Annotated in this window: 61 protein-coding genes (1 of these 61 only partly in view); 29 read left to right on the forward strand and 32 right to left on the reverse strand. The window is 47.8% G+C overall.

The window, feature by feature from the left end; all coding sequences use genetic code 11:
- The coding region (locus tag AKL11_RS25575; RefSeq protein WP_216636760.1) for a hypothetical protein at positions 1 to 249 on the reverse strand (249 nt) is incomplete at its 3' end.
- Positions 250 to 616: 367 nt separating this feature from the next.
- On the opposite strand from AKL11_RS25575, the gene AKL11_RS05180 reads away from it, so the two are divergent.
- Positions 617 to 1,015 carry a NirD/YgiW/YdeI family stress tolerance protein gene (locus AKL11_RS05180; RefSeq protein ID WP_095210197.1) on the forward strand — a complete coding sequence of 133 codons (399 nt, stop codon included), beginning with the start codon at positions 617 to 619 and terminating at the stop codon, positions 1,013 to 1,015.
- 205 nt (positions 1,016 to 1,220) lie between these two features.
- On the opposite strand, the gene AKL11_RS05185 is transcribed toward AKL11_RS05180, so the two are convergent.
- Complete coding sequence (locus AKL11_RS05185; RefSeq protein ID WP_067515559.1) at positions 1,221 to 2,147, reverse strand: branched-chain amino acid transaminase; 927 nt, start codon at positions 2,145 to 2,147, stop codon at positions 1,221 to 1,223.
- Positions 2,148 to 2,349: 202 nt separating this feature from the next.
- On the opposite strand from AKL11_RS05185, the gene AKL11_RS05190 reads away from it, so the two are divergent.
- On the forward strand, positions 2,350 to 3,612 hold the full coding sequence (locus AKL11_RS05190) for an MATH domain-containing protein (protein WP_067515560.1): 1,263 nt from the start codon (positions 2,350 to 2,352) through the stop codon (positions 3,610 to 3,612).
- Between the two features lie 70 nt (positions 3,613 to 3,682).
- On the opposite strand, the gene glnE is transcribed toward AKL11_RS05190, so the two are convergent.
- Entirely contained in the window at positions 3,683 to 6,601 is a 2,919-nt protein-coding gene (gene glnE, locus AKL11_RS05195) for a bifunctional [glutamate--ammonia ligase]-adenylyl-L-tyrosine phosphorylase/[glutamate--ammonia-ligase] adenylyltransferase (protein WP_095210198.1), read from the reverse strand.
- Between the two features lie 104 nt (positions 6,602 to 6,705).
- Here glnE and AKL11_RS05200 point away from each other — a divergent pair, with 104 nt between their 5' ends.
- From AKL11_RS05200 to aceF, 3 genes are all read left to right on the forward strand, one after another.
- On the forward strand, positions 6,706 to 7,539 hold the full coding sequence (locus AKL11_RS05200; RefSeq protein WP_301335648.1) for a lysophospholipid acyltransferase family protein: 834 nt from the start codon (positions 6,706 to 6,708) through the stop codon (positions 7,537 to 7,539).
- A gap of 724 nt (positions 7,540 to 8,263) precedes the next feature.
- The gene (gene aceE / locus AKL11_RS05205) at positions 8,264 to 10,921 is read left to right on the forward strand and encodes a pyruvate dehydrogenase (acetyl-transferring), homodimeric type (RefSeq protein ID WP_067515561.1); all 2,658 of its coding nucleotides are present in this window, start codon (positions 8,264 to 8,266) and stop codon (positions 10,919 to 10,921) included.
- Between the two features lie 27 nt (positions 10,922 to 10,948).
- Positions 10,949 to 12,904: a dihydrolipoyllysine-residue acetyltransferase gene (gene aceF / locus AKL11_RS05210; protein WP_067515562.1), complete on the forward strand. Its 1,956-nt coding sequence runs from the start codon at positions 10,949 to 10,951 to the stop codon at positions 12,902 to 12,904.
- A 150-nt stretch (positions 12,905 to 13,054) separates the two neighbouring features.
- On the opposite strand, the gene AKL11_RS05215 is transcribed toward aceF, so the two are convergent.
- From AKL11_RS05215 to AKL11_RS05230, 4 genes are all read right to left on the reverse strand, one after another.
- On the reverse strand, positions 13,055 to 16,153 hold the full coding sequence (locus tag AKL11_RS05215) for an SPOR domain-containing protein (protein WP_067515563.1): 3,099 nt from the start codon (positions 16,151 to 16,153) through the stop codon (positions 13,055 to 13,057).
- A 117-nt stretch (positions 16,154 to 16,270) separates the two neighbouring features.
- Positions 16,271 to 16,831, reverse strand: a complete 561-nt coding sequence (locus AKL11_RS05220) for a YggT family protein (protein WP_067515564.1) — start codon at positions 16,829 to 16,831, stop codon at positions 16,271 to 16,273.
- Between the two features lie 251 nt (positions 16,832 to 17,082).
- Positions 17,083 to 17,904: a pyrroline-5-carboxylate reductase gene (gene proC, locus AKL11_RS05225; protein WP_067515565.1), complete on the reverse strand. Its 822-nt coding sequence runs from the start codon at positions 17,902 to 17,904 to the stop codon at positions 17,083 to 17,085.
- Positions 17,904 to 18,638, reverse strand: a complete 735-nt coding sequence (locus AKL11_RS05230) for a YggS family pyridoxal phosphate-dependent enzyme (protein ID WP_067515970.1) — start codon at positions 18,636 to 18,638, stop codon at positions 17,904 to 17,906. The genes proC and AKL11_RS05230 overlap by 1 nt, the downstream gene beginning before the upstream one ends.
- 67 nt (positions 18,639 to 18,705) lie before the next feature.
- Here AKL11_RS05230 and AKL11_RS05235 point away from each other — a divergent pair, with 67 nt between their 5' ends.
- Positions 18,706 to 19,740: a type IV pilus twitching motility protein PilT gene (locus AKL11_RS05235; RefSeq protein ID WP_067515566.1), complete on the forward strand. Its 1,035-nt coding sequence runs from the start codon at positions 18,706 to 18,708 to the stop codon at positions 19,738 to 19,740.
- Complete coding sequence (locus AKL11_RS05240; RefSeq protein ID WP_067515567.1) at positions 19,740 to 20,867, forward strand: PilT/PilU family type 4a pilus ATPase; 1,128 nt, start codon at positions 19,740 to 19,742, stop codon at positions 20,865 to 20,867. The genes AKL11_RS05235 and AKL11_RS05240 overlap by 1 nt, the downstream gene beginning before the upstream one ends.
- A 225-nt stretch (positions 20,868 to 21,092) precedes the next feature.
- On the opposite strand, the gene ruvX is transcribed toward AKL11_RS05240, so the two are convergent.
- The 8 genes from ruvX to AKL11_RS05280 form a co-directional block, all read right to left on the reverse strand.
- A complete protein-coding gene (gene ruvX, locus AKL11_RS05245) occupies positions 21,093 to 21,548 on the reverse strand; it encodes a Holliday junction resolvase RuvX (RefSeq protein ID WP_067515568.1) in 456 nt (151 codons plus the stop codon).
- Positions 21,548 to 22,120, reverse strand: a complete 573-nt coding sequence (locus tag AKL11_RS05250; protein WP_067515569.1) for a YqgE/AlgH family protein — start codon at positions 22,118 to 22,120, stop codon at positions 21,548 to 21,550. Before AKL11_RS05250 ends, ruvX begins: the two co-directional genes overlap by 1 nt.
- Positions 22,121 to 22,177: 57 nt before the next feature.
- The gene (locus AKL11_RS05255; RefSeq protein ID WP_067515570.1) at positions 22,178 to 23,065 is read right to left on the reverse strand and encodes an energy transducer TonB; all 888 of its coding nucleotides are present in this window, start codon (positions 23,063 to 23,065) and stop codon (positions 22,178 to 22,180) included.
- 304 nt (positions 23,066 to 23,369) lie between these two features.
- Positions 23,370 to 24,332: a glutathione synthase gene (gene gshB, locus AKL11_RS05260; protein WP_281180394.1), complete on the reverse strand. Its 963-nt coding sequence runs from the start codon at positions 24,330 to 24,332 to the stop codon at positions 23,370 to 23,372.
- A 142-nt stretch (positions 24,333 to 24,474) separates the two neighbouring features.
- Positions 24,475 to 25,242 (reverse strand): adenosylcobinamide-GDP ribazoletransferase, encoded by a 768-nt coding sequence (locus AKL11_RS05265; protein ID WP_067515571.1) that lies wholly within the window; start codon positions 25,240 to 25,242, stop codon positions 24,475 to 24,477.
- Complete coding sequence (gene cobT / locus AKL11_RS05270; protein WP_216636761.1) at positions 25,242 to 26,282, reverse strand: nicotinate-nucleotide--dimethylbenzimidazole phosphoribosyltransferase; 1,041 nt, start codon at positions 26,280 to 26,282, stop codon at positions 25,242 to 25,244. The genes AKL11_RS05265 and cobT overlap by 1 nt, the downstream gene beginning before the upstream one ends.
- An 82-nt stretch (positions 26,283 to 26,364) precedes the next feature.
- A complete protein-coding gene (gene asd / locus AKL11_RS05275) occupies positions 26,365 to 27,249 on the reverse strand; it encodes an archaetidylserine decarboxylase (RefSeq protein WP_067515972.1) in 885 nt (294 codons plus the stop codon).
- Between the two features lie 112 nt (positions 27,250 to 27,361).
- Positions 27,362 to 28,216 carry a rhodanese-like domain-containing protein gene (locus AKL11_RS05280; RefSeq protein ID WP_067515573.1) on the reverse strand — a complete coding sequence of 285 codons (855 nt, stop codon included), beginning with the start codon at positions 28,214 to 28,216 and terminating at the stop codon, positions 27,362 to 27,364.
- 112 nt (positions 28,217 to 28,328) lie between these two features.
- On the opposite strand from AKL11_RS05280, the gene AKL11_RS05285 reads away from it, so the two are divergent.
- Positions 28,329 to 29,915: a recombinase family protein gene (locus AKL11_RS05285; protein ID WP_067515574.1), complete on the forward strand. Its 1,587-nt coding sequence runs from the start codon at positions 28,329 to 28,331 to the stop codon at positions 29,913 to 29,915.
- Between the two features lie 33 nt (positions 29,916 to 29,948).
- Here AKL11_RS05285 and AKL11_RS05290 read toward each other — a convergent pair whose 3' ends face one another.
- The 10 genes from AKL11_RS05290 to AKL11_RS05335 all read right to left on the reverse strand — a co-directional run bounded on the left by AKL11_RS05290 (position 29,949) and on the right by AKL11_RS05335 (position 36,611).
- On the reverse strand, positions 29,949 to 30,143 hold the full coding sequence (locus AKL11_RS05290) for a hypothetical protein (protein ID WP_067515575.1): 195 nt from the start codon (positions 30,141 to 30,143) through the stop codon (positions 29,949 to 29,951).
- 9 nt (positions 30,144 to 30,152) lie between these two features.
- Entirely contained in the window at positions 30,153 to 31,859 is a 1,707-nt protein-coding gene (locus AKL11_RS05295; RefSeq protein ID WP_067515576.1) for a DEAD/DEAH box helicase, read from the reverse strand.
- Positions 31,849 to 32,151: a hypothetical protein gene (locus AKL11_RS05300; protein WP_067515577.1), complete on the reverse strand. Its 303-nt coding sequence runs from the start codon at positions 32,149 to 32,151 to the stop codon at positions 31,849 to 31,851. The genes AKL11_RS05295 and AKL11_RS05300 overlap by 11 nt, the downstream gene beginning before the upstream one ends.
- Positions 32,144 to 32,536, reverse strand: coding sequence for a hypothetical protein (locus AKL11_RS05305; protein ID WP_067515578.1), 393 nt, complete (start codon positions 32,534 to 32,536; stop codon positions 32,144 to 32,146). Before AKL11_RS05305 ends, AKL11_RS05300 begins: the two co-directional genes overlap by 8 nt.
- A gap of 17 nt (positions 32,537 to 32,553) precedes the next feature.
- On the reverse strand, positions 32,554 to 33,612 hold the full coding sequence (locus AKL11_RS05310) for a hypothetical protein (RefSeq protein WP_216636762.1): 1,059 nt from the start codon (positions 33,610 to 33,612) through the stop codon (positions 32,554 to 32,556).
- 195 nt (positions 33,613 to 33,807) lie between these two features.
- Positions 33,808 to 34,326, reverse strand: coding sequence for a DUF669 domain-containing protein (locus AKL11_RS05315; protein WP_067515579.1), 519 nt, complete (start codon positions 34,324 to 34,326; stop codon positions 33,808 to 33,810).
- A gap of 13 nt (positions 34,327 to 34,339) precedes the next feature.
- Positions 34,340 to 35,110 (reverse strand): ATP-binding protein, encoded by a 771-nt coding sequence (locus AKL11_RS05320; protein WP_067515580.1) that lies wholly within the window; start codon positions 35,108 to 35,110, stop codon positions 34,340 to 34,342.
- A complete protein-coding gene (locus tag AKL11_RS05325; protein WP_067515581.1) occupies positions 35,110 to 35,520 on the reverse strand; it encodes a DUF7173 family protein in 411 nt (136 codons plus the stop codon). Before AKL11_RS05325 ends, AKL11_RS05320 begins: the two co-directional genes overlap by 1 nt.
- Before the next feature lie 42 nt (positions 35,521 to 35,562).
- A complete protein-coding gene (locus AKL11_RS05330; protein ID WP_067515582.1) occupies positions 35,563 to 35,883 on the reverse strand; it encodes a hypothetical protein in 321 nt (106 codons plus the stop codon).
- 110 nt (positions 35,884 to 35,993) lie between these two features.
- Positions 35,994 to 36,611: a helix-turn-helix domain-containing protein gene (locus tag AKL11_RS05335; RefSeq protein ID WP_067515583.1), complete on the reverse strand. Its 618-nt coding sequence runs from the start codon at positions 36,609 to 36,611 to the stop codon at positions 35,994 to 35,996.
- 183 nt (positions 36,612 to 36,794) lie between these two features.
- Between AKL11_RS05335 and AKL11_RS05340 the strand changes: the two genes are divergently transcribed.
- The 10 genes from AKL11_RS05340 (at position 36,795) to AKL11_RS05385 (ending at position 43,620) form a co-directional block, all read left to right on the forward strand.
- On the forward strand, positions 36,795 to 37,034 hold the full coding sequence (locus tag AKL11_RS05340; protein ID WP_067515584.1) for a helix-turn-helix domain-containing protein: 240 nt from the start codon (positions 36,795 to 36,797) through the stop codon (positions 37,032 to 37,034).
- A gap of 48 nt (positions 37,035 to 37,082) precedes the next feature.
- Positions 37,083 to 39,071: an AAA family ATPase gene (locus AKL11_RS24445; RefSeq protein ID WP_095210202.1), complete on the forward strand. Its 1,989-nt coding sequence runs from the start codon at positions 37,083 to 37,085 to the stop codon at positions 39,069 to 39,071.
- A 310-nt stretch (positions 39,072 to 39,381) separates the two neighbouring features.
- On the forward strand, positions 39,382 to 39,849 hold the full coding sequence (locus AKL11_RS05350; protein WP_067515585.1) for a RuvC family protein: 468 nt from the start codon (positions 39,382 to 39,384) through the stop codon (positions 39,847 to 39,849).
- The gene (locus tag AKL11_RS05355) at positions 39,846 to 40,418 is read left to right on the forward strand and encodes a bacteriophage antitermination protein Q (protein ID WP_067515586.1); all 573 of its coding nucleotides are present in this window, start codon (positions 39,846 to 39,848) and stop codon (positions 40,416 to 40,418) included. Before AKL11_RS05350 ends, AKL11_RS05355 begins: the two co-directional genes overlap by 4 nt.
- Positions 40,419 to 40,505: 87 nt before the next feature.
- The gene (locus AKL11_RS05360; protein WP_067515587.1) at positions 40,506 to 40,778 is read left to right on the forward strand and encodes a hypothetical protein; all 273 of its coding nucleotides are present in this window, start codon (positions 40,506 to 40,508) and stop codon (positions 40,776 to 40,778) included.
- Positions 40,779 to 40,925: 147 nt separating this feature from the next.
- Positions 40,926 to 41,201, forward strand: a complete 276-nt coding sequence (locus AKL11_RS05365; protein WP_067515588.1) for a hypothetical protein — start codon at positions 40,926 to 40,928, stop codon at positions 41,199 to 41,201.
- A gap of 18 nt (positions 41,202 to 41,219) precedes the next feature.
- A complete protein-coding gene (locus AKL11_RS05370; protein WP_067515589.1) occupies positions 41,220 to 41,645 on the forward strand; it encodes an N-acetylmuramoyl-L-alanine amidase in 426 nt (141 codons plus the stop codon).
- Positions 41,642 to 42,010, forward strand: a complete 369-nt coding sequence (locus AKL11_RS05375; protein WP_067515590.1) for a 3TM-type holin — start codon at positions 41,642 to 41,644, stop codon at positions 42,008 to 42,010. The genes AKL11_RS05370 and AKL11_RS05375 overlap by 4 nt, the downstream gene beginning before the upstream one ends.
- A 3-nt stretch (positions 42,011 to 42,013) precedes the next feature.
- Complete coding sequence (locus AKL11_RS05380) at positions 42,014 to 42,574, forward strand: ParB/Srx family N-terminal domain-containing protein (protein WP_067515591.1); 561 nt, start codon at positions 42,014 to 42,016, stop codon at positions 42,572 to 42,574.
- Positions 42,553 to 43,620, forward strand: coding sequence for a GNAT family N-acetyltransferase (locus tag AKL11_RS05385; protein WP_067515592.1), 1,068 nt, complete (start codon positions 42,553 to 42,555; stop codon positions 43,618 to 43,620). The genes AKL11_RS05380 and AKL11_RS05385 overlap by 22 nt, the downstream gene beginning before the upstream one ends.
- Here the strand turns inward: AKL11_RS05385 and AKL11_RS25030 are convergent.
- From AKL11_RS25030 to AKL11_RS05400, 4 genes are all read right to left on the reverse strand, one after another.
- Positions 43,599 to 43,781, reverse strand: coding sequence for a hypothetical protein (locus tag AKL11_RS25030; protein WP_157673426.1), 183 nt, complete (start codon positions 43,779 to 43,781; stop codon positions 43,599 to 43,601). The genes AKL11_RS05385 and AKL11_RS25030 overlap by 22 nt on opposite strands.
- 33 nt (positions 43,782 to 43,814) lie before the next feature.
- Positions 43,815 to 44,129, reverse strand: coding sequence for a hypothetical protein (locus tag AKL11_RS05390; RefSeq protein ID WP_216636449.1), 315 nt, complete (start codon positions 44,127 to 44,129; stop codon positions 43,815 to 43,817).
- A 347-nt stretch (positions 44,130 to 44,476) separates the two neighbouring features.
- A complete protein-coding gene (locus AKL11_RS05395; protein WP_067515593.1) occupies positions 44,477 to 44,872 on the reverse strand; it encodes a hypothetical protein in 396 nt (131 codons plus the stop codon).
- Positions 44,873 to 44,890: 18 nt separating this feature from the next.
- Positions 44,891 to 45,244, reverse strand: coding sequence for a DUF3768 domain-containing protein (locus AKL11_RS05400; protein ID WP_067515594.1), 354 nt, complete (start codon positions 45,242 to 45,244; stop codon positions 44,891 to 44,893).
- 125 nt (positions 45,245 to 45,369) lie between these two features.
- On the opposite strand from AKL11_RS05400, the gene AKL11_RS05405 reads away from it, so the two are divergent.
- From AKL11_RS05405 to AKL11_RS05440, 8 genes are all read left to right on the forward strand, one after another.
- Entirely contained in the window at positions 45,370 to 45,855 is a 486-nt protein-coding gene (locus tag AKL11_RS05405) for a hypothetical protein (protein ID WP_067515595.1), read from the forward strand.
- Positions 45,856 to 46,110: 255 nt separating this feature from the next.
- Positions 46,111 to 47,961 (forward strand): phage terminase large subunit family protein, encoded by a 1,851-nt coding sequence (locus tag AKL11_RS05410; RefSeq protein WP_067515596.1) that lies wholly within the window; start codon positions 46,111 to 46,113, stop codon positions 47,959 to 47,961.
- Positions 47,962 to 47,966: 5 nt separating this feature from the next.
- A complete protein-coding gene (locus AKL11_RS05415) occupies positions 47,967 to 48,167 on the forward strand; it encodes a phage head-tail joining protein (protein ID WP_067515597.1) in 201 nt (66 codons plus the stop codon).
- A 2-nt stretch (positions 48,168 to 48,169) separates the two neighbouring features.
- Positions 48,170 to 49,639 (forward strand): phage portal protein, encoded by a 1,470-nt coding sequence (locus AKL11_RS05420; RefSeq protein ID WP_067515598.1) that lies wholly within the window; start codon positions 48,170 to 48,172, stop codon positions 49,637 to 49,639.
- Positions 49,626 to 50,639 (forward strand): head maturation protease, ClpP-related, encoded by a 1,014-nt coding sequence (locus AKL11_RS05425; RefSeq protein WP_157673427.1) that lies wholly within the window; start codon positions 49,626 to 49,628, stop codon positions 50,637 to 50,639. The genes AKL11_RS05420 and AKL11_RS05425 overlap by 14 nt, the downstream gene beginning before the upstream one ends.
- A 46-nt stretch (positions 50,640 to 50,685) precedes the next feature.
- Entirely contained in the window at positions 50,686 to 51,057 is a 372-nt protein-coding gene (locus AKL11_RS05430) for a head decoration protein (protein ID WP_067515600.1), read from the forward strand.
- Between the two features lie 41 nt (positions 51,058 to 51,098).
- Complete coding sequence (locus AKL11_RS05435; protein ID WP_067515601.1) at positions 51,099 to 52,088, forward strand: major capsid protein; 990 nt, start codon at positions 51,099 to 51,101, stop codon at positions 52,086 to 52,088.
- A gap of 19 nt (positions 52,089 to 52,107) precedes the next feature.
- Positions 52,108 to 52,401: a head-tail joining protein gene (locus AKL11_RS05440; protein ID WP_067515602.1), complete on the forward strand. Its 294-nt coding sequence runs from the start codon at positions 52,108 to 52,110 to the stop codon at positions 52,399 to 52,401.
- A gap of 153 nt (positions 52,402 to 52,554) precedes the next feature.
- On the opposite strand, the gene AKL11_RS05445 is transcribed toward AKL11_RS05440, so the two are convergent.
- Entirely contained in the window at positions 52,555 to 52,953 is a 399-nt protein-coding gene (locus tag AKL11_RS05445; protein ID WP_157673428.1) for a TauD/TfdA dioxygenase family protein, read from the reverse strand.
- Between the two features lie 64 nt (positions 52,954 to 53,017).
- Positions 53,018 to 54,043, reverse strand: coding sequence for a small ribosomal subunit biogenesis GTPase RsgA (rsgA, locus tag AKL11_RS05450; RefSeq protein WP_067515604.1), 1,026 nt, complete (start codon positions 54,041 to 54,043; stop codon positions 53,018 to 53,020).
- Positions 54,044 to 54,170: 127 nt separating this feature from the next.
- Here rsgA and orn point away from each other — a divergent pair, with 127 nt between their 5' ends.
- The gene (gene orn, locus AKL11_RS05455) at positions 54,171 to 54,710 is read left to right on the forward strand and encodes an oligoribonuclease (RefSeq protein ID WP_067515605.1); all 540 of its coding nucleotides are present in this window, start codon (positions 54,171 to 54,173) and stop codon (positions 54,708 to 54,710) included.
- 116 nt (positions 54,711 to 54,826) lie between these two features.
- Positions 54,827 to 55,726 (forward strand): fructose bisphosphate aldolase, encoded by a 900-nt coding sequence (locus tag AKL11_RS05460; protein WP_067515606.1) that lies wholly within the window; start codon positions 54,827 to 54,829, stop codon positions 55,724 to 55,726.
- Here AKL11_RS05460 and AKL11_RS05465 read toward each other — a convergent pair.
- On the reverse strand, positions 55,719 to 56,000 hold the full coding sequence (locus tag AKL11_RS05465) for a hypothetical protein (protein ID WP_067515607.1): 282 nt from the start codon (positions 55,998 to 56,000) through the stop codon (positions 55,719 to 55,721). The genes AKL11_RS05460 and AKL11_RS05465 overlap by 8 nt on opposite strands.
- A 383-nt stretch (positions 56,001 to 56,383) precedes the next feature.
- Here AKL11_RS05465 and AKL11_RS05470 point away from each other — a divergent pair, with 383 nt between their 5' ends.
- Positions 56,384 to 56,666, forward strand: the start of a protein-coding gene (locus AKL11_RS05470) for a patatin-like phospholipase family protein (RefSeq protein ID WP_067515608.1). The gene runs 791 nt beyond the window's last position; the window shows 283 of its 1,074 coding nt (coding positions 1-283); the start codon lies at positions 56,384 to 56,386; its stop codon lies off the right edge, out of view.

The raw sequence follows: 56,666 nt of genomic DNA on the forward strand, positions 1-56,666 counted from the left end.
TTCCTCAAAATACTCAAATTGCCGGAGTCGCCCTGAGCGTTGCACAAAGGCAAACAGTTGGGTGAAAAATTTTCGTAAATAGCGGGGATCAATAGGGTCAAKCATTTCCCGGAGGTGCGTATCGCAAGGTACCTGACCGACGCCGTACAACGATTTCAGGTTATGCAACTTGGCTGGTGTTTTAACACAGTCCCGATCGAACTGAAGTAATGATGGATACTTCAGATGCATAATGGCAAGACCGCTCATGATGGCATCATGAAGCGGGATCGCATTTTGACTGCTTCTTTTACGAAAATCAGGGACTTTAACAGCTTCTTTTGAAACTATTTTGATCAGTTTCTCAGCAATCGTCTTTCGGTTAGATGGTTTCACAGTAAAATGACAATGATGATGTAATGTCGTATATGTTACTTAATAGTCTGCGATTTCTGAACTAGTAGATCAGTCTCTAGCCCTTGATATTATTGACTTTAATCAACTCGGCGGGAATTGCTGACGGATTGCGCGCCTGAAGCGATAAATGACCATGAATGCATACTGACGGAAGGTTTTCTTCTGAACGTCAATATACGTCTATATTGATAACGTACCAGCATGAATAGGTGTGATCAGTATGTACTCTTCGTTTCTATCCGTTTGTTCAAATACAAAAAAAGCAGTGGCTTGCTCCATTGCCGCGCTCTTGTTCTTTAGCCTTTTTATAGGGGAGGTCAATGCTGCTTATACTGGCCCCGGTTCTAAGGTTAGTGCCGCAACGGTGGCGTCCATTTTAAAGAATCCGAAAGAAGATATGCCCGTAGCTATGAAAGGGCATCTGGTGCGTAAAATGAAGCACGAAACGTATATGTTCAGTGATGGCTCTGGCGAGATTCAGGTGGATATAGATGACAAAGATTTTCCATCTAGCCAACATATTGATGCCAAGACCAAAGTGGAAATTATTGGTGAGGTGGATGTGGAGCGAAAATCTGGGGTAGAGATTGATGTGAAGTCGCTGAAGGTCGTTCCATAAACCGATAACCCCGAAAGGTTACCGGATTTGAGTTGGCTCTCTGCTTAAGTAGTTGGCCAATTGGAATCGAATATTTCTGGCTTGTTGGTCAGGTTCTCTGCAAGGCGCAACAGCGGGAGCATAGCGAGCTATGTGACCAGAGTTGCAACGCAGTCAGAGGGCCTGATCAATGAGTCAGAAAATATGATTTCAGATGGTTAACTACTTATAAGCAGGTAGACAGCCACTCTGGTTTTTCCTGACGTTTACCACGCACTTGATCGAAGTACATAGACTGCAGCTTCTCAGTAATCGGCCCTCTTTTACCAGAACCAATCTTGCGCCCATCGTGCTCACGAATCGGCATCACTTCTGCGGCGGTTCCTGTAAAGAAGGCTTCCTGAGCGATATACACTTCATCACGAGTGATCCGCTTTTCCCGAACCTCTAACCCAAGCTCTTTGGCAAACTGCATGATGGTATCGCGGGTAATGCCTTCGAGGCAGGAAGTCAGTTCTGGCGTGTAAATAATGCCGTCTTCTTTCACGATAAAGAAGTTCTCGCCACTGCCTTCTGCCACGTAACCTTCGTTATCGAGCAGCAATGCTTCTTCACAGCCACTCTCTAACGCCTCCCGCAGAGCCAACATGGAATTCATGTAGTTGCCATTGGCCTTGGCTTTGCACATGGTGATGTTGACGTGGTGGCGGGTATAAGACGATGTACGAATTTTGATGCCTTGCTCCAGAGCTTCCGGAGACATATAGGAAGGCCAGTTCCAGGCTGCAATCATAGTATGAACTTTCAAACCTTCTGCGCGGAGTCCCATGCCTTCGGAACCCAAGAAGCACATGGGGCGAAGGTACGCTTCGTCCAGACCATTTTCACGAACCACTAATTTCTGAGCTTCGTTCAGCTCTTCTTTGCTGTAGGGAATGTCCATTCTCAGAATATGAGCGCTGCGGAACAGACGATCAGTGTGTTCTTTTAAACGGAAAATAGCAGGACCATTCGGTGTGCTGTAAGCGCGGACACCTTCGAACACGCCCATACCATAATGCAGGGTGTGCGTCAGAACATGGGTTTGGGCTTCTCGCCAGGGGACCAGTTCCCCGTCTAACCAGATAACGCCATCACGATCGGCGAAAGACATCAGATAACTCCACTTTGAAATTGTTGTCGATAGAGAGTTTTAGTACAGGTTGCTTCGGATCATAAACCCTCAATGGCTGCAATGCCAGCAAGCGTCGCTATGTTGTAATTGAGGTACGTTATCAGCCAGATATGACGCATTCATTTGAACTCAAATGGATAAATAGGCTCTAAGCTAGAAGTCTTCCCGGGAGTTGATTGAGATGAGTAATACTTTGCCAGCCGCTGATTTTGGATACGTGGAATATAATCCAAAATTGATAGCGCATTATAGATCTGATAAGGAAGTTGTAGGGCGAAGAGCCGATTTGGGAAATGTGTCGGCGCTTCGTGATGTGATGCCTATGATGCCTGATTCTGAAGGGTTGGGACAATCATCGCATAGGTCTGACAAACGAAGGTGTACTCAAGAGGTATCCAAAGAAGATCTTCAGTCCGCAAAAAAAACGATACTAAAGCTACAAGCACCTCGCCCTGATTCGGATTATGCACTTCCTTTTGATAATAAAGGGGCTGAAGATAATATATTGCATGGCCTTGGTCTTGAGCTGATAACAGCAAAAGAACAAATTAAAATGACTACAAGCGAAATAGAAGATGTTAAAAGTCTACTGGTGGAGGAGTTAAAAAAAGAGGTGATGAGAGAGGGGGGGGGGTCGCCCTTGAACAACCTTAGCTTAGCAGGCTCGGTGCGAGAAACTCTGGCTGTATTCGAAAAAAAAAAGATGGCTTTGAAAGGAGAAATTGAAGAACAGAAAAAAGTACAAATTGAGCTTGAACAGAGGGTGCAAATATTAGAAGAAAATAAACGAATAGAAAAAAATGGGCTTTCTGTTTTACATGTTTCTGGTTTTTCCAAAAAATTATCAGACGTAAAAGATGCCAAATCTGAATTAGAGTCGTCTATCCATCCTAAAATTCAAGAATATTATAAGAATCAGAAGGATAACTCTGTAGACATCTTAGATGCTAGTGATGCTGGCTTTAATGGAGAACGAACTGACTCCGAATTAGGTGGCTTGGTAAAGCGTCAAAAAGAACTCAAAAAAAATATTGAAGAAAACTCGGTTTTCATTGGGCACCCATTTTACACATCTGAAGTAGGAGTTTTGATTCAACCTTGCCTTATAATAGATAGCGATAATAAGGGTAAATATATTGCAGTCAAGTGGAGCGTTCTGAAGGGTGATAATGATGATACGTTTCCCGATAAATTCAAACTGTGCGGTACGGTAACTCTGTGTGATATGACAGGGGGAAGGCAACACAAGGTGAAAACAAAGGAATTTAAGTGGTATAAAGAAAATAATCAGGAATCACAGCGTTTAAATCCAGAGAGTAATACTCTGGTAGGCTTTTCAAAGTTTATAAAACATGAAGGAATTTTCAAGTCGGGGTGTCGGTTTCTTACAGATAAAGATACCCTTCGTATTGAGTGTAATGTTCGAGCAATGTTGAAGAAATAGATTTAGAGGTATATAAAAATATACCTCTATTTTCAGGGATTAACTCTCCCGCAACTTTCTTTAGGAGAGTTTATTCCATCAGCCATTGACTCCAGATAGTTTTCACTTTGAGTGACACTTCTTCGAGCTCCAATTTTTCAACCACTGGCTTCTCATTCTGCAATGACTTCTGGTGGATGCCGAGTCGGAATGTCTTATAAGCTTCCCTTAGTTGTCGAGCTTCTTTATGGGGTAATAGGTGAACTGCTTCGAGTTCCTCTGAAATACGCACGTTATCTGTCCACTTGAGCAGAGAAGTGTAACGGTGTGAGTACTTTAGCACGAAAAACTGCATCAGGAATTCAATATCAACAATTCCGCCAGGATCCTGTTTTAAATGAAACAGATGTTGCTGGTTAGTTTTACTGCCCAGATGCTCGCGCATTTTCTGGCGCATATCGATGACATCGGCTTTCAGCTTAATGTCATCTCTTTCCTGACCAAGAATGTCTGAACGAAGGCTGATGAACTGTTGAGCCAGTTGTTGATCACCGGCAATGACCCTGGCACGGACCAGCGCCTGATGTTCCCATGTCCAGGCTTCTTCTTTCTGATATTTTTCAAAATAAGGCAGAGAGTTAACCAGCAGGCCTTTTGAGCCCGAAGGCCGTAGTCGCATATCCGTATCGTACAAAATGCCGGATGGCGTCTGGGTGGTCAGGATATGGATAATTCTCTGACCCAGTCGTGTATAAAAGGTGGTGCTGTCGATGGATCTGACACCATTAGTCTCTTTATTGGTGCCACCATTGTGGACAAACACCAGATCAAGATCCGAGCCCGGACCGAGTTCAATACCACCCAGCTTGCCGTAACCCACAATGATAAACCCGGGATCACACAGGTTGCCCAGTGCATCCTGAGGCATGCCGTGCTTCTCAGTCAGATTGCGCCAGGCGATTGCCAGAACCGCATCGAGAATAACTTCGGCGATCCAGGTTATATAATCGCTTTCTTTCATCAGTGGCAATTTGCCGGATACCTGCGCTGCCGTGACTCGAAGTATGTGAGCCATTTTAAAATGACGCAGGGCTTCCATCTGGTTTTCCAGATCATCCTCTGGAATATGAGCCAGCTGCTGGCGTAATTCGTCCGCAAGCTCAGCTTTTTTTGGCGGATTGTAGAGATCGCCAAGGTTGAGAAACTCATCCAGAAGCGCTGGGAATCGGGCGATCTGTTCAGCAATCCATGGGCTGGCAATACACAGTCGGCCAAGGTGTTCAAGGGCTCCTGGGTTTTCAATCAGTAGTACTAGATAGGCGGTCCGACGGAGCACTGCTTCCACTAATGGGAGAATGCGCAGTAAAAAAGTATCTGGCTCGGTAGAGGCGGCAGCGACGGTTAACAGCAAGGGAATAAATTGATCCAGCCGATCATGGCTTTGTTTTCTGACTCGGGTAATGGCTTTGCCGTCTCGCAATGAGATCAATCGTCGCCATGAGGTTTTAACGTTTTTAAAACCTTCCTGAGTCATTAACTGTTGCTCTTCCTCTTCCGTTAAACGACTGAGCCATAATGATTGCCATTGATTGCTATTGGTGTCGTTTTTCTCTTTGGCTTCTGGATCAGCAATGACAGCATCAAAATGTGTGGTTACGAATTTTCGATGTTGATCCAGTGTCGTTAATAACTCACTCCAGTCATTGTGCTCCATGGAGCAAGCAATACGAGCCTGTGTTTCAACGCCTTTTGGTAGGTCTTGAGTCTGACGATCGTCAATGGCCTGAATGGCATGTTCCAGATTGCGCAGATAAATGTAGGCGGATTCCAGCTCTGCGGCTTCTTCAGGGGAGAACCACTGTTTTTCTTTAAGCGTGTTGAGAACGTTCAGCAGATTCCGTTCCTGCAAGCTGCGATCACGGCCACCATGAATGATCTGGAAGGATTGAATAATAAACTCAATTTCCCGAATACCGCCAGGGCCGAGTTTGATATTACTTTCCATGCCTTTGCGTTTGACTTCCCGTTGGATCAGCTGCTTCATTTCCCGCAGTGCGCTGATGGAGCCGAAGTCTATATAGCGGCGATAAACAAAGGGTCGAAGCGTATCCAATAATTGCTGGCCAGTCGTTTTGTCACCGGCAACTACTCGAGCTTTGAGCATGGCATAACGTTCCCAATCTCGGCCTTGATCCTGATAATATTGTTCCATAGCCGCAAAGCTCAGAGCCAATGCACCGCTGGCACCATAAGGCCGCAGTCGCATATCTACCCGGAAGACAAAGCCATCCGCATTTTGGCTATCCAGCGCTTTTATGAGTCGCTGCCCCAACCGGATAAAAAACTCCTGATTGGTGATTACTTTTTTGGCACCACGGGTTTCACCCTGGCAGGGAAAGGTGAACATCAGGTCGATGTCGGAGGAAAGATTCAGATCATAGGCGCCGAGCTTGCCCATACCCAGAACAACCATTTTCTGAGCAACCGGTTCTTCATCGGGAATATTGGTGCCAAAGGGCGTTCCCATGGTTTTACAGGCATCGTGATAAAGCCAGTCGAGGGTGCGATTAATACAGGCATCTGCCAGATTAGACATGTCTTTCGTGGTGTCTGACATGGAAACCTGGCGGTTCAAATCCAGCCAGATAATGCGCAGCATTTCTTGGTTGCGATACAACCGCAGCGCTTTGTTCAGTTCATCATCGGTTGTTGTCAGTGCAATGGCGCTGCCAAGTCGCTCAGCGTGATTCTTTGCCAGCTCAGGCAACTGTTTTCTATTCGTACATAACGTTTCCAGCCATTCGGGATAACGAATGCATTGTTGCGCGGCAAAGTCGCTGCCAGCCCAGCAGTGGGTGAGCTCATTGATCAGTCGTGGGTCGAGGGTTAGGTCAAATGTCGGATGTCGTTCAATGAATTGCTGCCAATGGCTTTCGACCACTTGTTGAACCGGATCAGGCAACCCGGAGGAGGTGAGGTGTTGACTGAATAACGCCGTGAGTGACTCCATTGACCTGATCTCTTCCAGTTATTGAGCTTATTAAAGATATGTTAAAGGACAACATTTGCCGCTGCCAGCAATGTCTATAATGAAACGTTTTTTACTGGTTGGGCGTGCAAATGTTCTTGCTGAGGTTGGTGGCAAAGCTGCCCTTTTGTTTGATCGATCCGCTGGCATGGTTGCTTTACCTATTGGTCTGCCATGTTTTCAAGTATCGAAAGGGGGTGGTAACCACCAATATTCGTCAGGCATTTCCTCAATTCAGTGAAGCTGAAGTTCGGTGCTTATCCAAACGGTTTTACCGGCATCTTACTCAATTGTTTCTGGAAATGATTAAGGCATATGAGATGAGTGCGTCTGAGTTTCAGACGCGGTGCACAATTACAGGGCAGGAAGTGCTATTTGCTGAAACGCAGAATCAAACGCGCCCGGTGATTATTCTGACAACTCATCAAGGTAACTGGGAATGGATGCTGCATGGTGCATCCCTGCATTTAGACTTTCCGATTGATCCGGTTTATAAGCCTTTGCATCACAGAGGAATGAATCAGTTTATTTATGAAGTGCGTAGTCGGTTCAACTCGATCCCTGTTCCAATGAAACAAGTGGGTAAAAATATATTAAAACAAAAGCACTTTCGATTATTCGTGATGCTGGCGGATCAGCGCCCGGGAAGTGAGGAACAGAGCTACCCATCTGTTTTCTTAAATAAAGAGGCAAAATTTTTTACGGGTGCAGAGCGGATCGTTAAATTTACTCAGTACCCGGTTTTCTTTGCGAAGTGTAAGAAAATCAGGACGGGATACTATGGACTGGAGTTTATAAAGCTCTCTGGTTCTGACCCTGATTCGGACTATCCGGTTATGGATGCATATATAAAGGAAGCGGAAGCGTCCATCCATGATCAGCCAGAGACGTATCTTTGGAGTCATCAGCGATGGAAGTAAGCAAAGCATTTTTAGTTTTGAGGGAGAGTTTGACGCGTCAGAAGATACATGCCGTCAGAGGCTATGGTTTACCCTTTTCTCTGGGGGGATATGTGGAGGTCGTATTACTGAAAGCGTGATTGATACGATTCATGGAGAGGGATGTAGTGCTCCAGCATCTACAGGTAATCAGATTGAAAGAAAATAAAACTGTAAAACAGCCCTTAAATAAAACAAACGTTCGTTTAATTGGCGGAAGTTCATTAAAAACCACTGAAGCTGCTACTTTTAAATATCGGATGATACAGAGGTTGTGAATTATTCAGCCGATAAAGGTTGTTAATTATTGGTGTTTTGTTTTCGTTTATTGGGTTTTGTTATAAAAATGTCCAGAAAATATGGAAGGCAAACTGAATTTTCACAATAAATAGAATCTAAGTAGTGATACTCATTGCGGTGATTACTTATTTTGTAGTTAGATAGGCGTTTATTTGCATCAATGATTTCTTGGGAAACGACCGTAAAGCGGATTTATACCTAATAAAATTGGTGTTTGTGATGATCAGCCATTAACATGTGCGATCATTTCGTTTGATGAGTCTGCCAGACAGGAACGCTTGTTTCTTTTCATCTATTGTTCTTCTGGAGTTGGTAAGGATTGCGTCCGATGCAGGGCAGCCTGATTCTTTAGCTAACTTCTATACACATCTGGTGGAACTCGACTGATTTCGGAGCAGATTGGTTTATGCATGATATCGACCCAATAGAAACACGGGAATGGCTGGAAGCGCTCGATTCCGTGCTAGAACAGGAAGGAGAGGATCGGGCTCATTTTCTGTTGACTCGCCTTTCACAGCACGCACGTGCTAAAGGGACTCAATTACCCTACGCAATAACAACACCTTATCGCAATACCATTCCACCAGAGAAAGAAGCCCGCATGCCTGGCGATCTCTTTATGGAACGCCGTATTCGTTCATTGGTTCGTTGGAATGCTTTGGCAATGGTAATGCGTGCCAATAAAAAAGACAGCAGTCTGGGTGGCCATATTTCTTCATTTGCCTCCAGTGCCACGCTTTATGACATTGGTTACAACTATTTCTTCCACGGCCATGACGACTCCCGCGAAGGTGATCTGGTTTATTATCAGGGTCACGTGGCTCCGGGTATTTATTCCCGGGCATTTCTTGAAGGTCGTTTAAGTGAAGATCAGCTTGATAACTTCCGTCAGGAAGTGGATGGGAAGGGTCTTTCTTCTTACCCTCACCCGAAGCTGATGCCGGACTTCTGGCAATTCCCAACCGTTTCCATGGGCCTTGGCCCGATTCAGGCGATTTATCAGGCGCACTTTATGAAGTACCTGATCAACCGTGGCCTAGCTCAGGAACAGAACCGTAAAGTATGGGCATTCCTTGGCGATGGTGAGATGGATGAGCCGGAATCCCTCGGTGCGATCTCTCTGGCTGGTCGTGAGAAGCTGGATAACCTGGTGTTCGTGGTGAACTGTAACCTTCAGCGTCTGGATGGTCCGGTGCGCGGCAACGGCAAAATCATTCAGGAACTGGAAGGCGTGTTCCGCGGTGCTGGCTGGAATGTAATTAAAGTCACTTGGGGGCGTCATTGGGACCCACTGTTGGCGCAAGACAAAAACGGCAAGCTTCAGAAAATTATGGACGAAGCGGTGGATGGTGATTACCAGAACTGCAAGGCTAAAGGTGGCGCCTGGACCCGTGACAACTTCTTTGCCCGTGACCCCGAAGCACTGAAACTGGTTGAAAATCTCTCTGACGACGATATCTGGCGTCTGAACCGTGGTGGTCACGATCCATACAAAGTGTATGCGGCGTACCATGAAGCGACCCATCACACTGGTCAGCCAACGGTTATTCTGGCGAAAACAGTAAAAGGTTATGGCACCGGCGCAACAGGTGAAGCAGCTAACATCAGCCATAACGTGAAGAAGTTGCCAGTTGATGACCTGAAACACTTCCGTGACCGTTTCGATCTGCCTATTAAAGATGAAGAGATCGAAAATCTGCCGTTCTTCAAGCCGGACGCTGATAGCCCTGAAATGAAGTACATGCGTCAGCGTCGTGAGAAGCTGGGCGGCTTTATTCCACAGCGTCGTGTTGAAACCGATGTGAAGTTGGAAATTCCGGGTCTGGATGCTTTTGAAGCCGTGACGAAAGGCAGTGGTGAACGTGAAATTTCCACTACTATGGCTTACGTCCGTATTCTGGGAGCGTTGGCTAAAGATAAGAATCTTGGAAAATACATCGTACCGATCGTACCAGATGAAGCCCGTACCTTTGGTATGGAAGGCATGTTCCGTCAGCTTGGCATTTACTCCGCTGTTGGCCAGAACTATGAGCCTGTGGATTCTGATCAGGTGATGTTCTACAAAGAATCCATTCAGGGTCAGATTCTGGAAGTAGGTATCAACGAAGCCGGCGCTCATTCGGCGTGGATTGCTGCAGCAACGTCTTACAGCAGCAATAACGTGCCAATGATTCCGTTCTACGCGTTCTACTCTATGTTCGGTTTCCAGCGTACCGGCGATCTGGCATGGGCTGCGGGCGATATCCAGGCGCGCGGCTTCCTGATCGGTGCTACTGCTGGCCGAACCACGCTGAATGGTGAAGGTCTGCAGCATCAGGACGGACACAGCCACATTCTGGCGTCCACCGTACCAAACTGCATCAGTTACGATCCGACTTACGGCTATGAGATGGCGGTGATTGTTCAGAACGGTCTACAGCGCATGTATGGCGATGGCGAGAACGTTTGGTACTACATTACTGCGATGAATGAGAACTACCGTCAGCCAGCGCTGCCGGAAGGTCCGGAAGTGATCGAAGGTATCATCAAGGGGCTTTATAACCTTGAAGAGTGCTCTCGCAATAGCGGCCTTAAGGTTCAGCTGATGGGTTGCGGCACCATTCTTGAAGAAGTGCGCAAGGCTGCCACCATTCTTCGTGATGAGTACAACATTGAGTCCGACATCTGGAGCGCCACAAGCTTTAACGAGCTGGCTCGGGATGGTAAAGATGCCAAGCGTCACAATATGCTGAATCCTGAAGGTGAGCAACGTACTAGCTGGGTTGAGAAGCAATTAGCTGGCCGTAAAGGACCAGTGGTTGCCGCTTCCGACTACATGAGCCTGTACGCTAATCAGATTCGTGAGTTTATTTCAGGTACTTTTGTTGCTCTTGGCACCGATGGTTTTGGTCGCTCTGATTCCCGTGAAAAGCTGCGTCATTTCTTCGAAGTGGACAGTCAGTTCATCGTCGTCGCTGCCCTGTACGCATTGGTTCAGGATGGTGAGCTGGAAGCTTCTGTGGTCAGCGATGCGATCAAGAAGTTTAATATCGACCCAACCAAAGCGAACCCGCTGTATAGCTGATACTGGAACTGAGAGAAGGTACGAGGAATGAGTGACGAAATCATCAAGGTTCCAGATATCGGCAGCGGCGAAGCAGAAGTCATTGAAATCTGCGTAAAGCCGGGGGATTCGGTGTGTGCCGAAGATTCCCTGATCGTGTTGGAATCCGATAAAGCAACCATGGAAGTGCCAGCACCCCGTGATGGTGTGGTAACTGAGCTGCTGCTGAAAGTAGGCGACAGTGTTAGTGAAGGTATTCCCATGTTGAAAATGGCAGCGGCTGGTGAAGCCGCTGCGGCAAATCCGGAGCCTGTTGCAGAAGCTGCGTCTGCTCCGGTTGCAGAACCAACACCTGTTGCTGCACCAGCAGCAGCGGGTGGTTCAAGTATTGAATCCGTACACGTTCCCGACATTGGCGCTGAAAATGTGCCGGTGATCGAAGTGTGCGTAAAGGTAGGTGACACCGTTGCGCTGGAAGATTCCCTGATTGTTTTGGAATCCGACAAAGCCACCATGGAAGTGCCTTCGCCAGTAGAAGGTGTGGTGAAAGCCATTCATGTTAAAGAAGGTGATGCTCTGAATCAGGGCGATCTGGTGATTGATGTGGAAGTGGCTGGTGGCAATGCTCCAGCAGCATCGACACCCGCACCAGTGGCATCGGCACCAACGCCAGCTGCTGCTCCAACGACTGCTGCTCCAGCTCCACAAGCGGGGCCACGCCTTGAAAAAGTGACCGTACCTGATATTGGCGCTGAAAATGTGCCGGTCATCGAAGTGTGCGTGAAAGTGGGTGACACCATCGAAGAAGAAGCTTCTTTGATTGTGCTCGAGTCCGACAAGGCGACGATGGAAGTGCCTTCACCCTTTACCGGCGTGGTGAAAGCCATCTCTGTAAAAGAAGGTGATGTGCTGAGTCAGGGCGACTTGATTCTGGATTTGGAAGTCATCGGTGGTGCAGAAGTGCCGGCGGTTACTCAGCCTGCTCCAGCAGCGGAACCTGCAAAAGCTGAACCTGCAAAAGCTGAGCCATCCAGAGCACCGGCTGCGCCACCGCCCCATGCAGAAGCGAATCCGGTTGAGCTGGAACGGGTGAATCGTAACTATCATGCTGGCCCGGCGGTTCGCAGGCTGGCTCGTGAATTCGGTGTGGATCTGGCACTGGTTTCTGGCACAGGCCCACGTCGTCGTATTCTGAAAGAAGATGTTCAGCAATACGTGAAGACACGCCTCAGTGAGAAGCCTCAAGCAGCTGCTGCAACATCTGGTCTTGGTATTCCTGCCATGCCAGAAATCGATTTCAGCAAATGGGGTGACATCGAGAAGGTTGCGCTGAACCGCTTGTGTAAGGTTGCGGCGAAGAACTTCCAGCGTTCCTGGTTGAACGTGCCCCACGTTACCCAGTTTGATGAGTGTGATATCACCGAACTGGAAGCGTTCCGTAAAGCTCAGAAAGCCCTGGCAGAAAAGCGCGGCACCAAACTGACACCAGTGCCGTTTATTCTGAAAGCCGTGGCTTACGTACTGAAAGAGATGCCACAGTTCTGCACCTCTCTGAGCCCGGATGGCGAAACCCTGATCTACAAGAAGTACATCAATATCGGTATGGCGGTGGACACACCGGACGGCCTGCTGGTACCAGTAATCAAGAATGTAGATCAGAAGAGCCTGTGGGAATTGTCGGCAGAAGTGATTGAACTGGCTGGCAAGGCAAGAGACAAGAAGCTGAAGCCTGATGAGATGCAAGGCGGCTGCTTCACCATCTCCAGCCTTGGTTCTATTGGTGGTACAGCATTTACGCCAATCGTTAATGCGCCAGAAGTTGCGATACTCGGCCTTTCTAAGTCTTCCATGAAGCCTGTGTGGAACGGTAAAGAGTTTGAACCGAAGCTGATGTTGCCACTGTCGCTTTCCTATGATCACAGAGCGATCAATGGCGCGGATGCTGCACGATTCACTGCAATGTTGGGTGAGTTGTTGGCGGATATTCGTAAGTTGCTGCTGTAATAAAATTAGTCAGGGAGCCATTCGGCTCTCTGACTAATCTCGTTTTCAACGTTCTTTTTGTTTAACCGCTTTGTTCATTGCCTCAAGAAAATGACCATTCTTCTGAAACCCAATAAAGCTTCTAATTACCTTTTCACGGTATTAGTTGATTTACTGTTGCTGATCTAAATTATGAGATCGAGGATATTGTTGAAGCGGTAATTGACCGCCAAATTTTTCGAGTATGATGTTGATATCTTTAAGGTCCAACTCTGGACCAATAAATACACGATGATATAAATTACCTTTAACCGTGACTGTTTTGCTATAGGCATTAAAACCAGACTCTCTGACAGCCTTCATAACACTCAGTGCTCTATTTTTATCTTGATAGCTGCCAGCATGAATGAAAAACGACAATGGATTTTTATTTCCAGCGTTTACTGAGAATTGCGTAAATTGTAATTTCCCTTTTAGTTTGGCAATCACTTTATTGACGTCCGGCAGTGAGAGTTCGGGCCCTATTATGACTCTTTTGTACGAGGTGCCGTTCACCACTGTATTTTCTATATAAGCATTAAAACCGGCCTGCTCGATCAAAGATATTGCGTTAGCAGCATGCCTTGCAGATTGATAACTGCCAGCTTGTAGATAAAAAACAGGTGATGAGTTAGAGCGCGTTGGGCTAATGGCTATTTGTTTTGTTTCCGACATTTTTACTTCTACTGGTTCCTGGCTGATCGGTAAGCGTTGAATCATAGCTTCCTTAGGGACTGCTTGAGTAACGGGCTTTCCTTGTGATTCATCCAAAGAGCGGGTCTGAATAAGCGCGAATTTAGTAATGGCAGCCCGGAGCCTGAGGACATCAGCTTTGCTAAGTTCCTGTTCGGCTTTAAGCCAGTCAGTGGTAACCCGCTGTTCAATTTTCTGAATAAGTTTTTTGGCCGTTTTGCTGCTCTGGGCTTCATTTTCAAGCCACTGGAGCCAACGTAAATCCAGTGTTGCTTCATGCAGGTCGAGAAAGCGATGATGTATATCAGGTGTTTTCGAGCAATGTACCGGGGAAGGGTAAAGGTAAATCATGTCACCCTCTCGGCCGTCCGTTGGATCAAAAGGGTCAGCGGTTGGCATACGACCATGCCATTGTAAGTAACCATCAGCACCAGAACGCCATAGGTAAAAGCCGGACGCCAGCCGTGGGCGAGGCAGATTGTATAGCCATACTTCGCTGTTTTCCTGAAAGCGATCAATGGTGTCTTCGGCAACGTTAATGCCGTGATTGATTAGTAGCAGGTCTGCTTGCACTGCCAGTTCATCCTGGCGGCCATTATTCATATGCCCCGCTGTTTTCATTTGCAGTTCAGGAGAATCCAGTAGCATTCCAGTGTTTTTAATTTGTTGAAATTTCTCTGGTAACGGCTCGTCGAAAATAGACCAGTAGAGAGAAGGCAGCCCTTGGGCTGTCATAGTGCCCTTTAATGCCGCCAGATCATCGGTGGCATTGGCAATGTTTTTTTGCGCAAGTAGTCGTTTCAGAGGTGAATACGCCAACAGGTTGTCGGTGAAACCGTGATCTTTTAGTTGCTGCAACTGCTCTATGAAGCGCTCGCGCGACTTCTCGTTATCGGGGGTTGCCAGTGCAGGGGCGACAGTGCTGAAACCATGAGAGGCCAGTAATGACAAATCGCAGGCGGTAGCTGCAGCACGATGCGGGGCAAGCGTTGCAAACCACTGATAATAAGGTGCTGGCTCCAGATAGAGCCCGACGGGTGCTTCCAGATCAGGCAGAGCCATGGGTAACACCTTCAGCTGATAGTCCAGCACCTTCAGCTCACCCTGGCTGAATAGCTGAACCTTGCCGAAATAGTTGCCAGCGTGTGTTTCTTTTGGGATGTGAACTTGAATATGCAATCGTCTGGGTTTCTGACTGGATAACTGCATCTGTTCCAGATCAGATCGAAGATAACTGTCGTCGATAGTCAATGATGTTGCATTGGGGTAAGGGCGCTCAAAATGCCAGTGCCCATATCGTTTGGCAATCTCCAGAGACTCATTCGCTATATTTTTTGGGGGTGAAATCGCCAGTACAGGAGCAATATCGTCGACGGGGCTTTTAATTTCGAACAAAAGGTTAAGTACGGTGTTTTTGGCGACTGGATAAAAGCCGTCGTCTGTTTTCGTTTGTTGACTGATGTCTTCTAATAACAGGGTTCCAGTGGCGTTATGGCTGTCGCTGACAACAGGCCATTTGTTCAGAAACCGTTCTTGCCGCTTTTTCTGAATCTGGCTGGCATAGATTCCATCGATAGCCTCAATGACTAAGCCAGAAAGGAACTTTCCGCCAAAGTCACCGGCAAGGTTAATGGTGACCAGACCATCGCTGACGTTAATATGCTCTGAAATAAAGCCATCACGGCGTTCACCAACCAATGACCAGAGATCACCATCAATCCCCGCTTCTTGTTGCCGGCCGGCTAGATAAACCTCGCTAATCCATTGAGAGGGGCTGTATTTTTGCTGCAAAAAAGAGGTGTTATTCACCGTGATGGAACGGTTTAAAAAGTGAGGGAGGTATTCCCATTCACCTTGATCCTGAGTCCACAGGCTCACTTTCCACTGGCCATCGGGCCATGGGATCTGAACCTGATTGATTCCGGAAATACCATCTCGAATCAGTGCATCACCAGAAACCCGAGCACGCGCTTTTGGGGCTCCTTTAATAAACGAATGATTTTTCTCTATGGGTTCAAAACCCGGGAATACAGGGCTGGTGGACGAACCAAAATCCAGTGCCATTGTTTGATCCGGGATGCTATTTCCCTTGCTGATGACCACCGCATTGAGTTTGATACCGGTCCAACGCGATGATGTAAAAATGATCATTTCTGTATAAGGCTGTCCCAGTGGTCTTTTGCTGGATGTTTTCAGCCCTGTGAGTGGCATGGTCAGATTGAAAGGGCCGGGAGCCAAGGTAAATTCACGGTTGTTGCGAGAGTAATAGTTGGAGGATTGTTCATTATCAATACGTACCACCAGTATCTCAGGTTCATCAGAGCTATTGATGCCGGAGACAATCAGCTCTGTGCCCCGCTCGATGGTTTGGCCGTCAAAACGGTAGTTGAAAGGGAGGGATTGTTGATTATTAAGAAGGACGTTATCCGCCACTGTCATAATAGGAAACAATGTCAGCAGGCAAACCAGAAGAGCAGAGCGAGCAACGGTTTCTGAAGATAGACCAAAAAGGTGTGAGCAGAATTTTTCCAGAAACATGATGCTATCCGTGACCTGAAATGTAGGGGAATAGCAGTGATATCGACGGGGGAAGTGGAGCGCTTGAAGTTAATAGACTCTCAAGGGATTGAGAGCCTACAAAAGATAAAATTTAGGTTATGCTCCCAAAAATCGCAACAAAGACATAATTATAATGACAAGAAGCATTAGTGAGAAGTCTAATCCGCCAAGAGGAGGGATGAATGCTCGGACTCTTTTGGTTAAAGGTTCGGTGATTTGGTGTAGTAACATCAACCCTGGATTATAACTTCCTGGAGCAACCCAGCTTGCTATAGCAATAATAATTAGGCTGTACAGGTATATTTTCAGGAATGAGATAGCAATTTGAATTGTGCTTAGAAATAGTGCATCTGGGATGTCAGTTAGAGTTGGAACATGGCCTTTAAGTGCAGCGTCTACAAACAATAGAATAATCTGCAGCACCAGTGCCAGCACCAGCGAGGCAAAATCGATCCCGGCATAACCTGGGATAACTTTGCGAATGGGAGTCAGGAGCGGGGAAGTGGCTTTCACTATGGCCTGGGAGATTGGGTTATAAAAATCCGCCCGAACCAGCTGTAGAAGAAAACGCACCAGCACCGCCATGATATACAGCCCACCGAGGGTCTGTATTAAAAAGCTGAGGCTTGAAGTGAGCCCTGAAGAAAGTGCACCCATAATGTTTGTCAGTCACCTGTTAATAATCGTTCGATAATACCTTAGAAGCTGTTCACAATCTTTCTGCGAGCTGCAAACGATGATAAAACGCCCCTGTTTTTCAGTTTTCTTCGTTGCGTAGCGCCACTATGCGCCTCAAAAAACTGAAAAACAGGAACATTTTCTCCTCGTTTTCGCTATTCGCAAAAGATCATGAACAGCTTCTTAAAGCTTGCTGTTGGCATGTCAATGCAATGCAAATACAGCACAAATCAGTCCTTTAATGCTTCTGCCATTTCTATCGACCGCTTAACGGCGGCATTCATCGCTTTCTCAATCAACGCTGGCAACTCACCATCCATAAAGGTGTTGATTGCCTGCTCAGTAGTGCCATTTGGCGACATCACCCGACGTTTTAATTCAGCAACATCTACATCGCTGGCCTGTGCCATTCTGGCTGCACCGAAAGCGGTTTGTTGAGTTAATCGTTTAGCGGTTTCCTGATCAAGGCCGAGTTGGGTGCCAACCTGTTCCATCACTTCCATAAACAGGAAGTAATAAGCAGGGCCGCTGCCGGAAACGGCGATGACTGCATCAATCAGTGATTCTTCCTGTACCCACTCAGCAATGCCGATGGCGGAGAAAACACGATCAACCAATATTTTCTGTTCAGGTGTCACAGCGGTATTGGCAAACAAACCAGCCGCGCCACACTGCAGTAGCGATGGCGTGTTTGGCATGCTTCTGACGATGGCTTGACCATTGCCAGCCCAAGCTTCAAGACTGCTCATTGTGATGCCGGCGGCGACAGAGATAAGCAGAGAATCAGCAGAAATGGATGAACGTACGTCCGATAGCACCGCTTTCATCATCTGCGGCTTTACACAAAGCATGATGATATCAGCCTGCTGCACAGCCTGATGGTTGTCGGTGGTGGTTTCAATGGCAAATTGATCTTTGATGGCCGACAGCGTTGCTTCGGTGCGGGCCGTTGCAATCAATCGCTCCGCTGGCCAGCCATTCTGGATCAGACCACCGATTATGCTGCTGGCCATATTGCCTGCACCGATAAAGGCGATAGTTGGCTGATTCATTATTCTTTTTCCTGATTGCTAGATGCATTCTGAGACGGCTTTTGTGCATAGTCTCTCTCACCAAACAGCGCTGTGCCAATGCGCACCATGGTTGAGCCTTCTTGAATAGCTGCTTCAAGATCGTCACTCATTCCCATGGAGAGCGTATCCATATCCAGAGAAAACTGCTTATTCAGGCTTTTCAGCGCATCTGCCAGTGTTCGAAATGGAATTCGCTGTTGCGCTGGGTCTGACTCTGGCGCCGGGATACCCATCAGCCCGCGTAGCGTAAGCCGGGGTAATTGATTGATGGCTTGTACCAGTTGTGGCAGCTCATCCAGACTAACTCCGGATTTGGATGTTTCTCCACTGATATTGACTTGCAGGCAGATATTCAATGGCGGTAATAACTCAGGGCGTTGGTCGTTCAGCCTCTGGGCAATCTTGAGACGATCCACACTGTGCACCCACTCAAAGTGTTCTGCTATATCCCGGGTTTTATTTGACTGAATCGGGCCGATAAAGTGCCAGTGGATATCAGAAAGATCGTGCAGTGCCTGAATTTTACTGATGGCTTCCTGTAGATAGCTTTCGCCAAAATGCTTCTGCCCGCAACTCCATGCGTCGCGTATCATGTCGGTCGGTTTTGTCTTACTGACCGCCAGTAGTTGAACCTGACCTTGACGGTTGCAGATTTGCTCAGATAAGTGAATCTGGTCATAAACCTGTTGAAATCGGTCTTGTAATAAGGTCATTTGACGGTACATTAGCGCAATATAAAAAAACTATTTTACCTGCTTCGTGTAATTAGGGGGATATTAAATGGATATTACTGAACTTCTCGCGTTCAGTTACAAGCAGGGAGCGTCGGATTTGCACTTGTCTGCAGGCCTGCCGCCCATGATTCGTATAGACGGTGATGTGCGTCGAATCAACCTCCCTTCAATGGACCAGAAAGAAGTCCATGGACTGATTTATGACATCATGAATGACCGTCAGCGTAAGGATTTTGAAGAGCACCTCGAGGCGGATTTCTCCTTTGAAGTACCCGGCGTAGCCCGTTTCCGTGTTAACGCCTTTAACCAGAACCGTGGCTCCGGCGCGGTATTCCGTGCGATTCCCAGTAAAGTACTGACCATGGATGATCTGGGTATGGGACAGGTCTTTAAAACCATTTCGGACAAACCAAGGGGGTTGGTTCTGGTCACCGGGCCAACGGGCTCTGGTAAGAGTACGACGCTGGCTGCCATGATCGATTATATCAATGACACCAAGTACGAACACATTCTGACCATTGAAGACCCCATCGAATTTATCCACGTTTCGAAAAAGTGTCTGGTTAACCAGCGTGAGGTTCACCGGGATACCCACAGCTTCAGCAACGCATTGCGTTCTGCGCTTCGTGAAGACCCGGATATCATTCTGGTGGGTGAGATGCGAGACCTTGAAACCATCCGTCTGGCGATGACCGCGGCAGAAACCGGTCACCTGGTATTCGGAACCTTGCACACCACATCCGCAGCTAAAACCATTGACCGCATCGTGGACGTATTCCCGGCAGATGAGAAAGCCATGGTTCGTTCCATGCTGTCAGAATCTTTGCAAGCGGTTATCTCTCAGACGCTGCTCAAGAAAAACGGCGGTGGTCGTGTGGCTGCCCATGAAATTATGATCGGCTCCCCGGGTATTCGTAACCTTATTCGTGAAGATAAGGTTGCGCAGATGTACTCTGCTATTCAGACCGGTGGCAGCCTGGGCATGCAGACGTTGGATCAGTGCCTGACCGAACTGGTGCGTAAAGGGGTTGTTAGCCGTGATGTTGCCCGTGAAAAAGCGAAGAACGGGGACGCGTTTTAATGGAAATTGAGAAGTTATTAAAACTGGTCGTGGCTAAAAAAGCGTCTGACCTGTTTATTACGGCGGGTTTTCCGCCCAGTGTGAAGTTGGATGGCCGACTGGTTCCGGTTACCAAAACCCCATTAAATGCTACTGAAGCTAAAAATATTGTGCTTGGCATGATGGGAGATAAACAGAAAGCGGAATTTGAAGCGTCGCTGGAGTGTAACTTCGCTATTAATAAGATGGGTATTGGCCGTTTCCGGGTTAGCGCATTTCAACAGCGTAATCAGGTCGGCATGGTGCTTCGTCGTATTGAAGAGAAAATTCCTGACCTTGATTCTCTAAAGCTGCCCAACATACTGAAAGATCTCGCTATGACCAAGCGTGGATTGATCATCATGGTCGGCGCTACCGGTACGGGTAAGTCCACCTCTTTGGCGGCGATGATCGGGCATCGCAATGAAAACGACATGGGTCATATTATAACCATCGAAGACCCGGTGGAATTTATTCACAACCATCGGCGATGCATTGTTACTCAGCGGGAAGTGGGTATTGATACAGAGTCTTATGAAATTGCTTTGAAAAACACGCTGCGACAGGCGCCGGACGTTATTATGATCGGTGAGATTCGAAGTCAGGACACCATGAGTTATGCCCTGAACTTTGCAGAGACCGGTCACCTGTGTGTGGCAACACTTCACGCCAATAACGCGAACCAGGCGCTGGACCGAATTCTGAACTTTTTCCCATCAGAAATGCATCATCAAGTGTGGTCAGACTTGTCCCTTAACTTGAAAGGCATTATTGCCCAGCAGCTTGTGCCTTGTATTGATGGCAAAGGACGCCGGGCGGCGATAGAAGTTCTCCTGAATTCACCATTGGCACAGGATTTGATTCGTAAAGGGGATGTTCACAGTCTGAAACCGTTGATGCAAAAATCCAGAGAGATTGGTATGCAAACCTTCGACCAGGCGCTCTATGATTTGTACAACAGTGGTGAGATTTCCTACGACGATGCCATCAAGCATTCTGATGCACCAAACGACTTGCGTCTGATGATCAAGCTGGCTTCTGAAACCGATGGAGAGTATCTGACTGAACAGAGTGGTAAAAAGCTCACTGTTCAGATGGATGATTTCTAAGGCTTAAATACTGTCGGCAAACCTTAACCTCGTTCCCATGCTCCGCGTGGGAATGCATACCTCTTAATTTTCAAAGAGATAGATGTATGGGTTCCCACGCAAAGCATGGGAACCAGATCTTTTGCGACAACTTCGCTCTGTGTGGGAATGTTTTACTTGTATGCATTCCCACGCGGGAGCATGGGAACGAGGAGGGGATAAGGTTGTAGAGTAACCTACAAAAATTTACCCTTTCTGGCTGAATAACGATTCATTAGACGGGTCATTCAACCAGGCTTCCAGTATGATCTGCGCTGCCATGGCGTCTACGGGCTTCGACCCGTAATGCCCTTTATGCCCGAGTTTTCCTGCCCACTCTTTCGCTTCAAAAGACGTCAGCCGCTCATCGGCTTCGTAAAATGGCAAATTAAAACGACCATGAATTCGGTTGCCAAATTTACGGGCACGGCGAGACATTTCAGACTCTGTACCATCCATATTTAATGGAATCCCCACAATCACCGCATCCGGCTTCCATTCGCTGATCAGGGCTTCAATCTGTGACCAATCGGGAATTCCGTCTTTGGCTCTCAGCGAAGGCAGGGCGGTGGCTGTTTGGGTAATCACCTGACCCGCGGCAACACCAATATTCCGGGTGCCAAAATCAAATCCTAAAACGGTTCGTAATAATTTATCAGTCATTATGCGTGGCCTACCTGATCAGACATCAGGCTAAGGTCAACTCCAAGGGTTTTGGCCGCAGCGTTTAGCCGCAGGTGATGGGGTGTTTCAAAAATAATGGAAGGATCGGCCTGGCAGGTCAGCCATGTGTTGTCAGCAATTTCCTGCTCCAGCTGCCCTGCGCCCCAACCTGCGTAACCAAGGGCCACCATGCTTTGCTTTGGCCCACGGTTTTCTGCCATGGCACTTAGGATATCGTTGGAGGTTGTCAGTTGTATGCCTGAACAAATGGTCATGCAATTATCCCAGTTAGACTCGCAGGAATGCAGAACAAAGCCGCGCTCTTGGGAGACAGGGCCACCTGCATACACAGAGTGTCCACCAGTATATAAAGTTTCATTGGTGGTTATGCCCATTTGCTGAAAAATTTCACTCAGAAGCAGTGTACTGGGTCGATTAACCACAAGACCCAGGGCGCCTTCTTCCGAGTGTTCGCAGATCAGGGTTAAAGCACCGGTAAAAGAAGGATCTGCCATGCTAGGCATGGCAATCAGAAAATGGCTTTTAAAGCTTTGTGAGGGAGTGCTACTCATAGCGGCAGTTTAGGGTAAACCTATTTGATGGCAAGCCTGAGCAGGAGAAATAGCTATCTATTCACTGAACAGGCGATTCCCCGGTTCGAAGCGCCAGGTCCGGATGATTTCAACGAGATCATAGCTCTTCAGTGTATCGTCAAATGGGGTAAACGGCGATGACAGTCTAACAATTCGAATCGCAGCATCGTCGAGAACCTGGTAACCGGACGAATCAAGAATCTCAATCTTGTTCAGGGTTCCGTCACGGTTAATCGCCACCATCAAGCGCAGTTCACCGTAGAGCTTTTGTTTGCGGGCTTTATCGGGGTAATTCAGGTTGCCAACCGTTTCTACTTTGCGGCGCCAGGACTCTTTGTAAAAGGCGCCGTCTTCCTGCAGGGTGGATGCCGCCGTTAGCCGCTTAATACGAGGACGTTTAGCATAATCCTGCCTTTGCTTATGAAACTGAGCTTCCAGGCTGGCAATTTCATTCCTGAAATCAATCGCTTTGCGGGGCTTGTCACGCTCTTCTGCCGCTGGTTTTGGCGTTTCTAGATCAACCTTTGCCGTTGTTTTGTGTGAGCTCGCCGCTGTGGTTGTTATACGGCGCTGTTCGGCAATGATTTGCTCGGGTTGAGCAGCCGCTTGTGCTTTAGGCTGCACTTCGCGAATAGACTCATCCTGAAATTGTGCTTGCTGATCGCTGGATGGCAGCGCTTTTTTATCCAGCGTACCACTACCTTGCTGGTTAATCTGAGCAAGGTAATCCGCATCCTTTGGCTTTTCTTTGCTTTGATAAGTAGCAAGCGTCACTTCAAGTGTTGGCGGTGGTGCGGTTTTATCATTCACTGCAAACGTAATACCCAGCACCACCAGAAGGTGCAGGGCAGCGGCCGCAAACAGGGTAAAACCCAGGCGGTCGGCAGTGGAGACGGCCGTGGAGGCAATAACTGGCTGAGACATAGCGTTCTGAATACTGCTTTCCTTGATGCTTTTAGGGCGCTTGTAGCAGAGCCTTCCCGTACGGTGGGCGAAGAGGTGAAATCATTCGCACCACCGCTGACTATATGCAACTTTGTAACGGAAAAAAACTGATAGTTTCCGGTTATACCAATGGCGCTTTTAAATTGTGGAGTGAGCAAGTTATTTTGGTCGGCTGGGCAAGGCGAAGAGACGAGTCATAGCCGTAGCTATGGCGAGGAGCTTCAACGCTGATCCAGTCGATCAAAATGGCTGCACAGCCCATAATTTATAAGCTGAATTGGTATCATTTATCTGTAGCTGTGAGCTTTGCCTCAATCTTATCCATTAACTCTCCTGCAATGTTCAATTTGAACTGATTATCCAGCTCACGGATGCAGGTCGGTGAAGTAACATTGATTTCGGTCAGGTAATCGCCGATGACATCAAGACCCACAAAAAGCAGGCCTTTCTCCCGAAGTACCGGGCCAACTTGACTGGCAATCCAACGGTCACGGTCGCTCAATGGTCGACCCTCACCAGTACCACCGGCAGCAAGGTTGCCACGAAGTTCACCTTCCGCAGGAATACGAGCCAGACAATAAGGAACAGGCTCACCATCAATCATCAGAATGCGTTTGTCGCCAGATTTAATGTCCGGAATATACTTTTGAATCATGGCCTGACGTTGACCGAGCTCGGTCAGGGTTTCGATAATCACACTGAGATTGGCGTCACCCGGATGAGTGCGGAAAATAGAGCTGCCGCCCATGCCATCCAACGGTTTCAAAACCACATCGCCGTGTTCTTCAGCGAACTCTTTCAAGAGACGCGGGCTGCGGGAAACCATCACCGGCGGCGTGCACTGAGGGAAGAGAGTGGCAAACATCTTCTCGTTACAGTCACGGATACTACGCGGGTTGTTGACGATCAATGTGCCTGCGGCCTGGGCCTGTTCCAGCAGGTAGGTGCTGTAAATGAACTCCATATCGAAAGGTGGATCCTTTCGCATCAGAATCACATCCAGTTCTTCCAGAGGCATTTCCTGACGTTCGCCCAGCTCAAACCAGTCTTCAGGATCGGCTTTGACGGTCATGGGCTGCACGCTGCCCATGGCCTTTCCCTCTTTCTGATAGAGGTCTTCCTGCTCCATGTAAAACAGCTGCCACTGTTTATGACTGGCCGCCAATAACATGGCCAGAGAGCTGTCTTTTTTGTAATTGATGGAGGCAATGGGATCCATCACGATGCCGAGTTTAATGCTCGTCACGATACAATCGTCCTCAAGTGGGATGCATACCAGTCGCGTTTTGTAGAAGCGTGATTGATATAATGCGACATATTAGGTGGGAATATACCAATAAGTCGGCGTTGAGTCATAAAATAAGCCGATGGCTCATTCAAATTTGAGCTTACGGCATAGTGGCTATGAGTATCAGATAGATAAGCAGTTCTGATAACTGTTGTGCAGCACCAAGACAATCCCCCGTGAAGCCCCCGATGCGCTTGATAATCCATCGTTTAAACAGCGAGCGAAATATCAGAGTGATGGCAATGATCGTCATCGCTGTTTCAATACCAAACAGAAAACAAGGCAGTACGCCAGTTACCGCAAGTATGAGCAGTTCAGTTGAGGACTGTTTCTGAGCCAGTGGTTTGCTTTTACTGGTGTCCGTATCACTGACATAAGGCGTATCGTAAATCAGTGATGCAGCCACTGCGCGGCTCAGCATATAAGCGACGATGATTGCTATAGCGAGCTGATTTGAGTCAGCTAACTCTACCAACATTAAGAATTTACCAAGCAGCGCCATGATCAGTGCAGCGGCGCCGTAGGTGCCAATGCGACTGTCTTTCATAATGTCCAGCCGCCGTTCCACCGTCATGCCGCCACCAATACCATCTGCCATATCGGTTAGCCCATCTTCATGGAAAGCGCCGGTTAGCATTAGGCTGAAGCTGATCATTAAGAAAACGGCAATCGTCGTTGGCAAAACAAGGCTTGCCAGCCAAAAGACGACAGCGCATAGAAAACCCAAGAGCAAGCCAACAAGGGCGAAATATCGCCCCGCTTGATTCATGCGCTGTTCACTGTAGGGAATGGAGGCAGGCACCGGAATGCGCGAAAAGAAGCCAAGCGCCAGCATAAACAAATGGTATTGATAGATTACCGCTGCCATCACTCGACCACGACTCCCGCCTCTTCGAAGCTGGCCATTGTGTTATAAAACTCCGCAGCAGCCCGAACCAATGGAACCGCAAGTGCGGCGCCGGTGCCTTCGCCCAGACGCAGGGATAGATCAAGTAAAGGTTTGGCGTTCAATTCGGCAAGCACAACAGAATGGCCTGCTTCGTGAGACTGATGGGCAAAGATCATAAAATCACGACAATCAGGATTGATCAACGTTGCGGCATAGGCGGCAGTGGATGCAATAAATCCGTCGACTATTACCGCTGTTCGGGCTTCTGCCGCGGCGAGGAATCCGCCCACCATTTGGACAATTTCAAAGCCACCCACTTCGGCCAGAACGTCGATCACATTCATACCTTTACAGCGGGATACGCTTTGCTCAACAACCTGCACTTTCCTGGCCAGCTGTTCATCACTAATGCCTGTGCCACGGCCAACGCACGCTTGAGTTGAGTGGTTGGTGAGTGCACATAGAATGGCAGCAGCACTGCTGGTGTTGCCGATGCCCATCTCGCCGAACATCACCAAATTGGAACCGTCAGCAATAATATGGCTCACCAGTTGCTTGCCCAGCTCAATGCCTTGATGAACCTGAGCCGATGTCATTGCGGCCTGCCGGGCAAAATTGTTTGTACCATTGCCGAGAGGTTGTTGAATATAGTCCTTAGAATGATCATCAGAGTTGTGCTGGATGGGTGAAATAATGCCAGCATCCACCACTTTTAATTGAATCTGATTAATACGACAAAAACAGTTTATTGCAGCGCCACCGGCCAGAAAATTTTGCACCATCTGCCGGGTGACATCACTGGGCGCAATGCTGACACCTTCCGATGCAATGCCGTGATCGCCGGCAAACACAATGGCGGTGGGGGAATGGATTGCAATGTTGGGGATTGCAGCGTCTTTACTTTGGCTTTGAATCAGAGCCAGCTGGTGGGCAAGGGATTCCAGCTGACCAAGGGCGCCGACGGGTTTGGTTTTTTGATGGATGCGATGCCAGATGGCATCCGAGTGTGCCTGATTCATTATTAGTACAGCTCTGTCGGCTACTTAAAAAAAGGGCATCACCACTGTTGTGTTGATACCCATTATTTTGAACGTCTGGTGATTATTCTGTGATCGACGCAGCGGAACTCATGGCTTTGCTTTGAGCCATGGCTTCACCCATTTTCACCGCCTTGCCAGACTGCCAGTTTTCCAGCCAGTTGATCTGATCTTTGCCAAACAGAACAATAGCGGTTGAGCCCAGTTTGAATCGGCCCAATTCATCACCTCGGCTCAGCTCAACAGCATTGCTGGCATCGCCATAGGCTGTTGTATCCACCTGACCACGTTTTGGCGTGACTAATCCTGCCCAGACGGTTTCAATACTGGCAACGTTGATGGCGCCCACCATAATCACTGTCATTGGGCCAAACTGGGTATCAAAGATGCTCACGACCCGCTCGTTACGGGCAAACAATCGTGGAATGTTTTCAACCGTTCCCTGATTCACAGAGAACAAACGACCAGGCACGTGCACCATTTTGTGCAGAGTACCGGCGGCTGGAATATGCACGCGGTGATAGTCTCGAGGTGACAGGTAAATGGTGGCAAATTTACCGCCCATAAATTCCTGACCCAGTTGTAGATCGCCACCGAGGAGTTCTACCAAACTATAATCATGGCCTTTGGCCTGAAAAATTCGGCCATTGTCGATATCACCAATCTGACTGACCACACCATCAGCAGGGCTGACAATCATGCCGGGATCTTCTGGTAATGGACGAGCGCCGTCTTTTAGAGAGCGGGTGAAAAAATCATTGAAGTGAACATAATCTTCCGCACTTTCCCGTTCGGCTTCTGCCATATCCACATGGTAGGTGTCGATGGCCCAGCGGATAAGGGCGTTTTTAAACCATGGGATCCGTGACTCAACAAAGTAGTGAACGGATCGGGAAATAAGGTGGTGAGGAAGTACATACTGCAGTGCAGCAAACAGCTTCTCTTTCACGATGAGAGGGTATCCTTTATTAGTGCCTGATGAAGTGTGTTCAGCTAGTTCAGAACACGTTTCAAAATTGGATTCGCGGCCATTGTAATTGAACATATGGCCGCCTGCACCTTCAGGATGTTGACAGTGAGACTGGAGTATTTGGTAAATTGCCCCACTCAGACCAGGAGCCATCGTAGGCTCTGACGTTACTAAAGCCCAGGGACTTGGCAACCAGATAAGTAAAGCCAGAGCGATGATGGCCCTGACAGTGGGTAATAATGCGTTTGTCACCGTTGATTCCAATGGCTGCCAGTTCGGATTCCACTCCGTTTTTTATTCGGTAGTTTCTCTGGGGATCCATGGCGCGAGTCCATTCAAAATTCACGGCGCCGGGGATATGGCCGGCTTTCTGCGCCATGACTTTTTCGCCACTGTACTCTTCTGGTGAACGTGCATCCCAGATGACAAATTCAGGGTTATCCAGGCTATCAATAATAAAGTCACTGGAAGCGATAACGCTGTCATCAATGTTCAGAGAAACCGTTTGTATAGAAGCATCGGCAGAAGCTCTCTGGTTGAGCTGACTTTCCACCGGATGCTTTTCCTTTAACCACGCGTGAATGCCGCCGTTGAGGTAGGAATAATGCTTGTGCCCGATCACATCCAGAGTCCAGATAAAACGACCAGCCCAGCCACCGCCTTCATCATCATAGACGATAAAATGCTCTTCGCCGGTGTAGCCCAGCTCGCCGAATAAGGCTTCGAGCTGACTGACGGGCGGGAGCTTGCCTCTGGCGGGCAGAGTGCCTGCAACTAAGCGGGCTGGGTTGACGCTGATGGCGCCGGGCACATGAGCCTGACGATACAGCTGTGGATTGCAAAGATCGATGATGATCAGGTTGTCTTTCAGGGGCTGATCGGAGGCCAGTAATGTTTCCAGAGCTTCCGGCTCCAGTATCAGTGGCAAATTATTATTTTCTGTCATTGAGTCTCTCTCTGGAGTGTGCCCTTTATACCCACCGGCTTTCAAGATGACGGATACAATATAATTGCCCACCTATCGTTGTTAATGCAATATAACAAGTTAGGAGGGCATTATGATAGACACAAAAGAAGAGCCTCTCGCGGTACCCGTGTACTGCTATTCCTACTACCGAATCTCATCTCCTTCTCAAGCCAAAGGTGGTGGCATCATGCGGCAAGTGGAAGCCGCTGAAAAGACCTGTGATGAGAATGGCTGGACTATGGATACCAGCTTTCATTTAACTGACATCGGCATATCGGCATACCATTCTAAAAATCTGGATGACCGGGCAGCTCTCGGCGGATTCATCAAGGCAGCTGAAAGTGGCCTGATCAAACTGCCTGCTGTCTTACTGGTCGAAAGCCTGGATAGGCTCAGTCGGGCAAATATAATGGATGCGCTGGAATTGTTCATCCGAATTTTAAATCTTGGCATCTCCATCTACACCCATTACGACCGCATTCACTATAGCAAGGAATCTATCCAGGCTAATTTTGGCCCTCTGCTGATCTCAATCACCATCATGTGCCGAGCTCACGAAGAAAGTCTTATTAAGTCCGCGAGAACCAAGGCAGGATGGCAGCAGATGGTTGAGCGAATGAAGGCGGGTGGTGTTGGGCGTAAGTCAATCTATCCGCCATGGATCACCATCGAAAATGGCAAGCCCGAGATTATCAAAAGTGAAGCCCGTATCGTGCGGGAGATTTTTGATCTATGTATTGAACAGAACATGAGTTATTCAGCAATCGGTCGGCAATTACGGGAAAAATACGACAGAAATTATACTGGTTCTATGCTGGGTAAAATCTTCCATAAAAAGCGTGCACTCGGTATTTTCTCTCCCTCCGATATTGAGGAAATACAGGCATACCCTGCCATTGTCAGTGAAGATATATTCTATACCGCTCAGGCCAGAATAAAAGAACGATTAAATACTGGAGTGGGCAGAGGCACCAAAAAAATTAACTTCTTCAAAACAAAGTTGAGGTGCAGTGAATGTGGAACCGCAATGAGAATGAATCGGAGCAATACTTCATCAACCTATGTTTGCCGTCGTAAGCAGGAATTACGGGATTGTAGTCAGAGTTCGAAGCTTGAAGTCGGCTCTTTTCAGTCTATTTTACTGTATGCCTTATCGCTGGTGGGCACTGATGATCTGATCGGAAAGTCCTCATCCGATAAGCTGCAAAAACTGGGAAAAGCGCTGGCGGTAGAGCAGGCAAAGCTTGATGAAAAACGGCAACGAATTAAAAATTTAGCGGAACTGGTGGCCGCTGGTTCCAAAACCGGTGCATCGATGGTCATGAAAACTGAGTCGGAGATTCAGGAAATTGAAGTGTCGATTACCGCATTACAGAGTGAACTTGACCGGCTTCAATCGCCTTCATTACCCCGCAATGTACAGTATATTTTTCAATTTAATCGGCGCTATTCTCTGGGTGAAGTTACAAAAGCCGATCAAGAACCTTTTGTGAATGCTCTCAGAAAGGTGGTGGATCGGATTGTGATCAATTCGCCTGTAGCAGCAGAGCAACGGACGCTGGTGGATATTCATCTGGTGTCGGGTGTTCAGGTATCCATCGTCGTCTTGAAGGATTACACCGCTGAGATTTTAAAAGATGGCACCAGAATCGGCCGGCACATTATGATGAAAAAGTAAGCTGAAAGGCGGTTGGAACCAGACGACCGCCCACTAATCCTGATTTTCTTTAATCCACTGTTTAACCAGTGAAACCAGTATTTCGCATTCACGACCACCCTTGGTCTTAACCAGCTCTATAAATTCATCCGCCAAAGGGTTTGAGATCACAAAGCCGTAAACCATGGTGTTATTCTTTATGCACTCAGAGATCAGGTCGGGTTCTTTCTTGGTTTTGGTGGCTTCCATGACTCTCTCCTAAAAATCAATATCCGTATCAAATACATCAAAGTGGTCAGCATTAAACCCCTGTGGTTTTGGCCTGTCTGCGGGGTTGTTGTTCCATTCGCTCGGGGTGCCTGCTTTTATTGTGAAGTCATAAGCCCTGATTCGTTGCCAGCGACCATCCTGAACAACCTCAATCCGACAAGGTTCTTTCATGTCTCTTGTTTCGCTAATCCTGTGCAAAGCATCGTTGGTCAGTTCAGGAACAGGATCGTGATCAAAGCGTTTTACCCACCAGATCACTGCTTTCTGTCGTGCATAACCGCCATGTTCGAAGCAAACCCATTCACGGATCGTTTCCAGACCGCAGCGATAAGAGACCTGCATTGACGGTGGTTTGCCGTTTTTCTCATGTAGGTTGTAAATGAGTTCATCTACATCCAGCCACTCCGGTTCGATCTGGTTTGCCAACAGTGCGGCGTTGGATGCTTCTGATTCATGTTTTTCCCGCTCAGGAAATTGATAGTGGCAGGCAGGGCAAACTCGCAGGCCAGCGAGGATCAGTTCAAAACATTCCGGGCATTCTTTGACAGGAGCTTCTCCAGATCCCTTGCCTGCTTTTATATGGTCAACGGTAATTCGGTCGATCGGTCCGTGGCGTTCTACATTGCCACCGTAGTCCAATACCAAACAGTCCGTCTTGTTGGTTTCAGGACTAATCCGCAAGCCCCGCCCAAGTATCTGGACGTAGAGTCCGGGTGATTTAGTCGCTCGAAGCAGAGCAATCATATCGGTCAAAGGCGCATCGAAACCGGTAGTGAGAACTCCCTGACTGGAGAGCGCTTTAATCCTTCCTGCTTTATAGTCAGAGAGAATACTTGACCGTTCATCTTTCGGGGTTTCACCAGTGATGCATTCAGCCTCAATGCCATCATCTATCAGCAGTGCTTTCACCTGTTGAGCATGCGCCACGCTGACGCAAAAGATCAGCCATGCTTTCCGTTCCTGGCCATATTGGATAATTTCAGCCACGGCTTTTTCAGTTACATCGTTTTTATTGACCGCTTCTTCTATATCGCTGGTGAGGTAATCGCCCTGCCGCGTTCGCACACCGGCAAGATCAATCTTGTCTTTTCCGGCCTTGGATCGCAGCGGTGATAGAAAACCATCGTCAATTAATCGCTGAATATCCGTCTCATAAACGATCTCATCAAATAGGGGGTTCTTGCCTTCAGTCATTAATCCCTGCTTCATCCGGTATGGCGTGGCAGTGAAGCCGACTATTTTAAGTGCCGGATTAACTTCTCGCAGTCCTGCAATCAGGCGAGAGTACATTGTTTCTGAACTTTCACTATTGAGAAGATGGCATTCATCGATAATCAGCAGATCAAAACGCCCTAATTCCTCTGCCCGCTTATGAACGCTTTGGATGCTGGCAAACAGTATTTGAGCATCGGTATTTCGTGAGTTCATTGCCGCAGAATAGATACCGGTCGGAGCCTCTGGCCATTGGGCGATAATCTTTTCATGGTTCTGCTCAATGATCTCTTTTACATGGGAGAGAATCAGGAACCGTTGGTCTGACCAATGTCGTAAAACGCCATGGATAAAGTCAGCGATGATCACTGACTTGCCACCACCGGTGCTCACGCAGACCAACGGATTACCATTGGAGGCGCTGAAGTATTGATAGATCGCATCAATGGCCTCCTGCTGATACCAGCGGAGTTCAAAAGCCACGACCGAAGCCCTTCATCTCGTTAATGATTTTATTGGCAACCCGCTCGGCAGCTTTCCGGTCAAAGTACGTCATTTGACGTTCATAGTGCTTGCCTTGCTGCCATTCAGCGATCTGTTCACTAATCTCTGTCATAATCGACTTGATGATTTTTTCGCAGAATAACGGACTGATAAACGGCAGATCTTCTTTAAAACTGATGCGTATGATTTCGGTTTTGTCTTCTCCGGATTCCAGGTCGATCCAGTTTTCTGAGAAGTCGGCTGTGCTGACTCTTCGCAGCTTATCAGTCATGATCGGCCTCCCTAACCAACAGCATTTTGTCGGCAATTTGATAAGAGAAAGCCACGGCATGTTCTATAGTGACTCCACGGTTGCTGTTGAACTCGGCAATCAATGCTGTGATAGCAAATAAATCCCGGAGTTGAATGGATTGGTTCTGAAACGTCTCTAACTGCTTTTCCAGATCATTGATGGTTTCATTACACGCTTCTTGGGCGTATTGCTCAAAAGATGCCGTGTCTTCTATCAGGTAATGGGTGACTCGTGGATAGAAGTTACCTTGCTGGTAATCTGCAATGCAGAGTCCGCCTTCTGGATTTAACCCGATCAGATCAATCTGATCCTGTGCGGGAGAATTGCTGGCTGGTATGTACCGATAACGTTTTGAATGATCCATTTCTTGTATTCCTTTTATCACTGGTTAGTTTCAATCGTTCCATCAAACTGCGCTTTCAGCTCTACCAGCTTTTCATCTATTAGTAGGCTCTTGTCTTCTACTGCCCTAACTTCCTGAGATGAGAACTGCCCTTTATCCGTACCGGTCATAAACTCCTCACCCGTAGATTTCAGGCGATAGCGTATCCAGAACTCACCGCTATCAGTGGGTTCAGCGAATTGGTCTAACAGGTAGGGGTTATAGAGATGGAGTTCACAACCGGACTTCTGAACTGACTCTGGGATTTCCATATCGTGACGGGCGCAATGCCATTCACCATCCTCAATTGGAGTGCTGTGCAGGCAGGTACGGCAATTGACTGCTGGGGCTTCCTGGCCGTGGCAGATAGAGTGGTGATCACAGAATTTGCAGAGGTACCAGCTGGGGTCTTCGCTGATTTTGCTCAGAGGGCGATCACTGACAATAATGCAATCCGCTTTCTCAACGACAGCCTTGCCCATCACTGGATTAAGATTAATCCGCTCACCGTAAAGCTCATCTGTGTTTTTATTCACCGCTATATAGAAGGCTCTGGTCAGCTGTGGATTGGCCAGATGCATATACACCTGCATCTGAATAAAGTGTTCTGGCTTGGCTTCCTGCACGCCTTTCTTGACCAGGTTGTTGAAGGACTTCTCATTGTGAGTTTTCATTTCAATCAGATGCCAGGTCTTGGGTGCTTCAATAAAGCCCTGACCGACACCATCAAATGAGCCACCAAAATGTCCGTTGCAAGCGGAGACTCTGAACTGCTTTCCTGTAGCGGGATCGGTCTCAAACACTTTGATGCCGACCTTGCGAAGGTCAGCCACGAACCGTTCTTCTGCCAGATGGCCAGTCTGAAACAACCGCAATAACTGACCATTGTGTTTTACCTCTGAACACCAACGAAAGGTGTACCACAGCGCCCGATCACAAGGGCGGCCAATAATGGAGCCGCCAAGATGTGCCCGAAAAGCATCTCCCTGATGATCTTCATAATGTTGGACGATGGCTTTTATCGTCGTCTGTTGTGGTTCAGGAATTTCCATTTCCATGGCCTCGAGTTATTTCCTGTTGAGTCTTCTGGCGATCCGTTGTGCCTTCTTTTTTTTCTTCCTTTCCGTCTTGGAGGGTCGTTTTTTGGTGTAGCGAGCCTTATCGAGCTTCCGCGAGGGAGTGCCCGTTGAGTTGAAAATCATAGAATCTTCCTTGATATAACGGGGGCAAGCCCCCTTGTGACTAATGAATAATTACTTCTGTCCCCATGGCGGCGCAGAATATTGCGTCGCCGGATGTGGTGGTTGTTGGGTCGATGATTGTTGAACAGATGGTTGGGCAGGCGTTTGCTGCTGAGGAACAGGCGAACCCTGTTTTGCCTGACCACCGACATTGATCCACTTCTTCACTTCATTCTTAGGGCCGTAACCCGGATCGTTTTTGATCACTACCCGAATACGGATCACCTGATTTAATAGTTGATCAGTGTCGCTGATCATGGGTTGACCAATAGCGTGAGCGATTCGGCTTAATTCTTTTCTGCCTATTTCCTCTGCCCGTGGACTTTTGTTTTCTATATTGTGCTGCGACCAGAGTTTCCGGCTTTCATGCTGACCTTCCATAATGGTGTAGGTCAGTTTCACCATACGACCACCGGTCTTGGTGTTTTCCAACGCCGATTCAGTAATCATGGTCAGGTACTCGCCAGCCGGTAGCGGTTCAAACTCATCGGTTGGGTCATAATCACCTGCGTTAAAACCTAACTGTGCCATGGTAATCTCCTTGTTATTGGCTTGAGTTATGGGTCAGTGCGTCACTAAATGCCTGCCAGTTCAGCGGAAGCTCAGGCGGCAGACCATAGCGATTCTTGGCAACGAAACTCGGGCGAGCTTCGGTATAGAGGTAGCGTTGGCCGGTGCTTATGCCTCGGGTTTTGACCTTATTGAAACCGCCTTCTTCTTTTTCAATCACGGTTTTGTAATCAGCAAACATCACGCAGTCGACGGACTCCTGGACAAGATCGCTGGCGCGTTTATGAAGTTTGATCTGATAGCGGTCATAACTGTCCGTTGTGGGGCTTTCAAATCGCTTGATTTCGGAATGGGCAATCAAAATAAAGGCCATACCCTTTTCATTGCGCAGGGCATCCAGGCCTTCCAATAACTGTCGCCACAAATCCAGTGCCAGAAGAAAGCCTTTTCCGTAGCCGAAGTCATCAATGGCCTGAAAACGCTCACCTTTCGGACCAATATAGGTTTCGCAAAGGTGTTGCCAGATCAGCGGCTCCAGGTGGTCAACACTATCAATCACTGCAGTCTGATAGTTGTGATCCGACGTATAAAGCACGGTCAGCGCATCCAGTACATCCTGGAAAGACTTCATCATTGGGAAAGCATCTACCTCTAACTTTCCCAGACCATCCTCAGTTTGAATAAAGATAGGATTGGGAGCGCCACAACCTAATGTGGTTTTACCAACACCTGCCGGGCCATGGACAACAATGCGGGGCGCCTTGATGCCAGAAGAACGACTTATGGATTCCAGAGAGATGGCCATTACTGCACCTCCAGTCGTTCATACTTCACCGATACTTTCTTGGGTTTGGTCGTAATGGCTTCTGCCACCTTGTTGTACTGCGCGGGATCAAGACCTTGCAGGCTTTTTAACTGGCGGGTATCAATTTCCAGTTTGGTTCTAACCACTTTTTCAGCAACATGGGCCGGGAGTCGGTTTTTCAGGGCTTGCCACTTCTCTACATCTAATGTGCGAGTGAAGCCGGATACCGTGGTGACTTTGTAGTAGTCACCTTTGATGGAGTAGCTACCTTCATCTTTCACACCCACCACGTCGCATAACTGCTGCTCAATGGCGAGGCGGAGATCTCTGGCCTGCTGCTCGGATTGTTTGGCCAGTTCTAACTCGTAGGCGAGTTTGTCCAGCCGTGAAGCATCATTGCTTTCGGTCATCGCAATTTCCTTTTTTTGCGGGGTGGGAGGGGTGGAACTCAGTCAGCCGCTGAGCAGGTCATTGAGTTCCGGGATGGACGTCACTACCACTTGCTGATCTTTGGTCAAATCCACCAGTAATTCCCCAAGACGAAAACGACGGGGGATGACTGTCAGCGGTTGGCTGACGGACGTATCCGGATCATTGAGTTGGCGGTTGTAGTCCTGAATCACATCAAGCAGCGCATCGACAGCAGACTGAGACTCACATTGGACAGCAGTGATTTGTTGGGAAAGGTGTTGGGCTTCGCCGTGCAGCGAAACCACTTGTTGTGCGAGAGTGCTGATTACATCCTGAACAGCAGAAAAGTCCGTTTTGTTCATGACTGATTAGGCGATCTGTTATTGATTGTTAAATACAGACTGCCTTTCAGAAAATTAGTTGTCAATGATTGTTTAAATATAAGTTAATATTTTTTCGGATCGGGTTTGTTTCAGTATTGACGGACCTCAGTAAAGGTGCCGATCACGGTGCCATGATACTTCAGGCTTTCCACCTGCAGTCGGGGTGAATTGGCGTTCAAAAACACGACCGTATCCTGACCATTTACCCGTTCGTAGATGCCCAGCATGATCTCCTTATCTTCCAATATACAGATATTGCCTTCTTTCAGTGGCAGCTTGGGATCAACATAAATCATATTGTCTGCGGGAAAACTGGCACCAGATCGCCCCTGACTATCCATGGCACTTCCACGCACTTTCAGCGCATAACTCATTGGGCTGCAACGAACCGGGCAGAACATCAGTGTCGTGTTTTCATCACAGATACTTTCATCCAGCCAGCGCCCGATCGCTTCATAAGGTAATACCGGAACGCCGCGCCCCTGGGGCTTATTGATGTCGTTGCCTTTCGCCAGATAGTCCTTCGGCACATCCAGCGCGGCAGCAAGTTTGTATTGAATTTTGGCCACATTGTAATCGGTGTAACTGCTGGACTCGCCCAGCCAGAGAGAGATAGTGGCGCGGGTAACGCCTAATGCTCTGGACAGGTCTGATTGCGACATCCCTCTTTCCGCCAGTAGCTCCTTGGTGCGTTGCTTCCAGTTCACGTTTCTTTTCCTTGTAGTGACATTGGCAAGTATTGACGAGCTGTTGTTTAAAACCATTATGGGGAAAAAATAGCGACTTCAACATACTGTATAAATAGCCACTATTTAATTAAACAATCATTGACATTATAAGTAGACAGATTCAATAATTTGATTTCCCTGACTTCCACAAGGAACCGGAAGATGGTGATCAAGCGAGAACCCACCCAACCGAAAACCCCGGGTCAGCTGATTCGGGCTTACCGCCTCGAACGGGGCATCAGCATGGAGCAGATGGCTGAATTCCTCTATTGCTCAAAAGGCGAACTCTCCCAGATAGAGAATGGCCATAAAGCCATATCCCGCATGAAACAGTTGCTCTGGTCTTGCATGGTGCCGCACTGGACACCGGAGATGCTGCAGTCCGACGAGTCCAATTCATAAACGACACTCTGCCACCAACAACAAATACAACAAGAAGGAACGACTTGTATGGAATCGAATCTACCCAACACGGCATCAGAAGCCTGGAAACTGAATGAGGCAGGTCTATCTATTGTGCCGCTCGGCTCTCCTTTCGAGGAACCTCCCGCCTGGTTTGTTGATGGTCGCTGTTCTGGTGATACAGGAAAAGCAAAAAACGAATGGCCAAAAGCACCGCGCTTTCGTTGGAAGCAGTATCAAGATGAAGCACCGGATGACAGTCAGGTAGAGCATTGGGCTCAACTTTTTCCGCACACGAACTGGGCTATCATCACCGGATATGGTGTCGTGGTCGTTGATGCGGACAGTGCAGAAGCCGTTAGGTTTATTGAAGAAGGCGCCATTACCCGTACACCATTAAGAGCCACCACCAGTAAAGGCAAGCACTACTATTTTCAGGTAAACCCGGACTATCCCATCCATAACTCTGTCAGAAAGAATAAGATCGACCTGCGAGGTATTGGTGGTTATGTAGTCGCTCCCGGCAGCACTCATGCAGACGGTACGCTCTATCAATGGGAAACCGATGGCTATATGGATATCAACGATATTCACGATCTGCCCATGCTGACACCAGATGATATAGCCACCATCAATGGCTTTAACGGGCAAGCGGCTGAAGATAAGCCAGTGGGTGATCTGGGATTTTCTACGGATCAATACCAGCTACCACACGACGGTAGCAATTTAGCCGAAGGTCAGGGCAGGAATAACGCCGCAGCAAGTATGGCTGGTCAACTTATTCAGCAGGGGCACTCTCTGATGGATATCAAAAGAACCCTTGATCAGTGGAACCAATCCAATACACCACCACTGTCCGATGCAGAATTGAATACCACCATCGCCAGCATCTCCAAAACGCACACCAACAACAATCCGGGCGCCGTTATTTCCATTGAGCCACCACCGAAGCCTTTGTTTGAGTTTTGCCATGTTGAAGAACTGGTCAATGGTGTGAAGCCGATCAACTGGTTGATCAAGGGCTTTCTGGAAATGGACAGCCTCTCTCTGATGTTTGGCGAACCTGCCTGCGGTAAATCGTTTTCAGCCATTGATTTGGCTTGCTGTGTTGCTACAGGCAAGGATTGGCATGGCAAGCCCGTCAAACGACAAGGTCCGGTTTTCTACATCGCAGGCGAAGGCTTTAACGGCCTCTCACGACGATTAATGGCGTGGCAGCAAACTAATGGTTACAACCTGCGCAATGCACCCATCTACGTCAGCAAATGCTCTGCTGCGTTAACCAATACCGCGAACGCTCGAGCAGTCAGTGACAGCATTGAAAGCATCATTCAGGAAAATAACAGTGACATTCCTTCTCTGATTGTCATTGATACGCTGGCGAGAAACTTCGGTCCTGGTGATGAGAATGCCACTCAGGAGATGAATGTCTTTATCAATCACATCGACCAATTGCTTCGTGCCAAGTATGAGTGCTGCGTGATGATCGTTCACCATACGGGCGTTGGCTCAAAAGATCGGGCTCGCGGCAACAGTGCTCTCAAGGCTGCGCTGGACGCTGAATATGCGGTGGTGAAATCAGACGACACAGTGAAGATTATCACCAAGAAGATGAAAGATGCGGATGAACCAAAACCGATGAACTTTATGTTTGATCCTGTTCAGCTTCCTTTTCTGGATGAAGATGGCGAACCGCAGTACAGCTGTGTGCTGCGGTATCTTGAGCATGGCATTGATCAGGAGGAACCCAGCAAGACACCCATCAAGAAACTCGGTGATCGACAGCGGCGGATTATAGAAGCCCTCAACAGTTTGATTGGAAATGCTCAACATCGTTTAGAGAACAGCGGTCGTGATCCCGTTAATGCACGAATAGAGCTGAAGAATCTGAAAGATGAATGCTATGAGCAGGGTTTCATCTGCTCCAAGCATTGGCGGAGAACGATTGATGCCATGATTCATCGAGAGCTCATTACTGTTGATGCGCCTTTTGTGATGGTCTCTGAGAAAGGTTTGGAGGCGATTAGCAATGACTAATTATACTGCCTGTTTTTTAACCAAAAACCCCCGTGCCCAAGGTCCCCAGGTGCGGAATTTAAAACTGCTTAAATCTCTGTACCCTCCTATCCCCTCTAACCCTCTATTTTCAAGGGTTCCGTCTGTTTGATGCCTTTAGCTGACCCACACCCCCCCTTTTTTCTCTCTCTATAGAGAGAAAAAAGTAAGAGGGGGAGGGGGAAAGGGAGCATGGCAGAAAGAACAGAGGGGAAGAGAAAGAGAAAAAAAAAGAGAAAAAATAAAAAAAGAGAAACAAAAAGAGAAAGAGAAATATTTCAGGGAGTGAAAAATGAAAATAATTATAGGAATAGATCCAGGTCTGACAGGAGGCATCGCGGTACTGGACAGTGAGAGTAAGGAAATAATCAGAGTCGAAGATATGCCAACGTCTCCGGAAGGGAAGAAGCGAAAAGTAAACGGCTTTGGACTGATGAGTATCTTTGGAGGCTATACCCGAAACGATATTGAGATGGTCTATCTCGAAAGAGTGGGAGCAAGACCAGGACAGGGAGTGGTCAGCATGTTCAGCTTTGGTCGTTCATATGGCGCTGTGGAAGCGGCAGTCAGCTTATTGGGCTTTCCGCTGACCTATGTCACCCCGCAACGCTGGAAACGCTCAGCGGGTCTTTTAGGCGCTCACAAGGATGCATCCAGAGGCAAAGTATTAGACCTCTACCCGGATGCAGATGTTCATCGAAAGAAAGACAATGGTCGTGCTGATGCGGTGCTCATTGCCCGATATGGAGAATCGCAATGAAATTCTATTCAGCAAGGCAGGCTATTCATGATGCGTATGCTATTCACTTGACCAGTAAGGGCTTCGACGTAAATCCATTGGCGTTTCGATCTGGTGGTAAGTCGAACAAGCTGGATAACAACCAGCTGGTTTGTAATGCAGTGGAAGCAGGAATGGTTATTGCTGCAGTGGAAAAGCTGGAGGAGCCTTTTCGTTCTTGGGCTATATGGGCTTATGGGCCAAGGACTGAGCATTTCCTTCCAGAACAAGGGCGGTTCTTTCAGTGGCTGGAGCAGGATGTTACGGAGAGGCTGGCCAAGAGTGGGCGGGATTATCGGGAGACGACAGAACAAAGGATCAGGGATGTTGTTGCCTATACGGTATTGGATTATCGCAGTTATGCCGCTAATGGTAGGCACCTCTATCCCACGAGTTTGGTTATCAATAAATGTCGAATTCATCGACAGAATTGGAAGCGGGATTTTTTATCTTGGCATGAGTATTACTGGCAGTTCTGTGATCATAATCTTGATAGAACTTCACTGCTGTCTGCTTCTGAGTCGGTGAGAATATTAAAATCAGATACTTAAATCTGAAACTAATACACGAAAAATTGAACTATTTAGAATCAAGTGGCTCAGATATATATAAAAATGAAATAAATGGAGAGTTGTACCATGATGGATTTTCCCAAACTGGTTTATATTGAAATGAATCAGGTGGTGCCAGATCTTGAGATGCCAGAAACGCTTGAAGTAAGCGTACCCGTTATTATGTGGCATGGAAGAAAGATAGAAATAAGGCAGGCCGTTTTGGAGTATGCACGTTTGGTCAGTCCAGATGTAAAATCCCGAGAGCAACAAACACTAAAGCAGGTTTTTCAAAAGGTAATTGGGGTTATTCAAAAATCGCACCCGGATTATTTTAGGCGCTGTATGGCTCAAGATTAGTGCTTATGGATTGGGAAAAACCAACGGGTTGCCAATGATTACTGAATAAGGCATAGTTTCCCAAGATATGAAACCTCACCTCTCTTTTGAAGAAAAGCGGCGTGGGGTTTTTTATTACCTCAATTTTCTCCTCGTGCAGGACGCACCATGACTGACCTCTCCGACCGTCTGGATCGCATTGATGTGAAGCTGGACAAACTGAGCGAGGCAGTATCCCAGCTCGCCAGAATTGAAGAGCGAATCTCCCACCAGAACGACAATATGCACCAGCTGGATGCGAAGCTCAGCGATATGGAATCCAGAATCAGAACCCTTGAGCTGCAAGGTAGCTCCCGAGGTGTTTTGTTGGCTGGTATCGAACGGTTTGGCTGGTTGGCGATCTCTGCACTGGTTGGTTTAGCAGCATTCTTTTTCAAAAAATAGCTATCAAAAAGTGACATTATGGCTTCAAGGACTGAAACCAATTACATCGTGATTCACTGTTCGGCCACTCGTGCTGACCAGAATATCACTACAGAGGATATCCGACGCTGGCATGTGAACGACAATGGCTGGTCGGATATTGGCTATCACTGGGTGATTGAACGGGATGGTTCTGTTCAGCAAGGCCGTGATGCTCAGGCTCAGGGTGCTCATGTTCGAGGTCATAACCATGAATCTATCGGTATCTGTCTGGTTGGTGGCATGGCTGAGAATGGCGAGCCGAAAGACAACTTCACTTCTGCACAATGGCTGGCTTTGGAAATGCTTATCGAATCTCTGGAGCTTCGCTATCCAGAAGCTCAAGTTGTTGGCCATTACTTCTTCACGCCCTACAAAACTTGCCCGAACTTTGTCGTTGAACACTGGTTGAAGTCGATTCGATGAGCTTTGCAGCCGCCATTCCCATTGTTGGCAAGATCATCGAACGGGTGATTCCTGATCCCGATAAAGCCGCAGAAGCCAAGAATCAGCTGGTTGAACTGGCAGTGAATGGCGAACTGGATGAATTGGCTCAACGTGCCGGGATCATCAATACCGAAGCCAAAGGCGAAAGTTGGTTACAGCGTAACTGGCGCCCTATTGTGATGCTGGTCTTTACCGGGTTGATCGTTGCCCGGTGGTTAGGCTGGTCGGCTCCGGACTTATCGGAAGCGGTTGAACTGAAACTGTTCTCTATCGTTCAGATTGGTATCGGTGGCTACATTGCCAGCCGGGGCATTGAAAAAGTAGCAGACAAAATAAGGCGCTAAGGAATGGCAGCTAAAAAATACAAGATGGTGGAGAAGAAGGTTTCTGACCTGATCCCCTATGTGAACAATTCCCGGGTTCACGATGAAGAACAGATTATTCAGATTTGCTCATCTATCAAAGAGTTTGGCTTTACCAATCCTGTGCTGATTGATGAGGATAACGGCATTATCGCTGGTCATGGTCGTTTGATGGCAGCGAAGAAACTGAATCTGAAAGCCGTTCCCTGCATTGTTCTTGCTGGACTCTCTGAAGCGCAGAAAAAGGCTTACGTAATAGCGGATAACTCAATAGCGCTTAACTCAAGCTGGAATATGGAAGTGCTATCCAGAGAGGTAGAAGCCCTGCAGGCAGAAGACTTTGATTTGAACCTGCTCGGTTTCAAGGATGATTTCATGGTCACCCTATTTGATGATCCTCCACCTGAACAAGAACAGAAGCCCAATGGTGAAGAATACACCGAAATCTTTAATATCCTGGTGGAGTGTGACAACGAAGCCCATCAGCAGAAAATCTACGACGAGCTGACACAGAAGGGACTGAAATGCCGAGTTCAAAGTTTGTAGTGGAATCTGCCATCAAACCTTCCTTTCGCACTGAAAAAGTCAAAGGCATGTTTGATATTGATATGCAGTCGGTTAAGAAGTCATTCGACGTTGATATTCCCATTGAGGACAAACCCTGGAACATCGGCCTGATTGTTGGCGCCAGTGGTTCCGGAAAGACGACCATTGCCCGAGAAGTCTTCAAAGACTTTGAACTGTTCTCAGGTTATCAATGGTCCGATAATTCCGTGGTGGATGATTTCAGTGAAGACCTGAGTGCAAAACAGATTACCGAATCCTTGAGCAAGGTCGGATTTTCCTCACCACCTGACTGGTTAAAACCTTTTGCAGTACTCTCCAATGGCCAGAAGATGCGAGCGGAGTTAGCCAGGCTGATCCTGGAATCCGACAAACCAGTGATCTACGACGAGTTTACTTCTGTAGTAGATCGTAAGGTGGCAAAGATCGGCAGTGCGGCTATCCAGAAGTTTATTCGCAAGGAAGATAAGCAGTTCATCGCAGTCAGCTGCCATTACGACATTGTGGATTGGCTGCAACCGGATTGGGTTTATGACTGCAATAAGCACACCTTCAAACGGAGGTCACTTCGGCGACCTGACATCCAAATCAATGTCAGAAAAGCCGACCAATCCGAATGGGCATTATTTAGGCAGTTTCACTATCTGAGCAGTGACCACAATCGTTCTGCCCATAAATACATTGCCGAGATTGATGGTGAACCCGTGGGTTGGTGCAGTGTGTTGCACTTCCCTCATCCGAGCAATAAGAAGCTGAAGCGACTTCATCGGACTGTGGTATTGCCTGATTATCAGGGCTTGGGCATTGGGTTTCAGTTACGCTGCTATATCTGTGAAATATATAGGCAGCAAGGCTATAAAGTGAATACCGTGACCACGTCGCCTGCCTTGATCCATGCAATGAATAAGTCCGACCGATGGATCATGACTCGTAAACCCGGGCGGGTCGGCATGCCTGCCCAGTCCATATTGAGTAAGCATTCGTTCGATCGGTTGACCTGTTCATTTCAATACGTGGGCAATGATTGAGGCATCGTAATGGTCGGTGCTACGTCGATTTGGCGGGTCATTTGATAATCGCAATAGGTAACATGATCAACATTGAAAACATCGTGTGGTGACGATTTACCGGTGTTTGGTAATGATTCGATAGTGCATGAATAATCATCAAGCTCAAAAAAAGCAGGCATCGTCGCCTGCTTCATAAAGGATTGAATGGTTGATTAAATGCGAAATACCTCCTCATCCTTTTGACCGCCGTTTTCAAAGCATTGGGTGACTTCATCAACAGCAGATTTCAAAGCGTTGAGAATGGCGTCTGATTGCTCATCGGTATAGTCATAACGATCATCATTAGCCAGTGATGAAATAGACTTTATCACCCGAAGGGCTTTAGGTACGCGGATATTTGCCAGTTCAGAAAACTTTTCAGAATTAGACTTTTCAACTTTCTTTTCCGTTTTTTTAGTCGTCATGGCTTTATCTCCTTTTGCGTTGTTTTTGGCAGTCGTTTTCGCAGTGGTTTTATTCGTTGTCATGATGTTTCTCCTTTTATTTTGTTTATTAAACGTACACTTTAACTATGGGTGAACTGCCGTATATCTCAATCTTTATTCTGGTTTATCCATCATCTATAAGGTTGATTTCACGATGATTATTGCAGTAGGTAATGGGCTTCATCCTGTCAACTTCAAAAGATCGTGGGTCCCTGCAATGTTTAACTTCTTGCGGGTACGAACGGGCGCGGGATTTCGTTAGTGACAGGTCTGAAAACGAGGTATACACAGGTATACAAATCAGCATTAAGTAGCTGATAAAATGGAGAAAATTCTGATTCATAAATTGACTGGGCAGGTATACATTCTTGCCATCCCTGGCGAGTGAATTACTGCTGCTTTTTCAGCCATTGCTGAATCGTCAGGTCTCTTGGCAGTCTCTGATGCAGCCAGTCATCAATCAGTCGCTCAACCAGCTTGCGGAACTGGTTGTCATCCGGAAAATCCCAAGGCTCAAATTCCGGGTGTTGTTCGCACAATTCGATCCAGAGTTGAGCGGCCAGCATTTCAGAAACCTCATAATCAAAAACGCCGGGAAAACCTTCCACCTCATTCTTGGCGTGTTCGATCTCACTGATGATCTGGCTGTAACGGCAGAGGTTCTGAATCAGTTCCAGTTCACCATCACCAAACAGTTCAGCCGGTGTGCGGGTTTGAGTGCTTAATCGATCGATAACACCGGTGCAGAAATAGTAATGGGTGATCAATTGGGCTTCATTATTCATGGTTGTTGTTCTCCGTTGTTAATAATCAATGGCCAGCATAATGGTCAGTACCCGAATGGTTTTGTTTAAATCCGAAACATCTTCCGAGCCGTGTTCCATATCCGGGGCGTAATAATCAAACTTGGCAATGATCCACTCATCTTCGAATTGAAAACGAAAGCAATCATGTTCCTCATAGGGATCATTGTGCTCATTGAAGTGGTCAAATTCGGCAATGGCTTTCAGCAAACCGACTTTGTTCTCAATGGTGTGCTGCAAGTTGGCAGTCATCATGATTTCAAACCGACAATGGATCAGGGCAAGACTGTTCTTCACCTCCAGATTCACCAGTGATTGTCGGACTGCATCATTTAACGTGGCGATTTCATTCATTAGTACATCCTTTATTGATTCATTTTTTGTTGTTGCAGTAGCTCTATAGGGGATGGCCACGATAAGTCGAGATAAATTAAGACGAATGTACATATTGAACGAGATGGCTCTAGGTATGACTTCCAATGGCGCTGATTTCTCAAGCCGAATTTGCCAGACAGCAGGGCTTTACCAGAGGCTACGTCACCAAGCTGATCAAAAAGGGCATCGTGAAATTAAAAAATGGCAAGGTGAATTCGATACAGGCTGAACAGGCGATGAGAGCTAATGCTGACCCAGTGACGCTTATTCGTTCCGATCAATCCACTGACCTTGCTCCAACGCAACCAGGAGCCGTTGACTTTGTCACTGCCCGCACTATGCGGGAAGCCTTCAAAGCAAAGATGGCCAAGCTGGAATATGAGGAAAAAAGCGGAACACTGACGGATGCTGCCAAGGTAAAACAGGATGCGTTTAAGGCAGGGCGAATAATTCGAGATGAACTGCTGGCCATACCTGACCGGATGGCGGATGTGCTGGCAGCAGAGGATGATCCGAAAAAGATAGCGGACCACCTGCAGGGAGAGTTGGAGGCCATACTCAATGCGCTGGTCAAACAACAGACAAAATAAAGCCCCGGTCAACGGGGCTTGAATCTCAGCAATGTCAGTTTGTTGTTTTTATTGTCTGACAGTGGCCTATCCGTGGCCGGGGTTCCATCCTGGAACTTATGCTGAGCTTGGCTTGCACCTTACACTAACCATATAGCGTGCCAACTTTGTTTATTCCCCGGTTACCAAGGCCTAAAGAAAACCTTTGTCGTTTACACAATCTTTAAATTGAGTAGTCGTTACCCAGGATTGTCACGAAGATAAACAAACAAGTGTATGAAAAACCCTTATCTTTCAGGCTTTTTCGCTGGCTTGAAACCGGACACTCGCCTGACGGTTTCCGAATGGGCAGATCAAAAACGGATGCTTCCCGCAAAGGCAACCAAAGAAGCTGGACGTTGGCGAACGTCCAGAACGCCTTACCTGAAAGAGATCATGGATTGTCTGTCGCCTTCATCACCGGTTGAGCAGGTGGTGTTTATGAAAGGGGCTCAGGTTGGCGGTACTGAGTGTGGCAATAACTGGCTGGGTTATGTGATTGATCACACTCCTGGTCCCATGATGTATGTGCTGCCAACGTTGGATATGGCTAAGCGAACCTCGAAGCAGCGTATCGCTCCGATGATTGATGAAATGCCAGACTTGCGGGAGAAGGTAAAAGACCCCAGGAGTCGGGACAGTGGTAATACTCTACTGACCAAAGAGTTTCCCAACGGTGTGCTGATTTTTACCGGAGCCAACTCAGCTTCAGGTCTGCGCTCAATGCCTGCTCGATTCTTGTTTATGGATGAAGTAGATGCCTACGACGATGATGTAGACGGTGAAGGCAGTCCGATTAATCTGGCCATCAAGCGAACAGCCACTTTCAGTCGTAACCGCAAAATCCTGATGGTCAGCACGCCGAACATTGCTGAAACCAGCAAAATCGAAGCGGCTTATGAGCACAGTGATAAACGACGCTATCTGGTTCCCTGTCATAGCTGCGGACACTACCAACCAATCGTCTGGGCACAGATCATCTTTGATAATAATGATCCGGCAACGACTCGCTTTGAGTGCGTTAAGTGTAAGCATAAACACTATGAAAAGGATAAACCCAAACTGCTCAGTAATGGTCAGTGGCAAGCTGAAGAGGAAAAGAGCTGCAAAGTCGCTGGTTTTCACTTGAGTTCTCTCTACAGCCCAAATGGTTGGTACAGCTGGCAGAATGCTGTTGAGGATTTTTTAGCGGCAAAGAGTAATCCTATTCAGTTCAAGGATTGGACGAATACGGTGCTTGGTGAAACATGGACGGAGAGAGGCGAAACCGTTGAACATGCCTTGCTTTACCAACGTAGAGAACATTATCCGGCAGAGGTTCCCTGGTGGGTAGAAATCATCACCGTTGGGTGTGATGTACAGGATGATCGCTTTGAATTTGAAGTGACTGGCTGGGGTGCGGGTGAAGAAAGTTGGTCGATTGATTATGTCCGGCTCTATGGGGATTTATCCCGGCAAGGTATTTGGGATGCTCTGGCGGATATGCTACACCGAACCTATACCCGGCAAGATGCCACTAAAATGAATGTGGCGCAGGTCTGTATTGACTCTGGTGGCCACTACACCGATGAAGTGTATGCCTTCTGTCGTAAACAAGGTGCTGATTGGGCTATTCCTGTTAAGGGTTCATCACAGGCTGGAAAGCCCATTGCTACCTTTCCAAAAACCAAAAATAAGAAAGGCATCTACCTGACGCTGGTTGGCACTGATACCGCCAAAGAACTGATTTATCAGCGTTACCGCATTCTGGAACCGGGTCAGGGTTACTGTCATTGGCCAATCAAAGACTGTTTTGATGAAGACTATTTCAAGCAAGCCACAGCAGAAGAGAAGTTGAAGAAATACCGACTCGGTGTCCCTTACTTTACTTGGGATGCCAAGAACCGTAGAAACGAAGCTTTGGATTGTCGGGTCTATTCACTGGCAGCCATCCGAATATTGCAACAACATCGTGGCATAAATTTAGAGCTACTGGCCAAGGCCAGGCCTGCACCGGATAACCTTCCGGACCCTGAAGCGGAAGAAGAAAAAAACAATAACCGTCGTCCGGTTCGACGTTCATCAAAAAGCGCCTACCTCCAGAGATAAACCCCATGATCACGGATGAAGAATACCAGGCTCTGAAACGGGCGGTGCTGCTGCGTGAAACTCGCACCGTCGAATTTGAAGGCCGCAAAGTGGAATACAGCAGTTTTGGCGAAATGGAAAGACGACTTCAGGCCATTGAACGTGAACTGGTTAAGCAGCAGAAACGACCCAGGCAATACGGCATCTATTCATCAAAGGGAGTTTGAGAATGGGCTTTCTGGCCAACATTGCCCGGCGTTTTAAAAATGCTGCTTACACCGCTGCGGGGGCAGGCAGGAGAACAAAAAGCTGGTACGCCCCGGCCTTGTCGCCCAATACGGCGCTGACTGCTGACCTGAGTAAACTGATCAACCGCTCCAGAGCAGCGATCCGGAATGATCCCTGGGCAAGCAGTGGATTGGAAAAGCTGGTTAGCAATGTCATTGGCCGTGGCATAACTCCGAAGTCACTTGTGGATAATGATGCTCTACGGGAACAATTACAGTCGCTATTTCTCGAATGGTCAGATGAATCTGATGCAGACGGATTGCTCAGTTTTACCGGTCAGCAATCCCTGATAACCCGTTCAATGTTTGAAGGCGGTGAATGTTTTGTCAGGTTTCGCCCCCGAAGGCCAGAAGATGGTTTATCGGTTCCTTTACAGCTTCAGGTGGTTGAATCCGAGTTTGTACCCATCAGCTATAACGAAACGCTGGACAATGGTCATGTAATAAAAGCAGGCATTGAGTTCAATAAGCTGGGCAAACGGGTTGCCTATTACATGCACCGTGAGCATCCGGCAGAGTTTGCCTTTGACAGCACCAAGCTGGTCAGGGTGAAAGCGGAAAACGTCCTGCATATTTTTGAAGCATTAAGACCGGGACAACTCCGGGGCCAGCCATTGCTGACACAGGTATTGGTCAGGCTCTATCACCTGGACAAGTTTGACGATGCGACTTTGCTCCGACAGGAAATAGCCAATCTGTTCACCGGCTTTATCAAGAAACCTTCGCCAGAACAGGAACCCATTGATCCATTAACCGGAAAACCGTTTGAGTATGGCGACAATGGTATTCCAATGGTGGCTATGGAGCCCGGAACTATGCAGGAGTTAGCACCGGGAGAAGAAGTGGAATTTAACAACCCACCTGGCACTGCAGCAGATTACCCTAACTTTATGCGACAACAGTTGATGGCCATTGCTGCCGGAATCGGCCTCCCGTTTGAATTGCTGTCAGGCGATATGGCAGGCGTCAGCGACAGAGCCTTACGATTAATCCTGAATGAGTTCCGCCGGCGCATTCAGCAAATCCAACACAACCAGATTATCTTTCAGTTCTGTCGTCCGGTCTGGAATCGCTGGTTGGATATGGCGGTGCTGAATGGCTCTATCAATATTCCTGACTACGCCAACAAACAGCGCGCCTTTCGTCGGGTGAAGTGGATTGCCCATGGTTGGCCTTATATGCACCCGGTTCAGGATATGCAGGCACAGAAAATGGCCGTCAGAAGTGGCTTCAAGTCACGTTCGGAAGTGGTCAGCGAACAGGGCTATGACAGTGAACAGATTGATGCAGAAATTTCCGCTGATAACCGTCGCTCCGATGAGCTTGAACTGAAATACGACAGCGATGCCCGGGATCTGGAAACAGAGCCAACTCTTAATCTCAAAGAAAAGGACGACAATGATGAGTCATAACCGGCAGTGGTTTACCTTCAAAAACGAAGCGGGAAAAGCACCTGAACTGTTTATCTACGATGACATCGATGACTGGTTCGGCGTTTCTGCTCAGGGTGTGGTGGATCAAATCCGAAACATGGACGCTACCGATATTAATGTCCGGATCAATTGCCGGGGTGGAATGGTCTTTGAAGGCATCGCTATATACAACGCTCTTCGTCTGCATAAGGCCAATGTTCATATCAGTATTGAAGGGCTTGCGGCGAGCATTGCCAGCGTGATTGCCATGGCGGGCGATACGGTCACCATCGCAGAAAATGCCATGATTATGATTCATAACCCTTACGGTTGGGCGCAGGGTGATGCTGACGCAATGCGTAAAACAGCCGATGTAATGGATAAGATAGCGGACAGTATCGCGGTCTCTTACACCGCCCGAACCGTGAAAACCATCGAGGAAATAAAAGCCCTGATGGATAGCGAGACCTGGTACACCGCTACTGAAGCATTGGCAGCAGGTCTGGTGGATCACGTAGACACACCGATTAAAGCCGCTGCCCGATTTGATCTCTCCATGTTTAATAACGCACCGGAAAGCTATGGATGTTTCGAGCAAGCCAAAGAGCAAACAACCCCACCGAAGGCTGACGTTCAGACGGTGGAGCCGCAATCTCAAGCTGATCCTGTCGCTATTGCTGATCTTTGCAGTCAGGCTGGTTATCCGGAAAAAACCGCTGCATTTCTTAAAGCGTCATTTAAGGAAGATGAGGTCAAGGTTCGGCTGGCCAACTATGACCAGATTAAAAACCTCTGCCAGACAGCTCAATTCCCGGATAAAGCAGCGGATTTTATAAAAGACGACTGTTTAATAGTCGATGTACAAAACGCTCTGTTTGAACTGCTCACCGCCGAAGACGAACCCATCAACACAGCCTTGACTCCCAAGCAGCAAGGCATGAAACAAACCTCTGTCGCTATCGACACGCAGGCTATTTATAGCCGACGCAACCGAGCATAACTCTCTTTTTAATCCGCCCTTAACCCTCCCCAAAAGGACTTTAACCATGAGTGTGAAAACGGAATCGGTCTACACCGGTGAATTCCTGGTATCTGAAGGAAACAACAGCATCAGCCGTGAGCAGGTGGCTTTTGCAGCCAATCTGACCATGAAGCCCGGCACAGTGATTGCCATGGTCTCAGCGACCGGATTATTCCAGCCCCTTGATCCAAGTGCAGATGATGGCACGCAAAACGCTTTGGGTGTTCTTTACGCTGGCAAGGTCACTGATGCTTCTGGTGGTGACGGTGTGATCATCGCAAGACTGGCAGAAGTAGTAGACAGTTTGCTGATATGGCCAGCCGGTATCACTGATGAACAAAAGGCAGCTGCCGTGAATCAACTGGCAGCACTGGATATCATCCTGCGCAGCGAATAACCCCCCTTTCTTTCTAAATTCCGTTATCAAGGAGCGATAACATGCTGGATATTTTTAATGATGATGTGTTCAGTCTGACCAGCCTTACTGCGGCTATTAATGAAATGCAGTATAAGCCTGGTCGTCTTGGGCAACTCGGACTCTTTCAAGAGAGTGGCATCAATACCACCACAGCGGTTGTGGAAAGCATTAACGGTGAACTCCGCCTGTTGCCTTCCTCAGAACGTGGTTCGCCTGCTACTCAGGCCATTGGCGATAAACGTCAGCTGCGCAGTTTCGTTATCCCACATATCCCCCACGACAGCACAGTACTGGCCGCTGAAGTTCAGAATGTGCGGCAGTTTGGCAGTGAAGATGCTTTGCAGGGTGTTCAGGCTGTGATTAATGGCAGGCTTCAGAAAATGAATGCCAACCATGAAGTCACACTGGAGTTTCTGCGGATGGGTGCCCTGAAAGGTGAGATTCTGGATGGTGATGGCAGCACCGTTCTTTACAACCTGTTTGATGAGTTTGGCGTGACTCAGCAATCCCACGACTTCAAATTCAGTAGCACGACCACGGACGTTCGAGCTCAGGGCGTGAAAGCCCGCCGACTGATTGATGAGGCGTTGGGCGCTTTGCCTTATATCGGTCTGCACGCTTTCTGCGGTGCGGACTTCTTTGATGGTTTGGTTGGGCACAAGTCAGTCAAAGACGCCTATCAGCGTTGGCAGGATGGTGAAGCCCTCCGCAACGATCCGAAGGGTAGATTCCGCTTTGCAGATATTGATTGGGAAGAGTATCGCGGTTCTGTCGGCGGCAATGACTTTGTCGCTGCCAATGAAGCCTATCTCTACCCCCAAGGCGCAGATATCTTCAAGACCTGGTTTGCACCGGCTGACTTTGTGGAAACGGTGAACACCATCGGCCTGCCTCGTTATGCCAAGCAAAAGGTGATGGACTTTGAAAAGGGCGTGATTATTCATACTCAATCAAATCCGCTGCCGATTAACCTGCGGCCGCGGGCTGTGATTAAACTCACCATGAGTTGAGCATAAGGAGACTGCTTAAATGGATGAAGCGATAAAAACGATGGATCACACCGTTCTTTCAACCTTTGGGCAGTCGGTATTGCTGACGCTTTCCGATCAGTCATCACTGGAAACCAAGGGCATTATCGCCAAAGAGCTGGTGCCCCTTGGTCAGCATGAAGCGATTCAGGGCGAAGTTACTGTCCTGTCGGTTGATAGCGCTGTCCGTTTGAAGCGTGGCGATACCGTTTTGGCCAATGGTCAGACCTACGAAGTGGATCGCAAATTAAAAGACGATGGCTATTTAGCTAAGTGGAATATCTATGCTCATTGAACAGGATATCAGTGGTGACCTTGAAGAACTGATGGCCTTGTTCAAAGACGCTCCAAAGAAAGCCGATCGAGCGATTCACCGAGCGCTATCCAAATTAAGCCGTTGGGCTGAGCGTCAGGTGTTGCGTGATTTGTCTCGAAGAATGAAGGTGTCTCAGAAGCTACTGAAGGAAATGAACCGGATCAAAGTTCGGTTAAATAAAGGTAGGGCATCTTTGTCGTGATGCCACTGGCAGGCAACAGACTCGGGTGGTTTTTCAATAGGACCAGAAGGGTTGCCCAGAATAGCAACATGACGGCTGATCAGCTCACTGGGGAGCTCTGCGTTTTTGTCACGACTGCCGCCAAACATCAGTGGTCCGAAGGTATCTGCGGCAAACTGCTCAAGCTCTTCTGCGGTAAAGTGCTGATTCCGGCAAACCGCTACACCATGTTGCCAAAGGGTATTTTTCAGATGGGATTGTTGATGAGACGTCAGGGATTTCAGATCCAGCCCTGAGTGTACTTCAATACCCAGTCTTGGATGATGGTCGGTGGTTTGATACTGGGTCATTGTCAGATCGGGATAGAAAACATGACCGCAGTATAGGCAACCACGGTGCATGCTCGAGCTTTTATTACGCTTTTTCCAGAGAGACAAGAATGCTTCGATAACTGTTCATTCGCTCTTCCGAGATATCACCATCTAACAGCGCCTTTTGGAGCGCACAGCCGGGCTCTTTTTCATGATTACAGTCACGGAATTTGCAATAACCAATAAACGGACGGAACTCCCGGAAACCATCAAGCACCTCTTCCGGTTCCATGTGCCAGAGGCCAAACTCACGAATGCCCGGAGAATCGATCAGCATGCCGCCAGCCGGGAAATGGAATAGTTTGGCTGCAGTGGTGGTGTGGGTGCCTTTGCCAGTGGCTTCTGAGAGTGCACCTACTTTGATATCCACACCGGGAAGAAGGGTATTCACCAGTGATGATTTACCCACACCGCTTTGGCCAACAAACACACTGATGTGTTCGTTCAACAGATCTTTGATTGCCGCCAGTCCATCTTCCGAGAGGGTTGATGCCTTTAACACCCGATAACCAATGCGCTCGTAACTGGCGAGCATCTCATCGAGGGCTTGTTTGTCTGCCGGATTTTCCAGCAGGTCCGTTTTGTTCAACAGGATAACAGGCTCAATACCCACCGTTTCGGCTGCCACCAGATAGCGGTCGATCAGGTTTGGGTATGGCGTAGGTACTGGTGCAATCACCACTACGATGTAATCAATATTGGCGGCAACGGGTTTCAGCTGGCCGTGCATATCTGGCCTGGAAAGCAGACTGTCCCGATCTTCCAGGGCAACGACCACGCCGATATCGTCTTTCAGAGAGGGTCGCCAGACGATCCGGTCGCCAGTCACCAGCTGAGGCAGGTTTGCCCGCAGGTGACAACGGTAGGTTTCCCCGGGTTTGCCGATGGGTTCGATATCCAGTTGGGCGCCATAGTGAGCAATGATCAGGCCCGGTTGTTCCGGCCCCAGAGCATCATCACGGAGCTCCTGGGTGATTTGAGCCTCCCGTTTCTGAGCCCGGGCTTTACGCTCTTCCTGGATTTTTTCGATGCGCCAACTCTGTCTGCGCGTTAGTTTGCGCTTACTCATGGTGTTTGGAGGGCTTTGATATATGGGTTCATAAAGTTGTATTGTGTTGAATTCGCTGCAATTATGAATGAAGTACACTTATTATGTCAGTTCATTCTCTCTCTGCTCACAAATCTCCGGGTGTTTAATGGCTAAAGCAGACAATCTAATATGGATCGATTTGGAAATGACCGGTCTGGATCCACAGAACGATCGAATCATTGAGATTGCGACCATTGTCACTGATGGGCAGCTGAATGTGCTGGAAGAAGGCCCGGTGATGGCAATCCACCGCAGCGATGCCATTCTGGAAACCATGAATGAATGGTGCATTCAAACCCACGCTGCTACTGGTCTGACAGAGCGGGTGAGACAGAGTTCTATCAGTGAAAATAAAGCGGAACAGCGGACTTTGGACTTTGTTCGTCGTCATGTGGATCAGGGTGTTTCGCCAATGTGCGGTAACTCTATTGGTCAGGATCGTCGTTTCCTAAATCGCTACATGCCCGATTTGCACAATTACTTTCACTACCGAAATATTGATGTGAGCACTCTGAAAGAGTTAGCCAGACGTTGGAATCCGGAGCTGCTCGACAAGTTCACCAAAAAGGGCACGCACCTGGCCCTTGAAGATATCCGTGAGTCAATAGAAGAACTTCAATTCTATAGAAAGCACTTCATCAAATAACTACCCCCCAAAATTTTCTGGTAATTTTGTATCTCGCTTGTGTGATTCACAGGCGAGATCCGGTTCTATGGTTTATCTTTTACCCCAGTGAATCTCACTTGCAGGGGTGCTCTTCAATGTCATCACAAGCTCAAGCAGACATGCTGGAACGGGTTAAAATCGGTAATGGTTTTATCGCTGCGCTGGATCAAAGTGGCGGCAGTACACCGAAGGCTTTAGAGAGTTATGGCATCTCACCGGATCAGTACAGTGGTGATGAGGAAATGTTTGCCAAGGTGCACGAGATGCGCACTCGCATTATCACTAGTGCCGTGTTCGACAGCCATCGTATATTGGGTTCCATTCTTTTTGAGAATACGCTGGATCGAGATATAGAAGGCATGCCTACGGCTAAATACCTTTGGGAGAAAAAGCAGGTTGTGCCGTTCCTAAAGGTGGATAAAGGGCTGGATGCCGACAAAGGCGGCGTACAGTTGATGAAGCCCATGCCTGAACTGGATGCACTTCTGGATAAAGCCAATAGCCAGAATGTGTTTGGCACCAAAATGCGCTCGCTTATTAAACAGGCAGATGCCGCAGGCATTGCTGAAGTAGTGCAACAGCAGTTTGAAGTGGGCAAACAGATTCTGGCAAAAGGGTTGATGCCGATTATTGAGCCGGAGATTGATATCCACAGCTCGGATAAATCGGATTCAGAAGCCATTCTGAAAACGGAAATCACAAAGCAGCTGGATGCTTTATCTGATACGCAGCAAGTCATGTTGAAGGTGTCACTGCCTAATGAAGAAGATTTCTATAAGTCACTGGTTGATCATCCAAGAGTTCTGAAAGTGGTCGCACTCTCCGGTGGTTACAGTCTGGAAGATGCTAATGTGAAGCTGGCTGCCAATCATGGTGTGATTGCCAGTTTTTCCAGAGCCTTGACGGATGGTTTGAGTGCCCAGATGAGCGATGATGATTTTAACGCCAAGCTGAATGGGGTAATTGAGAGTATTTATCAGTCTTCAATCACTTGAACCAAGGTCTGAATGCTAGTGATAGCCCCTGATTGTTGAAAGTTAACGCATAATCTACTTCGGAGAAGGTTGGGGCGGGATATTCTTTCTTCGCTGCATCCTTAAGTTGTTTGCGATCACATTCAGGGTGCAATGAATCGTGTTTTTTAACAATATCGCGAATGTTGCGGAGTGTTCCCTTGCTAAGCAGAGCGTACTTTTTACCGCAATTACCAGCACAGACAACAGCTTCGCAACTGGAGAATGCAAAACCACGAATGGCCCATTTTTTCACATCATCTATCGAATCAAAGTATTTTGAGATGGGCTTTTCACCCGATCTAAGTTGTATTGTATCGTACCGTTAGAGCCATAACTGACAACTGCTTTATTAAAGTAAGAGCCTATTCGTATATTTACGTTTTTCTTATCATCAGTGCTTAGGGCGGTATTTTGCTGGCAAGGAGATGATGTTCTATCTGGTGGGTTCATTTCAGAGCTGCCTAATATAATTTTTAGTAGTCTTCGATTGAGTATTCAAGTGCCGAAAAAGTTCATGGATATTGCAGACGCATACAAATATTTAAAATAAGTCGTTTGCATGTGTGATGGGCTAGCTTTGTCGAGTTCTCTCCAAATAGAATGTACAGGTTTTTAATATAATAAAAGGCAGTGCTGATGGAAAAGCTTCTGGATATTCAGGCGGGAGCAAAGGCTCTGGAGCAGATCCGGTCTGAAGGTTTACCACAAGAAAGCATCAAAGTGATGGTGGGCGCCTCCGGTGGGCCAAAATGGTTTGTACTGAGTGGCCTGGATAAAGCTCTGCTTGGCGAATACTTTCGGGATCGTAAAACACCTCTTGATCTACTTGGCACCTCAGCCGGCAGTTGGCGCTTCAGCTGTTACGCACAAAATGATCCACTGGCGGCGCATGAACGATTTGAAAAAGGGTATCTCTATA

This window comes from Endozoicomonas ascidiicola (assembly GCF_001646945.1).
Taxonomy (GTDB): Bacteria; Pseudomonadota; Gammaproteobacteria; order Pseudomonadales; family Endozoicomonadaceae; genus Endozoicomonas; species Endozoicomonas ascidiicola.

Bases quoted from the DNA above. Each gene is read 5' to 3' on its own strand.
- AKL11_RS05180 (WP_095210197.1), top strand. From the start codon at position 617: ATGTACTCTTCGTTTCTATCCGTTTGTTCAAATACAAAAAAAGCAGTG.
- AKL11_RS05185 (WP_067515559.1), bottom strand. From the start codon at position 2,147: ATGTCTTTCGCCGATCGTGATGGCGTTATCTGGTTAGACGGGGAACTG.
- AKL11_RS05190 (WP_067515560.1), top strand. From the start codon at position 2,350: ATGAGTAATACTTTGCCAGCCGCTGATTTTGGATACGTGGAATATAAT.
- glnE (WP_095210198.1), bottom strand. From the start codon at position 6,601: ATGGAGTCACTCACGGCGTTATTCAGTCAACACCTCACCTCCTCCGGG.
- aceE (WP_067515561.1), top strand. From the start codon at position 8,264: ATGCATGATATCGACCCAATAGAAACACGGGAATGGCTGGAAGCGCTC.
- aceF (WP_067515562.1), top strand. From the start codon at position 10,949: ATGAGTGACGAAATCATCAAGGTTCCAGATATCGGCAGCGGCGAAGCA.
- AKL11_RS05215 (WP_067515563.1), bottom strand. From the start codon at position 16,153: ATGTTTCTGGAAAAATTCTGCTCACACCTTTTTGGTCTATCTTCAGAA.
- AKL11_RS05220 (WP_067515564.1), bottom strand. From the start codon at position 16,831: ATGGGTGCACTTTCTTCAGGGCTCACTTCAAGCCTCAGCTTTTTAATA.
- proC (WP_067515565.1), bottom strand. From the start codon at position 17,904: ATGAATCAGCCAACTATCGCCTTTATCGGTGCAGGCAATATGGCCAGC.
- AKL11_RS05230 (WP_067515970.1), bottom strand. From the start codon at position 18,638: ATGACCTTATTACAAGACCGATTTCAACAGGTTTATGACCAGATTCAC.
- AKL11_RS05235 (WP_067515566.1), top strand. From the start codon at position 18,706: ATGGATATTACTGAACTTCTCGCGTTCAGTTACAAGCAGGGAGCGTCG.
- AKL11_RS05240 (WP_067515567.1), top strand. From the start codon at position 19,740: ATGGAAATTGAGAAGTTATTAAAACTGGTCGTGGCTAAAAAAGCGTCT.
- ruvX (WP_067515568.1), bottom strand. From the start codon at position 21,548: ATGACTGATAAATTATTACGAACCGTTTTAGGATTTGATTTTGGCACC.
- AKL11_RS05250 (WP_067515569.1), bottom strand. From the start codon at position 22,120: ATGAGTAGCACTCCCTCACAAAGCTTTAAAAGCCATTTTCTGATTGCC.
- AKL11_RS05255 (WP_067515570.1), bottom strand. From the start codon at position 23,065: ATGTCTCAGCCAGTTATTGCCTCCACGGCCGTCTCCACTGCCGACCGC.
- AKL11_RS05265 (WP_067515571.1), bottom strand. From the start codon at position 25,242: ATGGCAGCGGTAATCTATCAATACCATTTGTTTATGCTGGCGCTTGGC.
- cobT (WP_216636761.1), bottom strand. From the start codon at position 26,282: ATGAATCAGGCACACTCGGATGCCATCTGGCATCGCATCCATCAAAAA.
- AKL11_RS05280 (WP_067515573.1), bottom strand. From the start codon at position 28,216: ATGACAGAAAATAATAATTTGCCACTGATACTGGAGCCGGAAGCTCTG.
- AKL11_RS05285 (WP_067515574.1), top strand. From the start codon at position 28,329: ATGATAGACACAAAAGAAGAGCCTCTCGCGGTACCCGTGTACTGCTAT.
- AKL11_RS05290 (WP_067515575.1), bottom strand. From the start codon at position 30,143: ATGGAAGCCACCAAAACCAAGAAAGAACCCGACCTGATCTCTGAGTGC.
- AKL11_RS05300 (WP_067515577.1), bottom strand. From the start codon at position 32,151: ATGACTGATAAGCTGCGAAGAGTCAGCACAGCCGACTTCTCAGAAAAC.
- AKL11_RS05305 (WP_067515578.1), bottom strand. From the start codon at position 32,536: ATGGATCATTCAAAACGTTATCGGTACATACCAGCCAGCAATTCTCCC.
- AKL11_RS05310 (WP_216636762.1), bottom strand. From the start codon at position 33,612: ATGGAAATGGAAATTCCTGAACCACAACAGACGACGATAAAAGCCATC.
- AKL11_RS05315 (WP_067515579.1), bottom strand. From the start codon at position 34,326: ATGGCACAGTTAGGTTTTAACGCAGGTGATTATGACCCAACCGATGAG.
- AKL11_RS05320 (WP_067515580.1), bottom strand. From the start codon at position 35,110: ATGGCCATCTCTCTGGAATCCATAAGTCGTTCTTCTGGCATCAAGGCG.
- AKL11_RS05325 (WP_067515581.1), bottom strand. From the start codon at position 35,520: ATGACCGAAAGCAATGATGCTTCACGGCTGGACAAACTCGCCTACGAG.
- AKL11_RS05330 (WP_067515582.1), bottom strand. From the start codon at position 35,883: ATGAACAAAACGGACTTTTCTGCTGTTCAGGATGTAATCAGCACTCTC.
- AKL11_RS05340 (WP_067515584.1), top strand. From the start codon at position 36,795: ATGGTGATCAAGCGAGAACCCACCCAACCGAAAACCCCGGGTCAGCTG.
- AKL11_RS24445 (WP_095210202.1), top strand. From the start codon at position 37,083: ATGGAATCGAATCTACCCAACACGGCATCAGAAGCCTGGAAACTGAAT.
- AKL11_RS05350 (WP_067515585.1), top strand. From the start codon at position 39,382: ATGAAAATAATTATAGGAATAGATCCAGGTCTGACAGGAGGCATCGCG.
- AKL11_RS05355 (WP_067515586.1), top strand. From the start codon at position 39,846: ATGAAATTCTATTCAGCAAGGCAGGCTATTCATGATGCGTATGCTATT.
- AKL11_RS05360 (WP_067515587.1), top strand. From the start codon at position 40,506: ATGATGGATTTTCCCAAACTGGTTTATATTGAAATGAATCAGGTGGTG.
- AKL11_RS05365 (WP_067515588.1), top strand. From the start codon at position 40,926: ATGACTGACCTCTCCGACCGTCTGGATCGCATTGATGTGAAGCTGGAC.
- AKL11_RS05370 (WP_067515589.1), top strand. From the start codon at position 41,220: ATGGCTTCAAGGACTGAAACCAATTACATCGTGATTCACTGTTCGGCC.
- AKL11_RS05375 (WP_067515590.1), top strand. From the start codon at position 41,642: ATGAGCTTTGCAGCCGCCATTCCCATTGTTGGCAAGATCATCGAACGG.
- AKL11_RS05380 (WP_067515591.1), top strand. From the start codon at position 42,014: ATGGCAGCTAAAAAATACAAGATGGTGGAGAAGAAGGTTTCTGACCTG.
- AKL11_RS05385 (WP_067515592.1), top strand. From the start codon at position 42,553: ATGCCGAGTTCAAAGTTTGTAGTGGAATCTGCCATCAAACCTTCCTTT.
- AKL11_RS25030 (WP_157673426.1), bottom strand. From the start codon at position 43,781: ATGCCTGCTTTTTTTGAGCTTGATGATTATTCATGCACTATCGAATCA.
- AKL11_RS05390 (WP_216636449.1), bottom strand. From the start codon at position 44,129: ATGACAACGAATAAAACCACTGCGAAAACGACTGCCAAAAACAACGCA.
- AKL11_RS05395 (WP_067515593.1), bottom strand. From the start codon at position 44,872: ATGAATAATGAAGCCCAATTGATCACCCATTACTATTTCTGCACCGGT.
- AKL11_RS05400 (WP_067515594.1), bottom strand. From the start codon at position 45,244: ATGAATGAAATCGCCACGTTAAATGATGCAGTCCGACAATCACTGGTG.
- AKL11_RS05405 (WP_067515595.1), top strand. From the start codon at position 45,370: ATGGCGCTGATTTCTCAAGCCGAATTTGCCAGACAGCAGGGCTTTACC.
- AKL11_RS05410 (WP_067515596.1), top strand. From the start codon at position 46,111: ATGAAAAACCCTTATCTTTCAGGCTTTTTCGCTGGCTTGAAACCGGAC.
- AKL11_RS05415 (WP_067515597.1), top strand. From the start codon at position 47,967: ATGATCACGGATGAAGAATACCAGGCTCTGAAACGGGCGGTGCTGCTG.
- AKL11_RS05420 (WP_067515598.1), top strand. From the start codon at position 48,170: ATGGGCTTTCTGGCCAACATTGCCCGGCGTTTTAAAAATGCTGCTTAC.
- AKL11_RS05425 (WP_157673427.1), top strand. From the start codon at position 49,626: ATGATGAGTCATAACCGGCAGTGGTTTACCTTCAAAAACGAAGCGGGA.
- AKL11_RS05430 (WP_067515600.1), top strand. From the start codon at position 50,686: ATGAGTGTGAAAACGGAATCGGTCTACACCGGTGAATTCCTGGTATCT.
- AKL11_RS05435 (WP_067515601.1), top strand. From the start codon at position 51,099: ATGCTGGATATTTTTAATGATGATGTGTTCAGTCTGACCAGCCTTACT.
- AKL11_RS05440 (WP_067515602.1), top strand. From the start codon at position 52,108: ATGGATGAAGCGATAAAAACGATGGATCACACCGTTCTTTCAACCTTT.
- AKL11_RS05445 (WP_157673428.1), bottom strand. From the start codon at position 52,953: ATGACCCAGTATCAAACCACCGACCATCATCCAAGACTGGGTATTGAA.
- rsgA (WP_067515604.1), bottom strand. From the start codon at position 54,043: ATGAGTAAGCGCAAACTAACGCGCAGACAGAGTTGGCGCATCGAAAAA.
- orn (WP_067515605.1), top strand. From the start codon at position 54,171: ATGGCTAAAGCAGACAATCTAATATGGATCGATTTGGAAATGACCGGT.
- AKL11_RS05460 (WP_067515606.1), top strand. From the start codon at position 54,827: ATGTCATCACAAGCTCAAGCAGACATGCTGGAACGGGTTAAAATCGGT.